Source organism: Paenibacillus pabuli NBRC 13638, assembly GCF_001514495.1.
GTDB classification, from domain to species: domain Bacteria; phylum Bacillota; class Bacilli; order Paenibacillales; family Paenibacillaceae; genus Paenibacillus; species Paenibacillus pabuli.
This window is the reverse complement of the sequence record NZ_BCNM01000032.1, coordinates 1-57,671: the sequence shown is the minus strand read 5'-3', so window position 1 is coordinate 57,671 and position 57,671 is coordinate 1. Positions and strand designations below refer to the sequence as shown.

Genomic DNA, 57,671 nt, shown 5'->3' with positions numbered 1-57,671 from the left:
ATTATGGACATCTATTATGGTTCACAGCGTACAGAACATCAAACGGAAGGAGGAGGAATATAGATGGCATTGCATATTCAGAAAAGTTATGCGGAACAGTCCGAAGGCATGGGGAAGTTATATTTAGTCGGAACGCCGATCGGCAATCTTGAGGATATGACATTTCGAGCTATTAAAACACTGCAAAGCTGTGACATCATTGCAGCAGAAGACACACGCCAGACTCGAAAGCTGCTCACCCATTTTGAAATTACACCATCGATGTTGTTCAGTTATCATGAGCATAATAAAGGAGCCAGTGGGCCTGAACTGGTACGCTATATAATAGAAGGAAAAAATTTGGCACTCGTCAGTGATGCCGGCTTGCCGGCTATTTCAGACCCCGGCTCAGACCTGGTAAAACTTGCGCTTGAAGCTGGAATTACGGTCATTCCTATCCCGGGAGCGAATGCAGCATTGTCTGCTCTGATCGTATCCGGGTTACCGACGGAGCGTTTCACATTCGGCGGTTTTTTGCCGCGGGAGAAAAAGGATATGCGAAAAGTACTGGAGTCTTTTAATGAGTCCAACGGCACGTTGTTGTTTTATGAGTCCCCTCACCGTATTCGCAAGACGTTAGTCTATCTCGAAGAGATTCTGGGGGATCGATCGATTGTACTTGCACGCGAGCTGACAAAACGCCATGAAGAATTTGCGCGAGGCAGTGTTCAGGAGTGCATAGACTGGCTTGAGGAGCATCCGCCAATTGGTGAATATTGCCTGTTGGTGGAAGGCATCAAGGAAGAGGAACGAAAAGCGGAGCGGGAAGCCTGGTGGCAACCCTTGTCTTTGTCGGATCATGTGAGCCATTATGAGGATGAGGGCATGAGTCGCAAAGATGCAATGAAGAAAACAGCAACAGACCGCGGTTTGACCAAACGTGATGTGTACAACGCCTTAATTGATTAACAGACTCCAATAATGAATTCCTTGTACGAGGGAACATAACATGAGAAGAACCGAAAACCTATACCCAATCTTAATGGAATATTAAATGGAGTAGAGCGGAATTTAAACAGTTAGAAAATCACTCACCGCTCTCTCCCTGGGTGCCAACCCAATTGATTATGATCTTTTGGGTAATAAAACCAATAACAAGGCAAAAAAAATAACCTTCCAGCGGTGGGGTTCACACCGGGAAGGCCAATAAGGAATATAAAAAGGTTAGAAATAACAATTGGATAAGTCCATTATACCTGGTTTTTCTTATTTTGTCACAGGTGCAGGGATTTCGGAAATACATTCGTTACAAACGATTTTACCTTTGAAGTAAGTAACGTTCTCTGCATTGCCGCAGAAGATACAAGCGGGTTCGTATTTTTTCAACATGATGCGCTCGCCGTCAACATAGATCTCAAGAGCATCTTTTTCACCAATACCGAGCGTACGGCGCAATTCAATTGGAATAACTACCCGTCCCAGTTCATCCACTTTTCTTACAATACCTGTTGATTTCATCATTATAATCAGTGCTCCTCTCAGCTAACTATCATTGTCATTATTCGACATTATTTTATGTTTTATGATACTCATCATACCAACGATTCCCAAAACAGTCAACCTTAAAATTAGCTTAAAATGAAGGTTATTTTTTATAATAATAGGGATGGCAAGGGATTGGCAGCAATTTTTCGTATTTAAACATCAATGTCAGCTTTGTCGATTTGGAAAACGTTAAAACTACCTTATTCGACACGATTCGTCAAAGTATGTCGAATCATTGGTTCGCTATACTGAAAAGCGACAAATATAATAGATATTAAAGGAGTGAAATACATGGAACAGCGTTTGACGGAAGAAAAGGTGTTTAAAGATCCGGTACATAATTATATCCATGTGCAAGATCCGATTATATGGCAGTTGATCAATACGCCCGAATTTCAGAGATTGCGTCGTATCCGCCAATTGGGAACATCCTATCTTACTTTCCATGGGGCAGAGCACAGTCGGTTTTCCCATTCCCTGGGTGTCTACGAGATTACGCGTAAAATTATTTCTCAATTCGAAAGAAGTCATTATTCCGATTGGCCGAAGGAGGAAAAGACAGTTGCTCTTTGCGCAGCATTGCTGCATGATCTTGGACATGGGCCGTTCTCTCACTCCATAGAAGAAGCGTTCGATATGAATCATGAGGATTGGGCCTGTCGTATCATTACAGGTGATACCGAAGTAGGGGCGATCTTACGACGGTATGCTCCTGATTTTCCCGAGAAAGTGGCTTCGGTTATCCGGAAAACATATGAACAGCCTATTGTTGTTAATCTGGTCACCAGTCCGCTCGATGCGGACCGCATGGATTATTTGCTTCGGGATGCCTATTTTACAGGTGTAAATTATGGGACAATTGACCTTGACCGTATCCTGCGTATGCTGCGTCCATATCACGGAAGAATCGTAGTTAAGGAATCGGGTATGCACGCCGTGGAGGATTACTTGATGTCCAGATATCAGATGTATTGGCAAATATACTTCCATCCAGTTACCCGAAGTTCGGAAATCATATTGCGGCAAATATTTAAACGGGCGAAAAGTCTTATACAGCAAGATTTTAAATTCCGCTTCATGATTGATCCACTGCCCCAGTTGTTCGATGGAACGATATCAGTGGATGAATACTTACAGCTGGACGAAGCTTTAATTCAGACGGCATTTATGCAGTGGCGTAAAGAGGACGATACTGTTCTAAGTGAGTTGTGCGAACGTTTCATGGATCGCAAATTATATAAGTATGTAGAGATTGAACAGATCGACGTGAACATGATGGAAGAGATTCGGGAAGCATTTACCCTAGCTGGCCTCAATCCCGAATATGATCTTGAAATTGATTTTCCAACAGATAATCCGTATGATGTGTTTCGTCCAGATGAATCGACGGACAAGCAGATTTTACTGCTGGATCGACAAGACAAGTTACATGAGTTGTCAGAGGTATCCGACATTGTCCGGTCAATCAGTGGTCTTCATCGGGGAAAACATCACATGTACTATCCGCAAAATAAGGTAGATGCCATTATTCATGATTTACCTTCGCATATACGCCCCTATTTCTCACATTAATGAGGTGTAAAGCTGTTCAAGAGTCTATACGCAAAAGGCTTTCTAAAAGAGCTATTTTTCATGATACAGTAATCTGCTTTAATGGGGAGTACATGTAGATCGACATAATTTTGTAATATGAGCAATTAGAATACAACCCTCAAGGCTTGAAATCAGCAACATATAGAACTGAAGAAAAACTTTTATCTATATGTTGTACTCGTTAACACTGGAGTTAAATGTAGAACATCATTTTGATTCAATTTGATTTCAATGAGGACCGGTCAAGATTTGCAGAGGGATTTGAACAAAGAGAGTCTTTTATTCGACATGAAGGGAGCAATACAAAATGATGTTGTTCGACACCCATACTCACCTAGATGCACCACAATTCGACGAAGACCGCGAGGATATGATTCAGCGGGCAGTAGATGCTGGCGTTGGCCGCATGATTAACGTGGGCTTTAACCGGGAGACTATCCCAACTACGATGAAGCTGGCTGAGACCTATGATTTTATATACGCTGCGGTAGGTTGGCATCCTGTGGATGCGATCACGATGCAAGAAGGCGACCTGGAATGGATTGCATCTTTATGCAAACATGAAAAAGTGGTAGCCATCGGTGAAATTGGTCTAGACTATTACTGGGACACTTCTCCAAAAGAGGTACAACACCGGGTATTGCGACAGCAAATTGGTCTGGCCCGGGAATTGAATATGCCCATTGTCATTCACAATCGGGATGCACATGAGGATATTGTGAAAATTCTACGTGAGGAGAAGGCTGGGGACGTTGGCGGTGTCATGCATTCGTTCTCTGGCAGCTGGGAAACGGCGAAAATGTGTCTGGATTTGGGATTTCATCTTTCCTTTGGCGGGCCCATCACGTTCAAAAATGCAAAACAGCCAAAGGAAGTACTTGAGAAGGTTCCGATGGACCGATTTTTCATTGAGACAGATGCGCCATATTTGACACCTCACCCGTATCGAGGGAAACGAAATGAGACAGCGCATGTACGTCTGGTTGCAGAAGCAGCTGCGGAAATTAAAGGCATTTCGGTTGAGGAAATTGCTGCAATAACCACCAAAAATGCCATGGAACGATTTGGAATTCGGTAAAATATCGAGCAAAAGGGGTGAAAAAGTGAGTTAGGCGGAGTTAATTTGCTTTTTGACCCAAATAAATCAAGAATATTACAATATTTTAACCAAATATTTAGAAAAACGTACTTGAACAACGCTTTACAACATGCATAGAAACAGGATATCATCTTTTCAGTGAATTGTTGTGCGGAAAATTGGACAGATGTTCGGGGGATGAACAAAGGGACACTTTCCGATAAACAACATTACTTTCATGAATCAGTCTCGCTGAGTCTCCGTTAACGGAGAGCGGGGGAACCAATAGGGCTTAAACATCGGTGAATGTAACTGATGCGCAATATTCGCTGACCCAAAACAGCGATTATTTCTGCGAAGCCGTATTTGATTTCTTCTTTGGGTCTCGGGGTGAATTCAAGGGCGTCCGCCATGAGCGGGTGACCGGAGATAGGGCGGCTCTCTTTCGCCCGAACCCGACAGCTAACCTCGCAAGCGGAAAAAGAGAGGCAACCTCGTGCATGAATTTCCGATATTCAAAATCATTCGGAAGCCACGAAAGAGTTCCTCTTAAACTCTTTCTTTGGCTTTTTTGTTTTTGAATAAAAGAAATATAGTCATCATACGGTAAGTATTCAGGAGGATGACATCATGTTGCGAAGAGTGGTTCATGGTGCAGAACCGGTTACGTTGGTCCGACCTGTGTTCTGTAGAAAATTTGGTATAGTCGCGTCAAAGACATCATGCGTTACTTAAGACGGCGAGGCTATGAAGGAGGACGGAGAAGTGGGCACATTCCAACCAGAAGAGACCCATGAGTCACGATCATCCAGTAAGTCTTTCGCGTTGCGGTGGAAGCATGAGAACTTGCGTCAAATGGCATTGATCGCGATTTTCTCAATTGCGCTTACAATCATGATCTTGTTAGTCGTTTACGGTCAGGCCGGGAAACAAATTTCACTGGTTATTGATGGCAAAGCTCAAGCGGTAGAGACCCGTACAGGAATGCTTCAGGAAATGCTGGAGGAGCAGTCAATTACAGTCAGCCCTCACGATCAGGTATCCATGCCCTTGAACGGGGCAATCGCAGATGGAGATCGCATCGTTATTGAGCGGGCCGTTCCAGTTAATATTACGGCAGACGGAGACACCAAGACTCTGTATACAACCGATTCATCGGTACATGAAGCAATTCAAAAATCAGGTATTCAGATTGCAAGTGAGGATAAGGTGTATCCCGCACTTGGAACCACTGTTGAAGCGGATATGAAAATCCGTGTAGTGCGTGTAACAAAGCGTACAGTGGATGTGAAACAGCCGATTGCTTACAAAGTGATCAAAACGGCTGACCCTAGCTTATACAAAGGCGATAATCGCGTCGTTGTGAGTGGTAAAGAAGGCACCATTGTACAGCATATTGAAAAGGTGTTTCAGGATGGAGAATTAGTCTCCAAAAAAATGGTGGGCAAATCGATTGCAGCGAATCGCGTCGATAAAGTTATCGCTGTTGGTACCAAAGCAAAACCTGTTGTGAAAGAGCCGGTGATTCAGACGGTATCCGCACAGACTTCCACAACCAAAAAAGCAACAACCACGAACTCGAAGAAAACCGCTGCCTTGGGCAGCAAAGTCATTACCGTCTCAGGCAATTCTTTTAAATATTCCAAAGTACTTAAAAATGTATCTATGACGGCATACTCTTCTGAAGAGCCCGGCATTGGTACAAAAACCGCATCGGGTACCCGCGTAACTGAGGGACGTACCATTGCAGTTGATCCCAAAGTCATTCCAATTGGCTGGTGGGTGTATATCGAAGGCCTTGGCTTCCGTCGTGCGGAAGACACAGGTGGTGCCATTAAAGGCAACAAAATTGATGTGTATTATGATAGTGTGAAGCATGCCCTGAACTTCGGACGCAAGAAAGGCAAGACGGTATATGTGATCGGACCGGTGAAGCCGGAAGCGAACTAAAATCGTTTTACTTTGAAATGGGAATGCTATAAAATAGTTGCATGAATGATTCATGCGGAATATGCGGCGGAGGGGTCTGATATCAGTCTCCCCGCCGTTTGGCAGAGAAGAGGATATTCCTCTTCTTTTTGCGTTAGAAAGGAAGAAATGGAACATGATAAAAGAAGTGATCGTGGTGGAAGGCCGTGACGACACCGTAGCTATTCGACGGGCGGTTCAGGCAGATACAATTGAGACCGGCGGATCGGCCATCAACCAGCGCATTCTAAAGCGGATTGCACTTGCCCAAGAGAGACGTGGTGTCATTATACTGACAGACCCGGATCATGCGGGTGAACGGATTCGCAAAATCATTGCCAATAAAGTACCGGGTTGCAAGCATGCTTTTATACCTGAGGCTGATGCCACGCGTAAAGGCGACATTGGGGTGGAGAATGCCTCCCCGGAAGCCATACGTCATGCACTGGCACGTGTACATACGTCATATGAAGGTGCACCAAGTCTGATCGATTGGGAGGATCTCATTGCTGCAGGGCTGATTGTGCATCCCCAGGCTGCTGCACGTCGTATGGAGATGGGTAATTTGCTCGGCATTGGGTATTGTAACGGCAAGCAGTTTCACAAGCGGCTCAGTGTATTTCAGATTACCAGGGAAGAATTCTCCGAAGCATTATCGCAAATAGAACGTGAAGGATTGTGAGCGTATGAAGGGCATGGAAGAAACGATCGAGATCGCAACACCGAAACGAACCAAAGAAATTATCCAAAGACACGGATTTTCATTTAAAAAAAGCCTGGGTCAGAACTTTTTGATCGATCAAAATATACTGAACAAAATTGTAAATGCAGCTGATTTGGACGAGACCAAGGGAGCACTCGAGATCGGACCTGGTATTGGAGCACTTACAGAACGGCTGGCTCGTGTTGCCGGTCCCGTAACTGCTGTGGAGATTGATCAGCGCTTGCTGCCCATTCTGGGCGAAGTGATGCAGCCTTATTCGAACGTTCGCGTGCATCACGGAGATGTGTTGAAGCTGGATTTGGCGGAGTTGTTCCGCACGGACTTTGCTACAGTTGATAAGGTGAGTGTTGTAGCCAATCTGCCTTACTATGTAACGACGCCAATCATGATGAAGCTGCTGGAAGAGAAATTGCCTGTGGATAGCATTGTGGTCATGATACAGAAAGAAGTGGCTGAACGTATGGCTGCTGCACCAGGATCTAAGGACTATGGCAGTTTGAGTATCGCAGTTCAGTACTACAGTATCCCGGAATTGGTCTGTGTCGTTCCACCTACGGTTTTTATTCCGCAGCCTAATGTGGAATCGGCTGTGATCAAGTTAAAGGTTCGTGAGCAACCCCCAGTGGAGATTCCGGACGAAGCACACTATTTCGAAGTGGTACAGGCTTCTTTTGCCCAGCGCAGAAAGACGATCTCCAACAATCTGAAAGCCCGCTTCTTTACGAAGGAGAACAGAGAACAGGCTGATCAGCTGCTGGAACAGGCTGGTATTCAACCCTCAAGGCGGGGGGAAACCCTAAGCTTGCAGGAATATGCAACGCTCAGCACCGTGATGTGGGAAGCCGGGGTACGCGCAGCGCTGTAAAATTCGGATGAACCAATCCGGGTCCCTGCCCATACGATGGGGTAGAGGTGATTATGTTGATGAATATCGGAGACTTGGTCGTTCGGAAGTCGTACGGTGGAGATGTGACTTTCCGGGTGGAACGCCTTCAGTTGGATGCTGCGGTCATTAAAGGGACCGAGTTCCGGTTGCTGGCTGATTCCCCTGTAGACGATTTGATACAGGTTCCATTTGAACCGCAGAGTGCTAAGACCCGGCAGGCACATGTAAAGGCGCATCAGACGCTCTCACGCCTGCAACAGAATCGGATGGAACAGGCAGAACGTAATCGTGAAGGTTTGATTCAGGAATGGTCTGTTCAGCAGGACCCGGCTTATTTCGAGATGCCAGGGAAAGTGCTGCATTTGGATGGAGACCCGAATTATTTAAAGAAAAGCATGAACCTTTACGAGCAACTTCGTGTTCCCGCAGAGGGTCAATATGTACATGAATCAGCGATGGCGGATACCTTGTATCGACTCCTTCCTAAAGTGCGTCCAGATATCGTCGTCATTACGGGCCATGATGGGGTACTAAAGACACGTCAGCCTTATGACTTATATAGCTTGGGCAGTTACAAGAATTCACAGAATTTTGTAGCAGCTATTCAGGTGGCAAGGCAATATGAACGTCATCTGGATGCGCTCACCATTGTTGCAGGGGCCTGTCAGTCGCACTTTGAAGCCTTGCTGCGGGCTGGAGCGAACTTTGCCAGTTCACCAGGCAGGATTCTCATTCATGCCCTTGATCCAGTTTATGTGGCAGCCAAGGCAGCCTTTACGTCGGTGCGGGAAACGGTGAACATGAATGACATTTTGCATAACACGATCAGTGGTAGTCAGGGTGTGGGCGGCGTAGAAACACGGGGAAGTTACCGGGTAGGCCTGCCGGGATTAAACGATTTATCTACGCTAAAAGTGAATCCGTCTGCTGTCTGATGATGTCAGAATAAAGTCCCGTTTAGGGGCTTTTTTTGTCCGTAAAAAAATTCATTGACAACAACTTTTTGATACTGATATAATAATTAGTTTTGATTTGACAATGACTGTAAAATCCGGTATAATGGACAAGAAAAGAGGTGGTCGTCTACAATGGCTAAAAATACGCTATTGGATATCAAGCGCAATCTCGACGCACATATTGGTCAGAAAATTATGCTGCGGGCTAATGGTGGCCGCCGTAAGACCATTGAGCGTACAGGTGTATTGGAAGAAACGTACCCTTCTGTTTTTATTGTCAAGCTTGATGAGGAGCAAGAAACATTCAAGCGAGTATCTTACAGTTATGCGGATATACTTACGGAATCGGTGGAAGTCATGGTATATGATCCAGGCAGCCAGACGCATAGCTCCTACATGGAGACGTAAGTATGGATTACAGCGGTTTGCCCCTGAGGGCAGATCGCTTTTTTTAATTTTAAACAATCACTCTCGATTCAGGGTGAAACCATATATGATCAGGAATGACCAGGGAGAAGAAGCGGCATACTATCTGAACAGGTTCGAGTGTTTTCCAAAAGCGCCTTAAAGGAAATGAACTTGACCTGGTGTAATGGCAAGGCCTATTCGGACTTATCATGAATTTACCAATTTGGAGGAGGACGACCCATGAGCCGGAGAAGAAGAAGTGTAATGTCAGATGAACTCAAGAATGAGCTGGCCAAAGACCTGGGCTTCTATGACACCGTACAACAAGAAGGCTGGGGCGGAATTAAAGCGAAAGATGCGGGCAATATGGTGAAACGGGCCATTCAAATGGCTGAAGAAGCAGCACGCAAATCGTAATCCGGTTCCATCGGTTTGGAGGGCGGGGCAATCCGGCAGGAATGGCCTCGCTTTTTCCCCATCCATGCGGAATAGAAATGACTTGACAGCCCCATTTTGATATAATATGTTAAGTTGTCTTAGGGAAAAGGTGAGGACGGGTGAACGCCTTGAAAATTTACGAAAAAGCGCCTGCTAAAATTAACTTGATGCTGGACGTTTTACATAAAAGAAGAGATGGATTTCATGAAGTTGAGATGATCATGACCATGGTCGATCTTGCCGATCGTTTGGAGATGTCTGAGCTGCCTCGTGACACCATTTTTATCTCTAGTCAGGCGGGTTATATTCCGCTGGATGAGAAGAATTTGGCTTTTCAGGCTGCCAGACTCATCAAAGAAAGGTATGACGTGAGGAGTGGTGTCCATATTCATTTGGACAAAAAAATTCCTGTTGCTGCTGGACTTGCCGGGGGCAGCAGTGATGCAGCAGCTACACTGCGTGGGTTGAATCGCCTCTGGCGTCTCAATATCCCGGATCACGAGCTGCAGGAGCTTGGAGCCGAACTGGGATCGGATGTTCCCTTTTGCATCACTGGAGGGACTGCACTCGCTACAGGCCGTGGGGAGAAGCTGACACCGATGCCTAATCCCCCTCAATGTTGGGTCATTCTGGCTAAGCCGCCGATTAATGTGTCTACAGCGGATGTGTACGGACGATTCCGTAGCGACAAAATTGTTCGTCATCCAAGCGCTGCCAAAATGGAACAGGCCATTCGCAACCAATCTTTTGCCGAAGTGTGCGGACAGATGGGGAATGTGCTTGAAGATGTGACCTTGAAGCTATATCCGGAGGTTCAGCATCTCAAAGATGCTATGATCCGACTGGGAGCGGACGGAGTATTAATGTCAGGCAGTGGACCAACAGTATTTGGTCTGGTCTCTAAGGAGTCCAAGGTTGCACGGATCTACAATGGCCTGCGGGGCTTCTGTAAAGAAGTCTATGCTGTACGCATGCTGACTTAAAATTCGCTTTTATAATGTACAAACACGTATAAAGGTGGTATATTTTTAAATAATTATTCGGATTTGGATGTTTTCCGTGATCGTGAGGATGGATCTCTGTGAAGAAATTAAAACGAAGCGCAAGGCTGGTTGAAATGACGCAGTACCTATTATCGAGACCGCATACGGTTATTCCGTTGACTACATTTGCCGAACGCTATGGAGCTGCGAAATCTTCGATCAGCGAAGATTTGGCGATTATCAAGGAAGTGTTCGAAGAAGGTGGTTCGGGAGAACTGCATACACTAGCTGGGGCAGCCGGAGGCGTAAAATGGATTCCAAAGGTGTCCAGAGAACTGGCACTCGGTTTTGCCGAACGACTTTCTACCCAGCTCGCGCAGCCCGACCGGATTCTGCCCGGGGAATACCTGTACATGTCCGACCTGCTTGGACAGCCCGCATTAATGAATGAAGCCGGCAAGATTTTTGCAACGGCCTTTGGCAATATGGATATTGATGTGGTGATGACGGTTGAGACTAAAGGCATTCCGCTCGCCTATGCGACCGGAGCCCAGCTTAACCTGCCTGTTGTGCTCGTGCGCAGGGACCATCAGGCTACGGAAGGATCAGCCGTAAGTATCAATTATGTCTCCGGATCTCATAAAAGTCTGCACACCATGTCCCTGTCCCGCAGGGCGATGCGTGAGCACTCCAAAGTACTCATTGTGGATGACTTTATGAAAGCCGGGGGCACTGTGCAGGGGATGATCGACCTATTGGCCGAGTTTAATGCAACGGTGGCCGGTGTAGGGGTATTAGTAGAATCCGGTTCGGTCGATTCGGAAGAAAGACTCCTGACGGATTATGTGTCTCTGGCGAAACTGACAGCTGTCGATGCCAAGAGCAGACACATTTCTGTTAAACCTGGCAACTATTTTGACCTGTAGAATCATGACGAATGACATGTCGGGAAAGGTTCTTTTCCATCGACCTGGCACTAACATTGTCGAATTGTGTATTAAATAAAAAAATTCCTGAAATTAGGACATTTTTATGGTTATAAAAAGAAGGAGTTCGTATAGGCTGTGTGGAATTATACACCAAGTTCTGATGGAAAAAGGTGGTGAACACACACATGCAAATTACGGATGTCAGACTCCGCCGTGTTAACTCGGAAGGGAGAATGAAGGCTATCGCATCCATTACCATCGATAACGAATTCGTCGTTCATGACATTCGTGTCATTGATGGTAACAACGGAATGTTTGTTGCTATGCCGAGCAAGCGGACTCCTGACGGAGAATTCCGTGATATCGCCCACCCGATCTCTTCCGGTACTCGTGAGAAGATTCAGGCTGCTGTATTGACTGAATATGATCGCGCTGCAACTGAGGAAGAAGTCATTGAAGAAGGTGCCTGAGAACATTATTGGGGTTCGAAGGAAAAGAGAGCCATGTCTTATGGCTCTCTTTTCTTTTTGACCGGAATAAGATATATTCAGTATTGAGTTTATTCACAGAAGAACATTTGCAGCCTGATTGTTGCAAAATGTTGAAAGAACAAAAAGCGCAGCGTGCGCTTGGTTACAGGGCGGCATCTTAGGAATCATGGGATTCGGTTAAGCTCGCAGGTACACGGCGTATACATATAGGTCACGATTCATAGGTGTCCGCGTTGTTACGCGTGATTACAGAGACAGCAGGCGATGAACAAGACCGGCGCAGGGCCGGCTGAACGATACTCATCGGATATATAAAGGCAAGGTCTAACGATGGGGGTATTCAGAACAGGAGGTCGTAAATTTTGAAAAGAATGGCAATTGTTCTTGCGGCAGGGCAAGGCAAACGGATGAAATCAAAATTGTACAAAGTACTGCATCCCGTATGCGGTAAACCTATGGTGGGTCACGTGCTGGATGCAGCTCTTCGCGCAGGCGTTGAACGCAGTGTCGTCGTGGTCGGTCACGGTGCCGAAGCGGTGCAGTCATTTTTGGGTTCCAGAGCAGAATACGCGCTTCAGGCTGAACAACTGGGAACTGGACATGCTGTAAAGCAGGTTAAATCTTTGCTCGGCGGAGAAGCGGGCTCAACTATTGTAGTCTGTGGAGATACACCACTGGTGACCAGCGAGACGCTGGAAGGTCTGATGAAACTTCATGAGAGTCGCGGAGCAGCGGCAACGGTACTAACGGCCCATTTGGACAATCCGAAAGGGTATGGTCGCGTGATTCGTGGAGAAGATGGTTCTGTACAACGTATTGTTGAACAAAAGGATTGCACAGAGCAGGAAGATGCTGTGAACGAAATCAACACAGGCACATACTGCTTCGACAACGCCAAATTGTTCGCTGCACTGGAGAAAGTGACGAACGAGAATGCTCAAGGTGAGTATTATCTCACTGACGTTGTCGGCATTTTCCGTAATGATGGAGAAGTGGTGGAAGCTTATATGTCGGATGACATCGCAGAATCCATCGGTGTTAATGATCGGCTTGCCCTATCCCAAGCAGAAGCGTTCATGCGTGAACGTCTGGCAGTTAAACATATGTTGAACGGTGTTACGATCATCGATCCGGCATCGACATATATCGGGGCGGATGTTACCATTGGATCAGATACAGTATTGTATCCGGGAACCATACTCAAAGGCACAACTTCCATTGGAGAAGCTTGCCATATTGGCCCTCAGGCTGATGTGGAAGACAGTATCATTCAGGATGGGGTTACAATTAAGCATTCTGTATTGTCACAGGCAGAAGTAGGCTCGGAAGCAACCGTAGGTCCATTTGCTTATCTGCGTCCAGGTACCAAACTGGGCCGTAACGTAAAAATCGGTGACTTTGTCGAAGTGAAAAATGCTACAATTGATGAAGGCTCCAAAGTATCTCATCTCAGTTATATTGGGGATGCCAAAGTAGGGAAAAATGTAAATGTTGGATGCGGGGCAATAACGGTGAATTATGATGGTTATAATAAAGCTGTAACAACGATTGAGGATGATGCGTTCGTAGGCAGCAATGTCAATCTGATTGCACCTGTCACAGTAGGTAAAGGCGCATATGTTGTTGCGGGCTCTACGGTTACCCACTCTGTTCCCGAGAACGATCTCGCCATTGCCCGTCCACGCCAGGAGAACAAACCTGGATATGCGGAGAAAATTCGCGGGCGTGCCAAAGCTAAGAAACAAAATGCCAAACCCGAATAAGGGGTATTGATATTCAGATTGCCTCCCGATCATCGAGAGGTGCCGACATGTCGCAGACGCTTATAGATTCCAATGAACCAGCACGGAGGGTTTTTATTTTATGACTTATTTTGATTCGAAATTAAAAATATTTACTTGCAATTCTAACCCCAAGCTTGCCCATCAAATTGCTGATTATATCGGAATTCCTATGGGTGAATCTCACACAACCAGCTTTAGCGATGGTGAGATCCAAGTGAAACTCTCTGAGAGTGTTCGGGGCTGTCACGTCTACATTGTGCAGTCAACTTGCTTGCCGGTTAATGACAACCTGATGGAAATGCTCGTGATGATAGATGCACTCAAACGGGCATCTGCCAAGACAATTAACGTCGTTATTCCGTACTATGGCTATGCAAGACAGGATCGTAAGGCACGTTCGCGTGACCCGATTACAGCGAAACTGGTTGCCAACTTGATCGAAAAAGCGGGTGCAACCCGTGTAATCGCAATGGATTTGCATGCGATGCAGATTCAAGGATTCTTCGACATTCCGGTTGATCATCTGCTCGGCGTGCCGATTTTGGCTCAATATTTCCGCTCGAAACAGATTGAAAATCCAGTTGTTGTTTCGCCTGACCACGGCGGTGTAGTACGCGCTCGGAAACTGGCAGACTTTCTGAATGCACCACTTGCGATTATCGACAAACGTCGTCCAGAGCCGAACGTCAGCGAAGTGATGAACATTATTGGTAACATCGAAGGCAAAACAGCAATCCTGATCGATGATATCATTGATACGGCGGGAACGATTGTATTGGGAGCGAATGCTCTGATGGAAGGCGGCGTGAAGGAAGTATACGCATGTTGTACTCACCCGGTATTGTCCGGGCCTGCGATGGAACGCTTGGAGAATGCACCACTGAAGGAAGTCATCGTTACGGATACCATTCCGATTACGCATGCCAATCCGACAAGCAAACTTAAAGTGTTGTCCGTGGCACCTTTGCTCGGAGAAGCCATTATCCGGGTTCATGAGGAATTGTCAATCAGCAAGCTGTTTGAAATTGAATAAGGATGTCTGCATAAAGTAGTAGAAGGGGTTACGTTTTCCGGTTCAATGGAAAATGTAACCCCTGTCGGCGTGCCGTTTGAGTAAGATAGAAACAGACCCTGGCCTATAAGTTGAACTAAATTACACGATAATGAAGAGGGCAGAAAAAACCTTTGTGGTAATAGTGATCGGGAGATGATTCTGGCCGCGCATTGATCCAGTGTATAGTCAATGGTTCAACTTATATGGTTAGTACCCGGGGCGGGAGATAAACCGGAACCTGCGCCGATGAAAAAGAGTGTCGGCAATTTCGACAAATTGATTATCGAAACGGGTGATAAGTCCAATTTCAATATGGGTGTCGCGGTCATATACCTGTACAGGTACGTGATATTCCAGATGATAGATAAAATCGCTATGTTGAGTCAGTTGTCCGTTGTCTTCGCGCAAAACCCGCTCACCTTCCTGGGTTGATGAATAAAAACTGTAAACACTATATAAGTTGAAACTGACGTTTACACCAAAACGGAGAGTGCAGAACCAATCTGAAGAAGCGGAGCGTGCGCCTTTATCACCGGATTTTACCCTTGGATTAAGGGAATAAAGAAAATCTGGGGATAAGAGCGATCGAAAGATGGTACTGCAATCGGAGTGATTAGGTGTAATAATCGTTCAAATTATATAATCAATTTGAATCTCACTTTGTTGATATTATATGAAATATAACAATCGAAGTCTATGCTTCACCTTACGCTGATCCAAAGGAGGGAACGAGATGAAGTGGATTGTCGGCCTCGGGAACCCGGGCCCGAATTACGCCAAAACCCGTCATAATATTGGTTTTATGGCACTCGATCGACTGGCAGATCGCCATGGCATTTCGGTTACGCAAAGCAAGTGCAAGGCGCTGATTGGAGAAGGGGTAATCGCCGGTGTCAAAACCGTGCTGATTAAACCGATGACATTTATGAACCTGTCCGGTGAATCGGTAAGGGCCTATATGGATTTTTATAAAGTTAGTCTGGAAGATCTGATTGTTGTCTATGACGATATGGACACGGAAACAGGCAAGGTCAGATTGCGTTACCAGGGCAGTGCAGGTGGTCATAATGGAATCAAATCCATTATTCAGCATACGGGTACACAGCAGTTTAACCGGGTACGGATGGGAATATCCAGACCTGAACCGGGACATGCCATTGTAGACTATGTGCTGTCAAAGTTTATGAAGAATGAAAAGGAAGCACTCGATCAAACGATTGAACAGACCTGCGATGCATTAGAGTATAGTCTGGATCACACGTTTGAACAAACAATGGCCAAATTCAATGGATGAATTGCGGCGAGTGACACTGGAAAAATGATCAGGATACGGGTTCAATTCAGTCTTAATGGGCATACTGGACGTATAAACCATGTTCAGGAGGCATAAACATGTCAGTGAATTATGTATGCAGGCATTGCCGTACTTTTATTGGACGAATCGATTCTACCCGGATAACGGAAGCACAATTGGGCTTTCATTTCTTGACCCCCGACGAGCGGAGGGATATAATAGCGTATAATTCCGGTGGCGATATTACCGTCCGGATTACATGTGATTATTGCAAGGAAGCTCTGGAGCTTAACCCTGAGCTCAGTCTGCTTGCGAGTCCGCTCCAATAGTAGCTCGCGATGCAGCAAGAAACGATGACAGATGATGGGGGCTGCGGAATACCGCTCCACCTTTATAGCCTTGGCAGCCTGCTGAGGCTTCTTTTCAGTTGGAATGAAAGTAGTCTGTACCCAAATTGCGGTCGAGCCACATCAAACGGATGTGGCAAAGCAGCGATGAATCCTTTATGATGAAACAGGACAAAAAGGAATATGTATCCAATTTTAAATTGGTGAACCTGCGCGCAGGCGTGAGATACTCAAGTAAGTTATAAGAGAGGTGCCCCTTTTGTTACAAGCACTTATACAGGCTTTTTCCAAAGATCCGGACTTCGGGTCCATTACGGCCGGGATTACATCCGGCATGAAAGAGCAATTGGTTTCGGGCTTATCTGGCTCGGCTCGTCAGATTATGCTGGCTGCCCTACATCAGGAAATGAACCGACCGCTGCTCGTTGTGACACACAATATGTTTTCCGCGCAAAAAATTGCAGAAGATTTACAGGAAGCGCTTTCACCTGATCAGGTACTGCTCTATCCTGCCAATGAGCTTGTTGCCGCTGAAGCCGCTGTTTCCAGTCCGGAAACATTGGGTCAGCGTATTGATGTGTTAGTCCGCTGCGCCCAGGGATTTAGGGGCGTTGTTGTTATTCCATTTTCCGGGGTACGGCGTTATGTTCCGCTTCCGGAAGTTATGGCTAATGCCCAAATTACAATTAAACAGGGCAGCACGCTTGAGTTGGATTCATTCCTGCTGGAGATGGTGAAGCTCGGGTATGAACGAGTGGAGCGTGTGGAATCACGTGGTGAGATGAGTGTTCGCGGAGGAATTATTGATTTCTATCCTGTCACATCGTCCATCGCATATCGAGTGGAGCTGTTCGACGACGAGATTGATTCCATTCGTACCTTCGACCCAGCGGATCAACGTTCCATTGAACGGATTGAAGAAGTCACGGTACTGCCGTGCAAAGAACTAATTGCAGATCGGGAACGTATGGAGAAGGCTGCGGATGCAGCCGTTATTTTGCTTGACCAACAGCTGGAGAAGATGACCGATCGGCAGGCGAAGCTGCGTCTGCGTGAAGAAATTCATCGGGAGATTGAACTTTTGCGGGAGCATGTGTATTTCTCCGAAATGTATAAATATATTTCACCGCTCTATCCGGAAAATAAAACGATTTACGACTACATGCCGGAAGATACCTTGCTTGTTCTCGACGAGCCAGCAAGGCTCGCAGAGACATCCAAACAGTTGGACCGGGATGAGTCGGAGTGGAATCTGCATCTGATGCAAAACGGGAAAACACTTCCTGACTTGCATCTATCAGCGGATGGCGATGATCTGATATATGAGCGTCCATTCCAGACGCTGTTTATGTCCATCTTTTTACGTCAGGTTCCTCATACCCAGCCGCAGAATATCCTCAACTTTATCAGCCGTGGCATGCAGGACTTCCATGGTCAGATGAATGTGCTCAAAGCAGAAATGGAGCGCTGGCAGAAAGCCGGAGTTCAGGTGCTCATGCTGGCTAACGGTGAGGAAAGACTCGATCGGATGCGCCGGGTACTCATGGACTATGATATCCCTGAGCCGGAAATGCTTATTGGTAACTTGCAAACGGGTTTTGAAATGCCTTCTATTCATCTGGCTGTCGTTACCGAAGGCGAGATGTTCTCACAGAAGCAGCGCAAAGTGCGCAAACCGATTCGCAATGTGGACAATGCTGAACGAATTAAGTCCTATAGTGAGCTGAAAGTGGGCGATTATGTCGTTCACCAGAATCACGGGATTGGTAAGTATCTCGGGATCGGCACACTTGAGGTTGGCGGTATTCACAAGGACTACATGCATATTCTCTATGCAGGTGGAGACAAACTGTCTGTACCGATTGAGCAGATTGATCTGATTCAGAAATATGTCGGTTCCGAAGAGAAAGAGCCGAAGATATATAAGCTGGGCGGCAATGAGTGGACGCGAGTTAAAAATAAAGTCCGCACATCTGTACAGGATATTGCTGATGATCTAATCAAGCTTTATGCGGAACGCCAGACGTCAAAAGGTTTTGGTTTCGACAAAGATTCTGCGGAACAGCAGGAGTTCGAGGACATGTTCCCTTATGATGAGACACGTGATCAGGTGCGTGCAATCGAAGAAATCAAAAAAGATATGGAACAAAACCGCCCAATGGATCGTTTATTGTGTGGAGACGTCGGTTACGGTAAAACCGAGGTTGCTATTCGTGCTGCGTTTAAGGCTGCTATTGAGGGGAAACAGGTTGCTGTACTGGTGCCTACAACCATTTTGGCGCAGCAGCATTATGAGACGTTCCGTGAACGCTTCTCCGGATATCCATTCAACATTCATGTACTTAGCCGATTCCGTTCACGTAAAGAACAGAACGAGACGGCCAAAGGCATCAAGGCAGGCACCGTCGATATCGTCATCGGTACCCATCGTTTGTTGTCACAGGATCTAGTCTTCAAAGACCTTGGCCTGTTAATTGTGGATGAAGAGCAGCGCTTCGGTGTAACGCACAAGGAGAAACTGAAAAAGCTGAAAACAAACGTGGACGTGCTGACACTGACAGCGACGCCGATTCCGCGTACCCTTCACATGTCCATGCTTGGCGTTCGGGATCTGTCGGTTATTGAGACACCTCCCGAGAATCGTTTCCCGGTGCAGACGTATGTGGTTGAACACAGTCAGGCGCTCGTCCGCGAAGCCATTGAGCGTGAATTGGCCCGTGGCGGTCAGGTCTACTACCTGTATAACCGGGTGCAGGGAATTCAGGAGATGGCTGCTGAGATCTCTGAATTGGTGCCTGAAGCGAAAGTCGGTGTGGGGCATGGCCAGATGTCGGAAACAGAGCTGGAGAAAACCATTCTAGACTTCCTGGACGGGGAATACGACGTGCTCGTCAGTACAAGCATTATCGAGACCGGGGTGGATATTCCTAACGTAAACACCCTGATCGTACATGACGCGGACAAAATGGGGCTATCCCAGTTGTATCAGCTGCGCGGGCGAGTGGGTCGTTCCAACCGGATTGCGTATGCGTATTTCACCTACCAACGGGATAAAGTACTGACCGAAGTCGCCGAGAAACGTCTGCAATCGATCAAGGAATTCACTGAACTGGGTTCAGGATTCAAGATCGCGATGCGTGACCTGTCGATTCGCGGTGCGGGTAATCTGCTCGGAGCAGAGCAGCACGGCTTCATTGCGTCCGTCGGGTTCGATCTATATTCTCAAATGCTTGCAGAGGAAATCAATAAACGTAAAGTTACGATGCTCGGTGAAGAGCCGGTGCCATCCGATCAGTGGAACACCACACTGGATCTCAGTATTGATGCGTACTTGCCGTCAGATTATATCTATGACAGCATTCAGAAGATTGAAATTTATAAAAAAGTGGCGGTTATTGCCTCCTTCGACGATGCGATGGAACTGGAAGACGAATTGGTTGACCGATTCGGTGATCTTCCGGAAGCTGTAATCAATCTGCTGGCTGTTGCCAGACTGAAAGTTTATGGCAAAATCTACGGCATAGAGTCGATCTCTCAACGAGGAGATGACCTTACGGTGAAGTTCTATGAAGGCCGTGAACATGCTTTTGAGCTCTCGAAAATTGCACACATTGGAAATCAGTTCGAAAGACGTGTACAATTTGAACAAGGACCCCATATGCTTATACATGTCAAAGGCAAAGGGCTTGGGGACAAGCAAATGATGGAGCTGGTAGAGAAATTTCTGGAGTCCATGAAAAGTGCTTTTAAATCAAAGGGGGAACTAAAGGATGTTAGCAAAGTATAAAAAAGTAGGGAAGGTACTGTCTGTGAGTATGGTCGCAGTACTGTCCTTATCACTGCTTGCTGCATGTGGCAAGAAAGAAGAAGCAAAAACACCGGAAAAGACTGATACAAGTGCTGTAGTCGCTACGTATGAGGGCGGAACCATTACAGCCAATGAATTCGACATGGAGCAACGCGTCATGAAATTCCTCTATCCGGAATATGCACAAATGATGGATATGGATGATTTCAAGGAATACCTGGTGAAACAGGAAGTTGCATATGAATATTTGAGTGGAAAAGCAAGTGAGGAAGCCAAAACTGCTGGTGCCAAAACAGCAACAGAACAATTCGACAAAATGAAAGCTTCTGTTCAAGCGGACCAATGGACTGAGATGCAAAAAGCTCAGAATTTAACCGATCAGAACATCAAGGATTATATGACTCGCATCATGACTGTAATCAAGGATAAAGAAACTGGTGTTAATGAAGATGCAATTAAGGCTGAATTTGAGAAAAACAAAGATCAGTTTACAACCGCTTCCGTTCGACACGTACTGATTAACTTCAAAGATCCAAAAACGCAAAAAGATCGTAAGAAAGAAGATGCTCTTAAAATTGCAAAAGAAGTGAAAGCAAAATTGGATGGCGGAGCTGATTTCGCTGAAATTGCGAAAAAATACTCTGAAGATCCAGGTTCCGCAGAAAAAGGCGGCTTATATGAAAATACACCTGTAGCCAATTGGGTAGATGCCTTCAAGGAAGCTGCCAAAACATTGCCGTTGAACAAAATCAGCGATCCTGTTGAAACAGAATACGGATACCACGTTATGAAAGTGGAGTCCCGTACGGAAGCCGATTACAGCAAATTGACGGATGAGCAGAAAGAAACGCTGAAAAGTCAATTGGCTGCTGCCGAGATCGACACATTCATGAACAGCGAATTGGACAAAATTGTTAAAGAAGTGAAATTGCCGAAAACAGATAAAGCTGAAGAAGGCAAAACAGAAGGCACATCCGGTACAGGTACGGAAGGTGGCAAAACCGACACGAAAACGGATAGCACCCAAGGTACAGATACCAAAAAGGATGAAGGAACAACTGGAACCGATAAGGATGCAACAACAGGTGAAGGTACAGACACAAGCGGAAAATAAGACCGAAGGCGTAAACGTTCAAGATTCAATTTTGTTTTAATGAAATCTGGAACGATTGGAATTTGGACAACCATACAGAGAAGCAAGGGGAGGTCTTAGGGCCTCCTTCTTGCTTCTTATTTGTATTTGGGGCTGCGAAATGGGTATATGGTCTCCTTCTGCAGAATGGACACAACTATATTCTCCAAATCATGTATAAGGAAATGGGAACAGATGAATACTATGGTCAAGATATCACACTAAACGTTCTGGGACTTTCCTCTACCCATTAAGGAACAGTAGTTGAAAAATCTTCTCGAGAAAGTGGGGCAACATGTGAAATGAAAGCTACTGGTATTGTCCGCCGTATAGATGACCTCGGTCGTGTGGTCATTCCAAAAGAAATCCGCCGTACGTTACGTATCCGTGAAGGCGATCCACTGGAGATTTTTGTGGACCGCGATGGAGAGGTTATTCTTAAAAAATATTCGCCGATCGGCGAACTTGGTGATTTTGCCAAAGAATATGCAGAATCGCTGTATGAAAGCACAGGCCACGTTACCATGATCTCTGATCGTGATACCATCATTACGGTGGCAGGTGGCTCCAAGAAAGAGTATTTGGACAAGCAGGTGGGTCAACTGGTGGAAAGTTGTATGGAGAACCGGAAGACGATGATCGAGACCAATAATGGTTCTTATGAGCTTAGCAAAGATCATGACGAGACGTTATCTTCTTTTGTTATTGCCCCGATCATCTCCGGTGGCGATCCTATCGGAACGGTAATCCTTTTCAACAAGGATGAATCGGTGAAAATGTCTCAAATGGAAGTTAAAATGTCTGAGACAGCTGCCGGATTCCTTGGCAAACAGATGGAACAATAAAACGCAAAAACTCCTGGTGCCCTGAGGCATACAGGAGTTTTTGCGTTTTAGGGGAACCGTGGAAGGACTAATGGAGGGCCCGTAGTCTGGAAAACCTGATGGGTTAGTTTGAGTGCCTATGGACAGGTATAATAGCTAAGTATACGTTGAACGAACTGAACGAACGGACATACGCAGGAGGGACATATGAAACAGTCGTCTACGGGCTCAAGGTTGCTTCAGGGCGCATTTGTGCTTGGGTTTGCCGCTATAATATCCAAAATCATTGGTGCCTTTCAGAAGATTCCGCTGCAAAATCTGGGCGGAGACGGGGTTTTTGGTATCTACAACACGGTGTACCCGTTCTATATGCTCATCATTACCATTGCTGCTGCCGGGCTGCCTGTCGCTGTATCCAAATTCGTAGCCGAGCAGAATGCTCTTGGCCGACCGGAGGAGGGCAGACGGGTTATACGCTTGTCCTCGATGCTGCTCGGTGGAATTGGACTGGCGCTGGCCTTGTTGATGTATATAGGCGCACCGCTTATTGGAGATCTGATTGGAAACGGGAGTGTCGTACCGTCCATTCGGGCGGCTTCAATGGCATTGTTGTTTGTACCGGTGATGACAGGGTTACGGGGTTACTTTCAGGGCTTGCAGCAAATGGTGCCTACAGCGGTGTCCCAGGTGGTGGAGCAGTTGGTCAGGGTGACGGTGATGATCGTACTGTTACTATGGCTCATGGGACGGGATGCTTCGATGGAGACCATTGCTGCTGGGGCCATGCTTGGTTCGGTGGCTGGAGGCATTGCCGGGTTAGTCGCCATGCTTGGCTACATGTACCGTCATCGACGGAAATATCGGGAACCGTCCGCTGTTAAGATTGACGCTGAGGCAGCTGAGCAGATGGAGCAAACCAAAGAACACCCAAGCGGGGGGAGCAGCCTTCCGTTTGTGGAACGGCGTTCCAACCGCGAATGGATTAGAACCTTGCTGATCTATGCCATTCCGGTCTGTCTCGGATCACTGGCCGTGCCATTGATGAATCTAGTGGATACCTTCACGGTACCCCGGTTGTTAAGACGAGAAGGGTTGGATGAGCTCCAATCCATGGTCTCCTTCGGGGTTTACAATCGGGGCTTGCCGTTAGTTCAGCTGGTGACGATGCTTGCCACGTCATTATCGGTGCTCTTTATTCCGGCAATGGCCGAAGCCCGGCTTAAGGGCGGGCCGGAAGCCGTGAGACAGCAAGCAGGCCTTGCGCTGCGCTGGTTCTGGTTGATCGGCCTGGCGGCGTCCGCGGGTCTGGCGGTGCTGGCTGAGCCAATTAACCGCATGCTGTACGGGGATGCCGCAGGCACCGAAGCTTTGCGGTACATGGCGCTGATGGCTGCGGGCAGCACCGTCAGCATCATTGCGGCGGCGCTGCTGCAGGGCCTCGGCGCCGTACGCGCACCCGCGTTCAGCATGCTGGCCGCCGCAGGCGTCAAGGCGCTGCTGAACGTCTTGCTTGTGCCGACGCTGGGCATCAGCGGCGCGGCTCTGGCCGGAGCAGTCGCCTATATGCTGGCGGCTGGCCTGAATGTGGCGCTGCTGGCGCGTCTCACCGCCATGCGCCCAGCCCCCGGCGCCGTCCTGGCGAAGCCGGCGCTGGTCATCGCCGCCATGAGCCTGGCGGCGGCAGGCACGGCCTGGGCCGCCGAAGCAGCACTCGGCGGCATTGGGATCGCGGCCGATCGCAGGCTGGCCGCGGTGGGCGTGAGCCTGCTTGGCGTAGCCGCAGGCTCGGCCGTGTTCGTGCTGGCCGCGGCCCGGACGGGACTGCTGACCGCCGCAGAGCTGGCGGCCGTGCCCAAGCTGGGGCCGCTTCTGGCCAAGCTGCTGCGCAGACTGCGTGTGCTGCGCTAAACCCGCGTTTTCGCTGCTACACTTAGCGTTACGCCCCCATTCAACCCGGCTCTCACATGCTAAAGCAGAGCAGCAGAGTTTGAATGAGTCAAACCGTGTCAATGCCATTACAATTATAGGATATCGCCTGATTCTGGTATAATACGTGTAATTATAGAGCGCCGTTCTGCTTCATGGCCCATCCACAATCGAATTTATAGGGTTGGGGGAGGTCGGAACAGGATGGTTCGGATGGAGGCTTACAAAGATGAGTGCAGCTTTGACAGTAGTTGGTCTTGGTTCTGGAGATGCAGACCAGCTGACAGTAGGAATTATTAAAAAAATGAAACACGCAGCTACGCTGTATGTGCGCACACTGGATCACCCCGTGGTGAATGATCTGAAGCAGGAAGGACTGGAGATGACATCATTCGATGCCATCTACGAGGCTAAAGCTTCTTTTCCCGAAGTCTACGATGAAATTGCAGACCGGCTGATCGAGGCCGCACGCACGGGTGAACAAGGTACCGAGATCGTTTATGCCGTGCCAGGGCATCCTATGGTCGCAGAAGCGAGTGTACGCCTGTTGAAAGAGCGCTGCCCCCAGATGGGCATTTCGCTGCGTGTCATGGGTGGAGAGAGTTTTCTGGATGAAGCATTCATTCGTCTGGGGTTCGATCCCATTGAAGGTTTTCAGCTTCTAGATGCCAGTAGTCTGAACACGGAACTGGTGCAACCCCAGCTGCATACCTTGATCGGGCAAGTCTATGATGTGTTTACCGCTTCCGACGTCAAACTGTGCCTGATGGACGTTTATCCTGACGATTATCCGGTATTTGTTGGACATGCCTTGGGTGTACAGGGGCAGGAGATCATTCACAAGGTACCACTGCATGAACTGGACCGTATTGAAGGGTATGGTAATCTATCACTGATCTATGTGCCAAAAAATACGGATGACGCGCTACGTCGACGTTCCTTCGCACGATTGCATGAAATCGTGAATATCCTCCGCAGTCCAGGCGGCTGTCCATGGGATCAGGAACAGACCCACCAATCAATTCGCAAAAATCTGATTGAGGAAACCTATGAAGTCATTGAAACCATTGATGAGGATGACCCCGATCACATGAAGGAGGAGCTGGGTGATCTTCTGTTACAGATTTTGCTTCACTCCCAGATGGAAGAAGAGGTTGGCACGTTCAACGTGTACGACGTTATTGAAGGATTGAACGACAAGCTTATTTTCCGTCATCCGCACGTATTTGGCGAACAGCAGGCAGAGGATGCGAATGAGGCGCTGCAAAACTGGGAACAGATGAAGGCAGAGGAGAAAAAGCGTAAAGGACAGGACCTGCAGAAGACTTCCATCCTGGATGGTATTCCCCGTGACTTGCCTGCTTTGATGAAAGGATATAAATTGCAGAAGAAAGCGGCCAAGGTCGGTTTCGACTGGGACGATGTGGAAGGTGTCTTTGCCAAGATCGAAGAAGAACTGGCTGAGCTAAAAGAAGCGGTGCAGCATAACCAGTCTGCGGAAGAACGGAAGTTGGAGCTGGGCGATCTACTTTTTGCAGCTGCCAATGTCGCCAGATTCATTGATACGGACCCGGAGGAGGCGCTTGCCGCCACCAATCGGAAATTCGTTCAGCGTTTCCAATATATCGAGGACCGTCTGCGTGAACAGGGAAGAACTCCGTCAGACAGTAATATCGATGAAATGGAGCAATACTGGCAGGCAGCGAAGAAGGCTGGATTGTAACGGGTTCTGGCATTTTGAGTGCTGATCCGATATCATTCACATAGGTGAGCATTTTGCATAAATTCAAAGAGCGTCTTTCAATCAGCAAGATATGGATCGAAATGCTTCACTTCTATTCGTCTATATGTTGTACTCGGGAGCGAGATGAATCGAATTAATGCAAATTGCTCAGGTACATCATGCGTATTTTGTTAGTCGATGCAATAAACCAATGATCACTTGTGTGATTGATGGAGGGTTGTTTCGGGTACTGGACTTAGACTGTTCTTGGGCAGGATCGACAGAATGTGAAAAAAGTCGAGGGCCAAGGCAGGATTTCAGATGCCAAGCCAGAATACATGTGTAGTAACCTAGCGCGGAGTCAGCGGCAGCAGATCTGCTGCCATGGATTCGCAGATACTTTTTTTTCAATTTGGGAGGCTTTTAAAAATGAACAAAACAGATCTGATTAACAACATTTCCACCAAAAGCGGTTTGACTAAAAAAGACGTTGAGTCCGTATTGAACGGCTTTTTGGGAGAGATTACAGATGCACTTGCCAGCGGAGACAAAGTACAATTGATCGGCTTTGGCACTTTTGAGACCCGCAAACGTTCCGGTCGTACCGGACGTAACCCACAAACAGGGAATGAAATCGTAATTCCTGAGTCCACCGTTCCTGCGTTCAAAGCAGGCAACAAACTTAAAGAAGCCGTAAAATAATGCGTCTTGATAAATTCCTGAAGGTCTCTCGGCTGATCAAGCGCCGCACCGTGGCCAAGGACGTCTCCGAACAGGGACGTGTTCTGGTGAACGGGCGCGAAGCGAAGCCCAGCGCCGCTGTCAAAGTGGGCGATGAGCTGACGGTTCAGTTTGGTCAAAAGCTGGTCACCGTAAAGGTGGAACGCCTTGCTGAGAGTACCAAGAAGGACGAGGCAAGCAGCCTCTACACCTTGGTTAAGGAAGAGCCGATCGCCAAGGATAATGGGTTGAACTGGTAATAGGAATGCCCGATATGCTTATGTATCCATTCATGGCATGAAATGAAGCGCCTTTCCCGTAGAGGGAGGGGCGCTTTTTTGATGCGTATTTATCTGACATTCGGTTTCATCCGCCCTTGGTTCTATTCCGCACTTCTGATCCATAAGCTAGGTGTAAGAAGGAGGGGTACATGCCATGGTTGAGCAAAGTAAAACGAAACAGCATCATCTGAGCATGCAGAATCGGAAACTGCTGGATCTGACAGGTGTCTCCAATGTGGAGAGCTTCGACAGTGAGGAATTTTTACTGCAAACTGAACTTGGGCATCTGACCATCCGGGGGCACAATTTACATATCAAAAACCTTAGCCTGGAGGACGGTTTGCTATCTATCGAGGGAACGGTCAGTTCTCTGCAATATCTGGACCCCGGTTCCCAATCCAAGAACGGTAAAGGCCTGTTCGGCAAGATGTTCCGATGAGTCCGGATACTCAATGGATCACATTGATGTGGATGCTGATATCAGGGGCCGTGATGGGGATGGCCTACGACAGTTACCGGGTACTGTCCGGTCAGCTGCGGTTCCCGAGATGGAGTGTCCACACGCTAGATCTGTTGTACTGGGTCGCCTCCGCGCTGTTCGTCTTCCGGATGCTGTACGCCGGTAATCACGGACAGCTGCGGTTTTATGTCTTTTTGGGGCTGATTATAGGGGTTTGCTTCTATTTTTGGCTTTTAAGTGTTACAACCCAGCGTTTTGTGGTAATGTTAATTAAACTCGCAAGAACGCTGATTCATTGGTGTGGACATATCCTTAACATCCTGATCGTTATGCCGGCTAAAGGGCTTTATAAGCTGTTGCGTGTATTATTTGGTTTTATACTCGCAATTCTATTATTTCTGGGCAAGCTGGTATTGCAATGTTTGGTACCTTTCGGCAAGTTGTTCCGCTGGATGTTTAGGCCGCTCCTGAAGCACTGGGTAACGCCACGCTTCCTGATCCGTGCGGGTTCAAGTATTGCAGCGATGTGGAAACGCTGGTTTTAAGGAGGTCCAATAATGGGTAAAACACCTATGAGCAAATCAAAAGTACAAGCAGGCCAAGGAAAATCTGCTGGTGCAAAAAGGCGTCTCATGCTTTGGATGACTTTTATGGTTGTGTTTATCATTTGGGCAGGATATACGTTCCTTGTGCAGACTGCACAAATTTCGGACAAGAGTTCTCATCTGGCGGCACAGCAAGCTTCAAAGGAAGAAACACAGAAGAAGCTGGATCAGTTGAAGTATGAAGTCAGCCGGTTGAAGGATCCCGAATACATAGGACAACTGGCACGAAAAAAAGGATACTATCTGCCTGACGAAACACCCATTAAGGTTGAAGAGTCAGGGAACTGATGTAATTCGGCTCAATACGGAGCAAGGTTTGTTGTCTACATGTCTGAAGCCGTCATACCGGAAAAAATAGGCTCCCTTAAGGGGCAGAGCTCAGTTGACCTTGGTTTGCGGCATAAGGTATAATTACATTAGCACAGCATTGATTTTGGCATTCAAAAAATCGGGTTGTATATTTTTAAGGGAGGATCATTTTATTCTATGGCAATTGAAGTGGGCACCAAGTTAGAGGGCAAGGTGACAGGCATCACGCATTTTGGAGCATTTGTGGATCTGTCAGGAGGTGTCACGGGTCTCGTTCACATCTCGGAAATCGCCGACAATTACGTCAAAGATGTCAACGACCACCTGAAACTTAATGACCTCGTTACAGTGAAGGTCATCAACGTTGACAAGGATGGCAAGATTGGGCTTTCCATTAAGCAAGCTGTTGACAAACCGGTTGAGCAACAAACCCAGTCCAGACCCCCAAGAGCTCCTAGACCGGAACGCAGTGGAGGAGATCGCGAACGATTCAGCGGTGGAGGCCCAAGTGGTGGCCAAGGCCGTGGCGGCGGTGGTGGTGGATTTAACCGTGACCGCGGAGGCCGTTCTTTCAAGCCCGCAGCAGGCAAACCTTCATTTGAGGATAAAATGTCACGCTTCCTGAAAGATAGCGAAGAGCGGATTTCTTCGTTGAAGAAGAACACAGAAGGCAAACGTGGTGGCCGAGGAGCCAAACGCGTCTAATCTGGTTCAACCTGATTTAAAATATAAGTAAAACCGTTAGCCTTGGGGCTGGCGGTTTTTTTGCGTTCTTTTTTTATTGTGGCAGTATATCGTTTGCCTATAGACAATAGACCGAATTCATAGCCGTTTTTGTAATGTGAGGTTCCATTTCACCAGTTTTTCTGCACAGAAAAAAAGTACATAAGAACATTTGTCGTCTACCATTTTTTACCGACAGGTTTCCATGGCATTCCACAGGTATCCTGCTCAGATCGTGGCGATGCCGAAGTACTTCCGGTTCAAAATCAGACAAGTACCTTGTCGGCAGGGTCTGTTCCAAATCGATGAAACCACAATACGGCCGGGGGTTCCGCACCACCGCGCCGTATCTGTTTCTTTTGTCGTAAAGTTTTTGGAGCCTGCCCACCAATTGTGACAAACTACGTCTTCTATTCTATCTATAATCAGAACCATCGAGAACGAAACACGAAAAAACATTTAATCGAATGGGGTGCCTTGAGGATGATGGAAAAGTGGAATGTCATTCAATTTCCGGGAATGAAAGCTGGTAAAGGAGGTACAGAAGCTCGGGAGGAGCTGTCAGTACGTCTCAAACAGTGGATCAGCTCCCGCAAGGCTGTCCAGATCGTTGCTGCACGTAAATGGGTGCTGCTCCTCACCTTTATGGGATTCTTGTTAGGGAAAGCCATGATTCTGAATGAATTGTCGCCCTTTGCGATTGCTTACTTTGCGGTCATTGCCTTTATGCGCAGGGATTATATTATACCGGTTGGAGTCGCGTTGCTGGCCGGAAGCCTCTTTGCCCCATTCCCGGTACCGCTCATCGTAGCGTCGGAACTTGCCATCTTCTATCTGTTGTTCCGAGGACTGGAGTCTTATGACCGCGCTGAATTATCTTATGCGCCAACGATGGTGTTTACGACTACTTTTATGGTCAAGTTGTTCGCTGTCGTCATTGGGCCATCGTTCAGTTGGTACGCCATGCTAATGCTCACGATGGATTCCGTGCTCAGCTTTGTACTTACCCTGGTTTTCATACAGGCCATACCGATCTTCACGTATCGCAAAAAGAAGTTCAACCTAAAGAACGAGGAGATCCTCTGTTTGATCATATTACTCGCCTCAGTGATGACAGGAGCGGTAGGCTGGACGATTCAGTCCCTGTCCGTCGAGCATATGCTCTCCCGGTATCTCATTCTGATCTTCGCGCTGGTGGGCGGAGCCCCCCTCGGAGCCTCGGTTGGGGTCATTACTGGCCTCATTCTGAGTTTGGCTGATATGTCAGCGGTGTATCAGATGAGTCTGCTTGCTTTTGCAGGCATGCTGGCAGGTATGCTGAGAGAGGGCAAACGTGCAGCGGTTGCACTGGGCATGCTGCTGGGTTCCTCTATTCTGTCCATCTACCTGGGTGGACCAGGAGACGTCATGAATTCTTTATGGGAGACCTGCGCGGCCATTGTTCTGTTTATGTTAACGCCAAAGAGCTTGATGACAGCCATCTCCAAATATGTTCCTGGTACACAGGATCACACGAAGTCGCAGCATGAATATGCGAAGCGAATACGGGATATCACTGCAGAACGGGTCACTCGCTTCTCGCAGGTATTCCGTCAGCTGTCACGCAGCTTCGATCAGATGTCTGGGGCCGGAGAGCCGGTACAGAACGAGGGCGGGATGGAGCATTTCATGAATGCTGTAGCCGAGGGCACATGTTCAGGATGCTTTAAGAAGGCCCAATGCTGGGATGCGAAGTTCATTCAAACCTATAAATATATGACCGATGTGATGAGTTCCATTGAAACCAACCCGGAGATGTCAGGCAAGCAGATTCCGGTGGAATGGAACAGGGTATGTGCAAAACCGGAGGAGGTATTAGAAGTGATGCGTGCCCAGTATGGTCTGCATCAACATAACATGCAATGGAAGCGTCAGATTATAGATAGTCGTCAGCTGGTTGCAGAACAATTATCAGGGGTATCCCAGGTGATGGAGGACCTGGCGAAAGAAATTCAAAGGGAAAGTGAGGAGATGGTACAACAGGAGGAACAGATTCGGGATGCGCTTGAATCGTTAGGTCTGTCCATACATTCTATTGAAATCATTAATCTGGAAGCGGGGAATGTGGAAATTGAGATTGTTCATGCCTATACACGCGGATTTGACGAGTGCCGGAAAATGATTGCTCCGCTGATCTCGAATGTACTGGACGAGCATATTGCCGTCTTGAGTGAGACGATGCTCGACCCTCGCCAAGGACTGGCGACAGTCACCTTTGGCTCTGCCAAAACATTTGAGATCACAACGGGTGTTGCTGCCGCCGCCAAAGGGGGGGATGTTATGTCCGGAGACAGTTTCAGCACGGTTGAACTGGGCAATGGTACATTTGCGGTTGCACTTAGTGATGGTATGGGCAATGGGGAACGGGCACGTATGGAGAGCAGTGCTGCACTGAATATACTGGAGCAGTTGTTACAGTCGGGCATGGATGAGAAACTGGCGATCAAATCGGTGAATTCCGTTCTGATGCTGCGTTCTCCTGAAGAGATGTATGCTACGGTAGATATGGCACTGATCGATGAATATACAGCGGAGACCACATTTATGAAAATAGGCTCGACGCCTAGTTTTATTAAACGAGGGCAGGAGGTTATCCAGGTTTCGGCCAGTAATCTGCCGATTGGGATTATTAAGGACATTGAGGTGGATCTGGTAACCGTGCAACTTCAGCCAGGCGATATTTTGATTATGATGACGGATGGAATCTATGATGCGCCGGGGTACGCTGTCAATAAAGAATTATGGATCAAGCGTCTCATCCAGGAAATCGATAGCGAGGATCCGCAGGAGGTAGCGGATTGCTTGCTTGAGAGTGTTATTCGATATCAGCAGCACGAGATCTATGATGATATGACCGTAGTTGTAGGCAAAATAGAACATTTTCGCCCTGAATGGGCCACACTGCGAGTGCCCGGTATCAACCGGATGGAGCGTCCGCGCACTGTCAGTTAATCCATATTCCTCGTTTGAAGTCTCTTCATTCTGGCAATGCTAGTCATAGAGTTGGAGAGTAACGAATAACGGAGGGATATCGGATGAAGCAAATCTTGTTGATCACCGACGGTTGTTCCAATGTTGGCACAAGTCCGGTTCTGGCTGCGGCTGAAGCACGCGAAGAGGGGATTACAGTCAATGTAGTTGGTGTTATAGATTATGGAACTATTGGTGAGTTGGGCAGTCGGGAGATTGAGGATATTGCCAAGGCTGGAGGTGGCATTAGTCAGATCGTAGGCACAAGACAACTTGCGCATACGATGCAAATGATGACCAGAAAAACGGTGGTTCAGACCATTCAGCAGGCGGTTAATAGAGAGTTAACACAAATACTGGGAGAGCATGAGCCCAAAACGGTAACGGATCTTGAGCCGGTCAAACGTGCGCAGGTGGTTGAAGTGATGGATGATATGGCGGAAACAACACCGCTCCAAGTCATTCTTCTTATCGACGTAAGTGCCAGTATGAAACCGAAGCTGGCTGCTGTGGAAGAAGGGATTCGGGATTTAATGCTTAGTTTGCAGGCGCGTATGGGTCAGAGCCATCTTTCCGTATTTCATTTTCCCGGACGACATAGCGGAGAAGAAGCAGTCATGGACATCGACTGGACAGCCGATCTGAGCCGTGTACGTTCACTGTTTGGACGTTTACAGATGAAGGGAGCGACCCCGACAGGTCCTGCGATTCAAAGGGTGATTGATTTTTACCGTTATGGTACACTGGAGGGACAGCAGGAAATAGAAGGGAACTATCGCATTGAAAGAGAAGGGATGCTCGGTGACAACGTTGTCTGATGCCTCTTTCCCGCCAGGAACAGTCATAACAGGGAAATGGAATCGCGGCCGTTATACGATTCAGAAGCTTTTGGGCAAAGGAGCCAACGGCATCGTTTTTCTTGTCCAGCGGGGTGAGAATGGCAAACATTATGCGCTTAAAATGGGATTTGATCCTGTAGATCTGCAATCGGAAATTAATGTGCTCAAATCATTTCAATTGCAGCGTAATCATGAGGCCCTTCGGCAGAGCGGCATTCCTTCCTATCTCAAAGATGTGGATGACTATGCCGTTCGTGGCCGTGATATTCCTTTTTATGTGATGCGTTACGTTCGGGGTGAATCTTTGCACCACTTCATTCGGCGCCAAGGGACAGACTGGACGCTATTGGTTGGTCTCAGGCTATTGCAGAAGCTGGCTCAATTGCATCAGGCTGGATGGGTATTTGGCGATCTCAAACCCCAGAATGTACTGGTGTCTGATTATGGTCAGGTAGAATTGATCGATTATGGCGGGGTTACTTCCATTGGTCGTAGCGTCAAACAGTTCACCGAGTGGTATGACCGGGGATTCTGGAATGCAGGCAGCCGCACAGCAGATGGCACCTATGATGTATTTGCTTTTGCGTTGTTATTCATTCATGTATTGGAAGCCGATGCTCTCAAAGCGCTGGCCGCAGAAGGATTGCCACAGCTGCGAAGTGTGAACCAGCTTATAGCTCTGGTGGAACGCAGTGAACGGCTCACCCCTTTTCGAAATTGGACGATCCAGGCGCTCCGAGGTCAGTTTCAGGACGCCGGACACGCGGCTAAAGTATGGAAAGAAATGATGGTACGCCCTTCTCCTCTTCGTCGTCGTTCCAAAAGTACCACACCGCGTTGGCTCAAAAATGCATTTGCTGTATCCGTTATACTACTTATTGGGGTACTCATCTATGCACTGCGATTCTGAACTTTGAGCGTGCATATACATAACGTAAGGAATGAGGAACAGGTATGGAGGCTTTACGCTGGAACAGGCTGGTAAATAACGTGCTGGATGCAGCGGAAGAGCATCAGTTATGGGTTCCCGGGGATCGGATTGTCGTCGCAGTATCGGGCGGACCGGACTCGGTAGCTTTTTTGCATATCATGCATGAGATCAGTACCAGACATGTTCCACTGGAATTGATTTGTGCCCATGTACATCATGGTTTTCGGAGTGAATCAGATCATGAAGCCGAGATGATGAAGGAGCTTGCTTACCAGCTCGGCATTGCATTTGAATGGGTGAAAGCCGATGTGCCATCTTATATGAAGCTTACCGGCCAAGGTCCGCAGGAGGCCGCGCGCAACAAGCGGTATGAGTTTTTGCATGAAGTAGCTGCCCAATATAATGCGGCGAGCATTGCGCTTGCCCATCACGCAGATGACCAGGCAGAGACGGTTATGCTCCATTTACTGCGTGGAAGTGGCCTAACCGGACTCGCGGGAATGAAGTTTAAACGGCGAGAAAAAAATGTGGAACTTATTCGTCCATGCCTTCGTATAAACAAGACAGACCTTGTAGAAGCTTGTAATACCCAGGGTTTTCTGTACTTTAATGATGAAAGCAATTCCCTGCGTAAATATCGGCGCAATGCCATTCGCTTGGATGTGCTTCCTTTTTTGGGGCAATATAATGGACAGCTCACGCCGTCTTTGAATCGACTTGCCGAAATTGTAGGCGATGAAGACGATTTCATCGAACAAGGTGCATATGACGCATACAGGTGTCTAGTGCAGGCGAACGGCGGAAGGCAAACCTTTGAGGTGCCTTCCTTTTTGAAGTTACATGTCGCTTTACAACGAAGGTTGATTAAACTAATATTGAATTATCTGCCTTTGGACAGTGATTTTGTCGACTTTACCCGTATTGAGACCATTCGCCGCAAGGTAATTCAGCCTGACGCGACGACCTGGAGCCTGGACATAGGACAGACACTCGCCTGTACCCGGGAGTATGATCTGATCTCTTTCGGCATACGGACTGACGTACAGGATCAATCTTACGAATATCGTCTTGCTCAATGGAGCGGAACTTATGAGCTTTCTCTCACGGAAATCGACCGACATGTTCGGCTTGTTCCGATGAGTCCCGAGGACTATCATGTACCGGAATCGGCGGATCAAGCCGCATTTGATGCGGATCAACTGCTTATGCCGCTGGTTGTGCGTTCACGGTTACCTGGAGATACCATGAAAGTGATGGGATTAAACGGAAGCAAAAAGGTGAAAAATATTTTCATCGATGAGAAAATCCCCCCTTCTGTCCGTTCACGGATTCCCGTGGTGTGTGATGGAGCAGGTAATATCATCTGGCTACCAGGCGTTCGCCGGTCCAGTGTAGCTCCTGTCAAGGAGGACACTTCCGTAATCCTGTACATGACTGTAGGCGATTCAGCGATTCAGGGGTAGTGGTTATGGTTCAGGTAAGGCTTTCATAGTATAACTTAGGAGGTTCGCACAGTTGCAGAACGACATTCAGGAAGTATTGATCAGTGAAGAAGAGATTCAGAGTAAAATCAAGGAATTAGGCGCAACATTAAGTGCCGAATATGCAAATCGCAATCCTTTGGTCATTTGTGTGCTCAAGGGTGCGTTTATATTTATGGCCGATTTGGTTAAGAACATTACGGTGCCTGTCGAGATGGACTTCATGGCAGTATCGAGTTACGGCGCTTCCACCAAATCATCTGGCGTTGTCAAAATCATTAAGGATTTGGATGTACCCGTTGAAGGTCGCGAAGTTCTGATCGTAGAAGACATTATCGATAGTGGGCTTACACTCAGCTATCTGATTGAACTCTTGGAAAACCGCGGCGCAGAATCTGTCCGTGTTGTCACGCTGTTTGACAAACCTTCAGGTCGCAAAGTGGAACTTGAAGCTCATTACACAGGTTTTGATATTCCAGATGCATTTATCGTTGGATATGGTCTGGATTATGCCGAGAAGTACCGGAACCTCCCTTACATCGGGATTTTGAAACCGGAAATTTATAGCAACTGATGTTTAAGCTAGTCCAAGCCCTGATCTGTTGGTGGCTTCTGTTGAGAAGCCATGTCGGGCTATGTTAAAATAATTGAAGTGTCTCGAGAGGAGGTAGGGGATGAATCGGTTCATCCGGAATTCTGCTTTTTATTTGATTCTTTTTTTAGTTGTGGTGGGGATAGTCCAGTTCGTCAGCAATGGCGGCGAAGCCACCGATAATCCTAGATATGATCAGTTGCGCGCGGCGATCAAGGCAAACAACGTCTCTGAATTGACGGTTCAATTCAACGGTCAGACGTACCTCGTGACCGGTCAATACAGGGAGACGCCTGACGGAGCCAAATCAGAAAATTTCTCAACGTATATTCCTCCTACGGATGAGGCAATTAGTGAGCTTGTAACTGCAAGCGAAACGAACAAATTCCAATATCATCAGGAACCTATGAAAGGTGACAGCATCTGGTTGACGTTGCTGACTTCCTTTATTCCTTTGATCATTATGTTCCTGCTGTTCTTCTTCCTGTTTAATCAGGCTCAAGGCGGCGGCGGTAAAGTAATGAACTTTGGTAAAAGCCGTGCTCGTCTCTATAACGAAGAGAAGAAACGGGTTACGTTTGAAGATGTTGCGGGTGCAGACGAAGAGAAACAGGAGCTTGTTGAAGTCGTAGACTTCCTCAAGGACCCTCGTAAATTCGCAGCAGTAGGTGCACGGATTCCGAAAGGCGTATTGCTTGTAGGTCCTCCGGGTACAGGTAAAACCTTGCTCGCTCGTGCTGTTGCCGGTGAAGCGGGTGTACCCTTCTTCAGTATTTCGGGTTCTGACTTCGTTGAAATGTTCGTCGGTGTCGGTGCATCTCGTGTACGTGACTTGTTTGAAAATGCGAAGAAAAACGCCCCATGTATTATCTTTATCGATGAGATTGATGCTGTAGGACGTCAGCGTGGTGCTGGTCTTGGTGGTGGTCACGACGAACGTGAACAAACACTCAACCAGTTGCTCGTTGAAATGGACGGATTCGGAGCCAATGAAGGTATTATCATCGTTGCCGCAACGAACCGTGCTGATATTCTGGACCCTGCCTTGCTCCGTCCAGGACGTTTTGACCGTCAAATCACGGTTGATCGCCCTGACGTGAGAGGTCGTGAAGCAGTTCTGAAAGTACACTCACGCAACAAACCACTCACCAAAGATGTGAAGCTGGATATTATTGCGAAGCGTACTACCGGATTCTCCGGTGCAGATTTGGAAAATCTCTTGAATGAAGCGGCGTTGCTTGCGGCACGTCGTAACCGTAGAGACATTTCCATGCGTGAAGTAGACGAAGCGATTGATCGTGTCATTGTAGGTACGGAGAAGAAAAGCCGTGTCATCAGTGATCGTGAGAAACGTATTGTCGCTTATCACGAAGCAGGTCATACCATTGTAGGATACTTCCTGGAACATGCCGATATGGTACATAAAGTTACTATTATTCCGCGTGGACGCGCGGGTGGATATGTAATCATGTTACCAAAAGAAGATCGTATGCTTGTTACCAAGCAAGAGTTGCTGGACAAAATTACTGGACTCCTTGGCGGCCGTGTTTCCGAAGAACTGTTTATCGGTGAGATCGGTACGGGTGCATACAGTGACTTCCAACAAGCGACGGGGATTGTCCGTAGCATGGTTATGGAATACGGTATGAGTGAGAAATTGGGACCTATGCAGTTTGGTAGTTCGCAGGGACAGGTATTCTTGGGTCGTGATATCGGTCACGAACAGAATTACTCGGATTCCATTGCCTATGAGATCGATCAGGAAATGCAACGTTTCATTAACGAATGTTATGAGAAGTGTAAAGACTTGCTTGTTAAACATTCCAAAGAAGTGCATCTGATCGCTCAAACGTTGCTGGAAGTGGAGACACTGGAAATGGATCAGATCAAGCAATTGATCGATACAGGTTCCCTGACTCCAAAAAAAGATGAAAACAGCAACGATGGTGAAGGTACGCCTAGCGAAGGCGGAGAGGCGATCATCGATAACATCGGCGATGTACGTGTCCGTATCCAAGGCAAAGACGAAACGCCTGAGCCACCAGCGGGAGATATTCCTAACGAAGCTCCGAATCTGGACAAAGGAAACAGCAATGACCCGGATGATGGTGGAACGAAGCCAACTTCTTAAGGTATAAAACGATTTGGCTAAGCAAAGCAGATCTCAAAGAGAGCCCTAGGGCTCTCTTTTTTTATGAATTAGTTCAAATTGTATAGATACAGATATCCGGGAGCTTTGGGGCGAACCGCGTAGGAAATGGACGGTTATGCTGATATTATGGGGTGTTTTCATTTATTGACAGAGTCGTGAACGTTGTGTACATTAGGTGTTAAACCGCTTGTGATTCGTTTCTCAAGCGAAAATGAAGACATAGGTTAGCCATATGAAACAGCGCATGGCGCTGTCCCGATAAGGAGAGGATCACAGGTGGAAGCTCTGGCTTTAGAGCGCAAGGCTGAGATGAACCGGGAGCTGCGTGAGCGGCTGATGGAGTTGAAGAAGGAACGTAATGCCATTATTCTTGCCCATTATTATCAACGTGACGAAGTGCAGGAGGTAGCCGATTTCCGTGGAGATTCGTTTCTGCTCGCTCAGAAGGCAGCACAAACGGATGCGGATGTCATCGTTTTCTGTGGTGTTCATTTTATGGGTGAAAGCGCTAAAATCCTTGCCCCGAACAAGACGGTTATTATTCCAGATGAACGCGCAGGCTGCCCAATGGCAGACATGGTGAATGTTGAAGGTCTACGTAAATTGAAAGCACAGCATCCGAATGCCAAAGTTGTCACGTATATCAATTCCTCAGCTGAAATCAAAGCAGAGACCGACATATGCTGTACTTCTGCCAATGCTGTCAGAGTCATTCAATCTGTAGATTCCGATGAAATTATCTGGGTGCCGGATAAGAACCTGGGACACTATGTGCAACAACATACAGACAAGAAAATGATTATATGGGAAGGTTACTGCAATACGCATGATATGCTGACGGTCAAAGACGTGGTTGAGATGAGAGCGAAGTATCCAAACGCGGAGTTCGTCGTTCATCCGGAATGTCGTCCTGAGGTTGTGGAGATGGGTGATTTTGTAGGCAGTACAACAGCCATTTTGGAATACTGCAAAAATTCGTCTGCCAAAGAATTTATCGTAGGTACCGAAGATGGCACGGGATACCAGCTTCGCCTGGATAGCCCGGACAAACAATTCCACTTTGCTACCAAGTTCCTCGTATGTCCGAATATGAAGGTTAATAACTTGAAAAAGCTGGTTAAATGCCTGGAGACGATGAAGCCGCAAATTTACGTGCCACCAGCAGTTGCCGACAAAGCCAGAGAATCACTAGAGCGCATGTTACTGGTGAAGTAACATGCGCTACTCTTGCTCCAAGACAGGTGAAATAACATGATACCGCAATATTTAGTTCATTTTGATCTGTCCGCGCTGCCGATGGTGGAGACGGATGTGCTGGTTATTGGTTCAGGCATTGCCGGTTTGTTCACTGCGATTAAGGCTAGTGAACAACGCAGTGTATTGATGATCACGAAGAAGTCATTACTGGAAAGTAACACCCGGTATGCGCAGGGGGGCATTGCTGCGGTTATTGCTGAGGATGATTCACCTGCCTACCATTTGCAGGATACGCTTGTTGCAGGAGCGGGATTATGCCGCTCCGAAGCAGTAGAAGCATTGGTGAACGAGGGCCCGGACGGAGTGAAAGAACTGATTCGACTGGGTACTTTGTTTGATTTGGAGAACGGCGAGTTGGCGTTGACGCAGGAAGGTGCGCACAGCCACCGCCGTATTTTGCATGCCAATGGGGATGCGACGGGATATGAGATCGTGCGAGCATTGGCTGTACAGGCGAATGAACATCCGGGGATTGAAGTGTGGGATGAGCATTTTGTCATTGACCTGATTACAGAGCAGGGAGAATGTGTAGGTGCATTGGTTCAGAAGGCGGACGGTTCGAAGGTATTTGTGAAGGCACAGGCTACCGTACTATGCTCAGGTGGAGCCGGGCAGCTGTATCGATACACGACGAACCCGGAAGTGGCTACAGCAGATGGCGTGGCGATGGCCTATCGTGCGGGGGCAGTCATCCGGGACATGGAATTCATCCAATTCCATCCGACCTCACTTTGTTACCCTGGGGCGCCACGTTTTCTGGTATCAGAGGCTGTTCGTGGGGAAGGTGCTTTTTTACGCAATGTGAAGGGTGAGCGCTTCATGGATCGTTATCACGCCCAGCTTGAATTGGCACCGCGTGATGTGGTGGCCCGGGCAATTGTCAGCGAGATGGAATCGACAAACAGTACATTTGTCTATCTGGATATCACCCATGAAAAGGCAGAGATGATTAAGCATCGGTTTCCTACCATTTATGAAACCTGTATGCGTTATGGATTGGATATGACCACAGACTGGATTCCTGTCGCTCCTGCTGCACATTACATGATGGGCGGAGTGAAGACAGACCTTAGTGGAGAGAGCAGCATTGGAAGATTGTTCGCCTGTGGTGAAGTATCTTCTACAGGAGTACACGGAGCGAATCGTTTGGCGAGTAATTCTCTGTCTGAAGCAATTGTATTTGGCCGGAGAATCGTTGACCGTATTCTATCTCTTCCCCCGCTTGCTCCACTGAAGACAGAGCGTTTAACACCTGTGATCATGGACAAAAGAATGAAGGAAGACGAGAGACCAGTATCCGAAAGACGTTTACGACTGCAAAAAATGATGGTTCGTCAAGTGGGATTGCGCCGGAATGGTGCAAACCTGCAAGAGGCCATGGATAAGCTGCAGCATGAACTGCATTTTTTTGATCAGATGCTTACACACAAAGAAGAGATGGAATATGCCAACCTTCTGACCTGTGCCTGGTTGGTTACCAGTGGAGCATTACACCGCAAGGAAAGTCGGGGAGCCCACTACCGTGAGGATTTCCCGCAGCGAAATGACGCCGAATGGCAGAAGCATAGTTTGCAGCAGCGAGAACAAGCGATCGTGGAGGAATTGATGTCATGATACTGAACGGATATAATGTAGGACTCATCGAATCAATTAAAAGCTGGCTTCGTGAGGATGTCGGTGCAGGGGATGTCACAACAAGCGTGACCATTCCCGCTGGCAGTCAGTCCAAGGCAATTATACATGCCAAAGACAATGGAATCATTGCAGGAATCACCGTAGCCGAACTCGTATTTCAGGTAGTTGATCCTGGCCTTGTATTCACACCGATGGTCAAAGACGGCGATGCAGTTAAGAGTGGTACAATTTTGGCTGAGGTGGAAGGAAGTACGCATAGCTTGCTGACAGGAGAGCGTTTGGCCCTTAACCTGCTGCAACGCATGTCGGGTATCGCTACCCGTACCCGTACTTATGTTGATGCGTTGAATGGCCTTTCTACACGACTGGTCGATACTCGCAAAACAACACCGGGACACCGCCTGCTTGAAAAATATGCAGTGCGGGTCGGTGGCGGATCAAATCATCGGTTCGGCCTGTATGATGCAGTGATGATTAAGGATAACCATATCAAGGGTGCAGGTGGTATCACTGAAGCGGTACAACGTGCAAGAGCGATCATTCCACATACCATGACCATTGAAGTAGAGACGGAAAATCTGGAGCAGGTCAAAGAAGCCTTGCAATCAGGGGCAGATATCATTATGCTGGACAACATGCATCCAGACCAGATGCGTGAGGCCGTTTCGCTTATTCATGAGCAGGCACCGCATGTGAAGGTTGAAGCTTCAGGCAACGTCTCATTAGATACCATTCGTGGTATTGCAGAGAGCGGAGTGGATGTTATTTCGGTTGGCAGGTTAACCTATTCTTTTGAGAGCCTAGATATCAGCCTGGATTTAAACGAAAAGAAAGAGGGGTGAACCTCTTTGATTCTTGTTGTAGACGTGGGCAACAGCAACATCGTACTCGGCGTATATCAAGGCCGGGTGTTGCTCCACCATTTTCGCCTAAGCACATCCCGTCAGTCGACAGTGGATGAATACGGCGTATTGATTTATAATTTATTTCATATGTCGGGTATATCTACACGCGACATTGAAGGTGTAATCATCTCATCCGTGGTTCCGCCACTGGTGAATGTGATTGAAGCCATGTGTGAGAAATACGTAGGCAAAAAACCGCTGCTCGTTGGGCCTGGTATCCGAACCGGCTTGAACCTGCGGTATGAGAATCCTCGTGAAGTTGGCGCGGATCGCATTGTTAATGCAGTAGCAGCCGTTGAGAAGTATGGCGGCCCTCTCGTTGTGGTCGATTTTGGTACGGCGACGACCTTTGACTGTATTGACGAAAAAGGAAACTATCTGGGCGGGGCCATTGTACCCGGTATCCATATTGCAACTGAAGCGCTCTATGAACGGGCATCCAAGCTGCCTCGCATTGAACTGGAGAAACCCAAGAAGGTCATTGGTCGTAATACCATTCATGCGATGCAGGCCGGTATAATATATGGCTATGCTGGACAAGTGGATGGCATTGTGGAGCGCATTCGTGAGGAGATGGGGGCAAAGCCCAAAGTGATTGCAACCGGTGGCCTTGCCAAACTGATTGCAGAAGAAACCCGCAGCATCGAGGAAGTGGATCCGCTGCTTACGCTTGAAGGGCTGCGTATCATTTATGAGCGGAACCGGGAAAGGTAAGAACAGAGACGGCAGACAGCGGGCTGGGGATTACAGTCTTCATGTTGTGCCGTTTTTTTTATAACTGGCGATTACGCCAAAGGAGGCTGAATGACTTGGAAAACAACAACAAACAAGACCGGTTAATTCGTGGTACAGCAATGAACGGACGGGTTAGGGCTTTCGCCGTCCAGACGACGGAGCTGGTCGAAGAGCTGCGCAGAAGACATGACACGTTTCCCACGGCTACAGCTGCCATGGGGCGTACGGCTACAGCAGCAGCCATTATGGGTGCAATGCTCAAGGGTGAAGAGAAACTGACCATTCAGGTCAAGGGAGACGGTCCCATTGGGCAGATTGTTACCGATGCCAATGCCAAAGGCGAAGTTCGTGGCTATGTAACCAATCCACACGTGCACCTTCCGAGCAACAGTATGGGTAAACTGGACGTTGCAGGTGTAGTCGGAACAGAAGGGTTTATTAACGTAACCAAGGATCTTGGTCTGAAAGAGCCTTATCGCGGAAGTGTACCCATTATTTCGGGAGAGCTGGGCGAAGACTTTACGTACTATTTTGCGAAATCGGAACAAACGCCATCTGCCGTGGGAGTTGGCGTGTTGGTTGATACCGATAATTCGGTTATTGTAGCGGGTGGATTCATTGTACAGTTACTTCCTGGTTTAACGGATGATGAAATCACCGAAATCGAGAAATCAATCGGCACGTTGCCGCCAGTTACGTCTTTGCTGGCTGAGGGGTACGAGCTGGAAGAGCTGCTCCGCCGGGTACTGCCTGATGTACGAGTCATGGACGAAATGGATATTCACTTCCGCTGTGAGTGTTCGCGTGAACGGGTAGAGAAGACATTGATTAGCTTGGGTCAATCCGAAATGGAGCAATTGATCGAGGAAGAAGGCCGTGCTGAAGTAGTCTGCCAATTCTGTAACGAAGCTTACGAGTTTAACAAGGAGCAACTTGAGACCATCCTAGAGCAAGCCAAGAACTGATAATATGCGGGGACGGGACGCGGAATGACAAAGCAGGAAAAAGGGTTGTGGACAGCTGTAATTGTCTTGACGCTTGGCATGTTGGTAATGGGTACGGTGATGGTTGTGCAGGGTTTGCGGACCGGACGGGATGGAGCGGATTCCACTCAAGACGCCAATCAGGAAGAGGGAAATACTGTAGCTACAATCAATGGAGAAGTCATTACGGACAAGGAATGGACCGAGGCGTTGAAAAAACGCTATGGCAGTGAGTTGCTGCTCCAGATGCTCAATCGCAAAGCCGTTTATGCAGAAGCGATTGATCGTAATTTGAAGGTGACTCCCAAAGAAATTGCGAAGGAACTTGCCGCAGCCATGGACGGGTATGATTCGGAGAAGGCTTACTTTGACGAAATGCAATCCCAGCTGGGTTTATCCAGGCAGGACCTCGAATTAGAGGCGGGCTACAGGTTGCTGCTTGAGAAAATCGCGACGAGCGGCATTCAGGTCAAGGATACAGATATTGAACATTACTGGAACGAACATCGTGAAGATTACGTGTCCCCGGAGAAATATGATCTGTCCATCATTGTGCTGAAAGAAGAGGAACAGGCTGAATCCGTTCTGGATGCACTCAATAAGGGAGCAGACTTTGAAGAAACCGCACGGAATGAATCGACAGACAGTTACTCCCGTGACTCGGGAGGCCGTCTGGGCTGGATTGAGCAGAACGATCCGTTCCAGCCCGAAGAGATCCTGAATCTTGCAGCTCAACTGGACGTTGGCGATATTGCAGGGCCGGTGAAGGTGAAAGAAGGCTACGCCGTCATTAAAATGAATGACAAACAAGAGCGTAAGGTACAATCAGCAGAAGAGGTCCATGAAGAGATTCGAATGCAGCTGGCTCTCAGCCAGGCTGATCCGTTGTCCCAAGTCGAGGAAAGGCTGCGTGACAAGTACGAAGCTGTCATCATCGCCGAAATTCCGGCCTCCTGATTATCATTCAACCAGATATCCTGCTGCATCTTGATAAAAATACTCTGTCTACGGCCTTAGGGCCCAGGGCAGAGTATTTTTTTGAGTACTCATATTGACAATAGGGTGTAACGTTGATAAGATAAAAATATCAAAAACCTACTCATTTACTCGGAATAAAACAATTGATATGAACAAAGAAATCTTCGGAAAACCCAGGCTCTGTCCGGTTTATTGCAGATGGAATGGACTTAGACGGATTTCCGTAGTTCTTCTATAACATCTAGAGGCTGCTCAGCCGCACATGTATATGGCAACAGGACCTAAGTAGTATTCATCCCACTAAGGAGGGCATTCATATGGCTAAAGTAGTTAATAACGTAACAGAACTCATCGGAGGTACTCCGCTTGTTCGTCTGAACCGTATCGTACCTGAAGGCAGTGCTGAAGTGTTCGTGAAACTGGAATACCAGAATCCAGGTTCAAGCGTCAAAGACCGTATCGCGATTAGCATCGTGGAAGAAGCGGAAAAAGAAGGCAAGCTGAAACCAGGTGATACCATCATCGAAGCAACAAGTGGTAACACAGGAATTGGACTGGCTATGGTGGCTGCAGCCAAAGGCTACAAGTCTGTTATTGTTATGCCGGAAACGATGAGCATGGAGCGTCGTAACCTGCTTCGCGCCTACGGAGCTGAGCTTGTGCTCACACCCGGAGCCGAAGGTATGAATGGTGCAGTTAAAAAGGCTGAGGAATTGCTTAAGGAAAATCCATCCTATTTCATGGCTGAGCAATTTAAAAATAAAGCCAACGTGAAGATCCACCGTGAGACGACTGGCCCTGAGATTGTTGAAGCTATTCAATCTGTAGGCGGTACGTTGGATGCTTTCGTTGCAGGAATCGGTACGGGCGGAACAATTACAGGTACAGGTGAAGTGTTGAAAGAATCCTTCCCTGGGATTAAAATCGTTGCCGTTGAACCAGCAGCTTCGCCAATCCTCGCAGGTGGCAAACCTGGTCCTCACAAAATTCAGGGGATCGGTGCCAACTTTATTCCTGAGATTCTTGATCAGGAAATCTATGACGAGATCATTCATATTGAGAATGACGATGCGTTCGAGACGGCTCGCCAGGTAGCGAAGGAAGAAGGTATTCTGTCCGGTATTTCTTCCGGTGCAGCCATCCGCGCAGGTCTGCAAGTGGCTAAACAGTTGGGCGCAGGCAAACGCGTTGTCGTTATCGTGCCAAGTAACGGCGAACGTTACCTCAGTACACCACTTTACAACTTCGAAGCTTAAGCTTAACAAGCGATGAAATAAATCCTCCTTGCCCGTATGCCGGGTGTGGAGGATTTTTTGCTGAATGCTTTTAAAAGCAGCGGCGCTTTAGTATACTATCAGACAATAGAACTTGCGACAGATGGAGGGCGGCAAACCGCAATGACACACCTGATGACAACATTCGCCGACTGGACAGAGTGGGCCGGACAAGGTTGGACCATGATGCCTTATATGATTAAGTCGGATGAGGGGCCGTATCATGGCGGTTTACCGTTAACGTGGGAAGCAGCTTGGCAAGAGGCTTCACCTTATGCCATGGTGCTGGAGAACGGGAAGGGCGGAAGATATACCTTTCTGGGATTAAACCCGGTATCCGTTATTTCCGGCAAAGGCAGCGAAGCTGTTATTCATGATCTTATTCAAGGTGGTACCCGAACAGACGTTGGTAAACCGCTTGAAGTATTAAAAAGATGGGCTGCGCCATACCGTGCACCAAAGGTAAGCGGGGCTCCGGACTTTGGTGGTGGTTGTGCAGGTTATCTAAGTTATGATGTAGCCAGATCGCTTGAAAAGCTGCCCACTTTGGCAGAAGACAACCCGGCTCTTCCGGATTATTGGTGGATGCGTTTTGAAGAAATATGGGCGTATGACCATAAACAGGAGGCGTTGTTCTGCATGGTTCATCTGGCTGTAAGGCCGGATGAGGAGGAAGCTCAGCTTCGCAGGCTGTACACAGAAGCGGAAGAGCGAGCAGCAGCTATGCAGCAGCGCTGGCTGCATATACTGGGTTTTGCCCAGGCGGAAGAGCAGCAGCAGGCATTGGAGCATCGACATAGCCACATTCATCTCACTGCTCAGTCAGCGGATTCGGAGCGGGAAACGGAAGGTTGGTATACCTCCTTCCCTCAACAGGACTTTGAGCAGGCGGTACGCACAGTGCAGGAATATATCCGGCAGGGAGATGTTTTTCAAGTAAACCTGTCGCTGCGGCAGGAGAAACGTCTGAAGTCCAGTGCAGAGCATATCTATGAATGGCTTCGTCTCGTGAATCCATCTCCCTACATGGGGATGCTGCGTAGTCCGGATTTCCAACTGGTGAGCGGTTCTCCTGAGCTGCTAGTCAAAGTGGATCATGGCAAGGTGAGTGCTCGTCCTATTGCGGGTACACGGAGAAGAGGCCGGGATGAAGCTGAAGATGAGTTGATGGCTGCTGAGCTGCTGAACAGCGAGAAGGAACGGGCAGAGCATATTATGCTCGTCGATCTGGAGCGAAATGATATCGGACGAATTGCAGCCTATGGGTCTGTCCATGTGCCTGAACTGATGACGATCGAGAAATATTCGCATGTCATGCATCTGGTATCTCAAGTCGAGGGAACGCTGGCAGACGGACTATCCGTATTCGATGTGATTGCAGCGACGTTCCCAGGTGGAACGATTACGGGTGCACCCAAAGTTCGTACCATGGAAATTATTGAAGAGCTGGAGCCTGTTCGCCGCGGACCGTATACAGGTTCAATTGGATGGATCGACTACAGTGGCAATATGGAATTGAACATCGTCATTCGTACACTTTCCATTAAAGATGGAGTGGGGTATGTACAGGCAGGAGCGGGCATCGTTATTGACTCCGATCCATATCGGGAATACAGGGAGTGCCGCAACAAGGCAAGAGCCATGATGAGGGCAGTGAATTACAGCGAGGAAGCTGAGGCTGTTAAATTAAAATAATCAAGCAACCGTCGCATGCGTGGACGGAAGAACAGGAGGAACAAGGATATGATACTGGTTATCGACAATTATGATTCCTTCACGTACAACCTGGTTCAATATCTGGGTGAACTGGGAGAGACGGTGGAAGTTCGCCGTAATGATGAGATTGATCTGGCAGGCATCGAGGCATTGGCGCCTGATCATATTCTGATCTCACCGGGTCCTTGCACTCCGAATGAGGCAGGCATTAGCCTGGCTGTCATTGATCACTTCAAGGGCAGCATTCCGATCTTTGGCGTTTGCCTGGGACATCAGGCCATTGGACAAGCGTTTGGAGGCAATGTGATTCGTGCAGATCGCATGATGCATGGCAAAACATCGGAGATGCATCATAGTGGAACATCCGTATTTACTGGATTACCCTCTCCTTTCACCGCAACGCGATATCACTCTCTGATTGTAGAGCGCAGCAGTCTGCCAGATTGTCTGGAGATTACGGCCGAGACGGCGGAAGGTGAGATTATGGGCTTGCGTCACAAGGAGTATGCCATTGAAGGCGTTCAGTTCCACCCTGAATCCATCATTACGGATCACGGTCATCAAATGCTGCGCAACTTCCTGTCTCATCAGGTCAAGGTATAACGATGAAATATGCCGCGATAAACGGAGAATTGGTCAATATGGCGGCAGCCGTGGTTCCGGTAACGGATCACGGCTTTTTGTACGGACTCGGATTGTTCGAGACGTTTCGGACGTACCAGGGGGTTCCTTTTCTATTGGAACGTCATTTGGAGCGGATGGCTTCAGGGTGCCGTGAGTTGGGCATTCCTTTTACAACAACGGCAGCGGAGGTAACGGGCTGGATCAAAAACCTCTTGCTTGCTAATGAACTGCAGGATGCCTATGTGCGCTATACAGTATCTGCAGGCGATGCTCCGCTCGGGCTCCCTTCGGGAGATTATGGACAACCCAATCATATCGTACTGGCAAAAGCACTGCCTGAACCCTCCCCATCGCTATACAAAAATGGTAAAATGCTTCAACGTCTCTCGACGCCCCGTAACACGCCAGAAGGAGACGTGCGATTGAAATCACTCCATTACATGAATAGCATTCTGGCGAAACGGGAACTGAGCGGATATGGGCAGCATGTGCAAGGTGCAGAAGGTCTGCAATTCAGCCGAAGTGGCCATGTGGCTGAGGGTATTGTCAGCAATGTGTTCTGGGTGAGAAAGGGCGTCCTTTATACACCTTCCATCGAGACTGGTATTTTGCCGGGAATCACCAGAGCCGTTGTACTGGAGCTTGCAACCCAGCAGGGCATTCCTTACCGGGAAGGGTTATTCCCGTGGGAGGACCTGCTGCACACAGACGAGATCTTTTTGACAGGTTCTGTTGCTGAACTCGTTCCAGTTACTACATTGCGGGATTTGGATGGAACGGAAATTTTAATCAGCAGTGGACATATAGGCCCGGTTACAGAAGCGCTTCTGGGTATGTACCGGCAGAAAGCGGGGTATACTTCATGACACTTACACCAGTTATTTATGAACGGAATTATGCGTGGGGGCCAGCAGAGCTAAAACTTGGCACACGTACACTTATTATGGGTATTCTGAATGTCACACCGGACTCCTTCTCGGATGGGGGACGTTATACCAATGTGGAGCGAGCGGTGGATCACGCCATTCAGATGATGGAGGACGGTGCGGATCTCATCGATATTGGGGGGGAATCCACACGTCCAGGTTCAAAAATCGTTGGCGCTGATGAAGAGCTCAGACGGATTATCCCGGTCATTGAAGCACTGCGGCAGCAGGCTCCACATATACCGATATCGGTGGACACCTATAAAGCGGATGTCGCTCGCCAGGCTATTCAGGCTGGAGCACACATCATCAATGATGTGTGGGGTGCCAAGGCTGATCCCGAGATGGCACGCACTGCAGCAGAACTGGGATGCCCTTTGATCCTAATGCACAATCGGCAAGAACGAGACTATACCAACTATTTGGTTGATGTAGTCAATGATCTTCAGGAAAGTGTACAGATCGCGCTGAAGGCTGGAGTACAACCTGATCAGATTATTCTGGACCCGGGCATTGGCTTTGTAAAAGATCTGAATGAAAATCTGACGCTCATGTCATCGCTTGGATTGCTCAATGAGATGGGGTATCCCGTTCTGCTCGCTACCTCGCGCAAAAGATTCATCCAGAACACCTTACAGGTTCAAGCGGATGATGCGCTGGAGGGTACAGCCGCTACGGTTGCTTTTGGCATAGCCCAAGGATGCCAGATGGTCCGGGTTCATGATGTGAAGCCGATACGTCGTACGGTGGACATGTGTGATGCCATGCTGTATGCCTCTCCAGGCTTGCGGAGGACATGATGCTGGCGGGTCCGGTGACCCGTCCGTCCAGTGAAAGCACAGCGTTTTACAATTGGAACGAACATCGAACCATGATTTCAATATATATAGAGGGCAGGCGGAACTTATGGATAGAATGGTAATGCATCGAATGGAGTATTACGGATATCACGGCGTATTTGCCGAGGAACGGAAGCTGGGGGCGCGTTATTATATTGATCTGGAGATCGATATGGATCTGGGCGAGGCTGGACGTAACGATGATTTGACCAAAACCATCAATTATGCGGAAATCCATGAGCTCGTGAAGCAGATCGTCGAAAATAAATCATTCCAGTTAATTGAAGCTTTGGGCGAACATATTGCATCTTCGTTACTAGACACTTATACTGTTATCAATGCATTGACAGTCAAAGTGACGAAGCCGCATCCGCCGTTTGATATTCATTTTGGGGGCGTAACGGTTGAGCTTCGCCGCACAAGAAAGTGAGAACCGATCATGATTGCACATTCGACCTCTGAATCTTCAGAGGCTTATATTGCTTTAGGGGCTAATTTGGGTGACCGGGAACAGACGCTGCTTGAGGCGTTAACATTGCTGGATGCACATCCTCGTATATCCGTCCTGCGCTGTTCTGCGCTGTATGAGACGGAGCCGGTAGGTTATGTGGACCAGCCAGCGTTTTTGAATATGGCAACTGCGGTACAGACTACACTTTTGCCGGAGCAGCTGCTCACGGAACTGCTGGATATTGAAACACGGCTTGGGCGGGTTCGTGATATCCGTTGGGGCCCGCGTACAGTCGATTTGGATCTGCTTTGGATGGATGGAGAGACGAGTGATACCGAACGGCTGCAATTGCCGCATCCACGGATGGGTGAACGGGCGTTTGTATTGGTGCCGCTGGCTGATATCGTAACCGAAGATGAGCATTCAGGTTTGTATACCTTTGTGCACTCATCATTGTCTGTACTGGATGGAAAGGATGGAATACAGCTTTGGAAAACGTGCAATTGGCCAATCGAATCCGGGCTTTCCGGAAGCTGAAAGGTTTAACACAACAGGAACTCGCTGCGGAGACAGGCATATCGCTGGCCATTCTGGGTATGATTGAACGGGGCAACCGTAAAGTATCCGAACGGGAGCTGAATCTTATTGCCGGAGTGCTGTCGATCAGCACTGAGGAATTGCAGGGCAACTAAGACTGCTACTAAGGCTACTTGTTAACGAACTAGAAAACATCGTCATTATTCGTTTATTTATACAGCAAACTAAACACAAATGCATTCATGCAAGAGTCTGCGGATTGAAAAAGGAGTGGAACAACTACCATGCTTAACATTGGTGGCATTGAAATGAAAAACCAGGTCGTTCTTGCGCCGATGGCTGGCGTGTGTAATCCGGCTTTTCGTCTGATTGCAAAAGAATTCGGAACAGGTCTCGTATGCGCGGAGATGGTGAGCGGCAAAGCCATTGTGCATGGTAACAAGCGTACACGTGAGATGTTGTTTGTAGATGAGCGTGAGAAACCGCTAAGCTTGCAAATTTGGGGGGGAGATCGTGGAGCCCTCGTAGAAGCAGCCAAAATTGTGGACAAAGAGACCAATGCTGACATCATTGACATCAACATGGGATGCCCTGTGCCAAAAGTGACAAGCTGTGATGCAGGTGCGCGCTGGTTGCTTGATCCGAACAAAATTTATGAGATGGTATCTGCTGTAGTGGACGCAGTAGATAAGCCGGTTACCGTCAAGATGCGGATCGGCTGGGATAACGAGCATATCTACGTAGTTGAGAATGCACTGGCGGTTGAACGCGCTGGTGGACAGGCGGTCAGTGTGCACGGCCGTACACGTGAGCAGCTCTACACAGGTACTGCGGACTGGTCACACATCAAAAATGTAAAAGAAGCTGTCTCCATCCCGGTTATCGGCAACGGAGATGTATCTTCACCGGAAGATGCTCGTCGCATGTTGGATGAAACCGGTTGTGATGGTGTTATGATCGGTCGTGCTGCTCTGGGCAACCCATGGATGCTGTATCGTACCATTCAATACCTGAGCACGGGTGAATTGCTTCCTGACCCAAATGGCGAAGAGAAGATCCGTGTGGCCATCCTGCATATGGATCGTCTGATCGCACTGAAGGGTGAGGCGGTTGCCGTGCGCGAGATGCGTAAACATCTGGCTTGGTATCTGAAAGGTCTCAAAGGATCTGCCCGTATCAAGGACGTTATTATGGAAGAAACGAAACGGGATGAGATGGTTCAAATCTTGAACAACTTTGTAAGTGGGCTGCATATCGATGGTAATCTGGAGCAAGAATCGGCAGTAGTCGAAAATGTATCCTGAACCGGGGCTGTGAAACGTTTACAGCTATAGGGGCATAACATTGACTTTTCGAGACCGTTACCCTATAATTTCACAGTATAAATTCGCCATGTGCGTTATAAGGCTAGTGCATCAGGAGGAACGTTCTGTTTCTCTGGAGAACTTCATATAGTTTTGAAGATGTATGCGGGCGGAGCTCTGTAAACAGCGCTGGTTCCGTTGCCGTGCAATCAAATTATTCCCATGACAGGAGAATCGGTTGAGATGAGCGATAAGGAAGTTATCCTTACCCCAGAGGGACTTAAGAAGCTTGAAGAAGAACTGGAAATGCTAAAATCGGTGAAGCGCCGCGAAGTGGCTGAACGGATTAAGGTAGCCATCGGGTATGGAGATATTAGTGAGAACTCTGAATACGAAGACGCGAAGAACGAACAGGCTTTCATTGAAGGCCGCGTGATCACGTTGGAGAAGCTGCTTCGGAACGCACGGATTATCAACAGCGACGAGATCGATACCGAAGCCGTAAGCGTTGGTGCGACAGTTACAGTAGAAGATCTTGAGTTCGGCGACATCACTGAATATACGATCGTAGGTACTGCGGAGTCGGATCCGCTTCAGAACAAAATATCGAACGAAAGCCCGGTTGGAAAAGCTATTCTGGGTAAGAAAAAAGGTACGGTTGTTGATGTAAGCGTGCCTGCTGGCGTAATTCAATATAAAATTGTAGATATCAAAAAGTAATATAAGCAATGAAGCAGTCGGGCACTGAGACAAAAGCTTCCTTAGGGAAGCTTTTTTCAACATTAGAGGAAGAATACCTCTGGAGATGTCTGCAATGTAAATAAGGAGATGAATATAGATCATGACGGATGAAGTCTTGAATCAGGAAACCGAAACCGAACTAAGTGAGCTTTTACAAATTCGCCGCGACAAATTGGACGAGCTTCGCAAATTGGGGATCGACCCGTTTGGCCAAAAATACGTACGTACGGAAGAAGCCGGCTCCATTCTGAAGAAGTATGAAGAACTGACCAAGGAAGAGCTGGAAGAGAAGCACATCGAAGTCAGTATTGCCGGACGGATTATGGCGAAGCGGGGAATGGGTAAAGCGAGCTTTGCACATATTCAGGACCTGAGCGGCAGAATCCAGATCTATGTTCGTCAGGATACTGTGCCAGAAGACAAATACGCTGCGTTCAGCCTGCTCGATCTGGGGGATATTGTGGGTGTCTCGGGTGTAATCTTCAAGACCAAAACAGGTGAAACTTCGGTTAAGGTTCAAAACCTCGAAGTATTGTCCAAGTCCCTCTATCCACTTCCGGATAAATATCATGGACTCGCGGATGTAGAGCTGCGTTACCGCCAGCGCTATGTTGACCTGATCATGAATCGCGAAGTGCAGCAGACCTTCATTACCCGTTCCAAAATCATTCAGTCGATGCGCCGTTACCTGGATTCTCTGGGCTATCTGGAAGTGGAAACTCCGACGCTGCATACCATCGCTGGTGGAGCCGCTGCGCGTCCATTCATTACGCATCACAATGCGCTGGATATGGAATTGTACATGCGGATCGCGATTGAGCTTCATCTGAAACGTCTGATTGTAGGCGGTTTGGAGAAGGTATATGAGATCGGTCGTGTATACCGTAACGAGGGAATGTCGACACGTCATAACCCTGAGTTCACGATGATTGAACTGTATGAGGCATATGCCGATTATCAGGATATCATGCGTTTGACTGAGAATCTTGTTGCTCATATCGCACAGGAAGTGCTTGGTACGCAAGTTATCCAATATGCAGATTATCAAGTGGATCTTACGCCACAATGGCGCCGTGTAACGATGGTAGATGCGGTTAAGGAAGTTGTGGGTGTTGACTTCTCCGTGCATATGACGGATGAGGAAGCTCACCGTTTGGCGAAAGAACATAAGGTTCCAGTTGAAAAACATATGACATTTGGGCATATTCTGAATGCATTCTTCGAACATTTTGTAGAGGAAACGTTGATTCAACCAACCTTTATCATGGGACATCCGGTTGAGATTTCTCCACTGGCGAAGAAGAGTGATGTAGACCCGCGCTTCACGGACCGCTTCGAGCTGTTTATTGTTGGACGTGAGCATGCCAATGCATTTACAGAGCTGAATGATCCAATCGATCAGCGTCAGCGCTTTGAGGCGCAATTGTTGGAGAAAGAACATGGGAACGACGAAGCGCACGAAATGGATGATGATTTCATCCGTGCACTTGAATATGGTATGCCACCAACAGGTGGACTGGGAATCGGTATCGATCGTCTGATCATGTTGTTGACCAATTCGCCATCAATCCGTGACGTACTGCTCTTCCCGCACATGCGCCCTCGTACACAGGATTAAATAAGGAACGCTTAATGCGATCATAATAGAAGAGGAACCTGCCGTTCAGTATGATGCTGGTGGCAAGTTCCTCTTTAGGTTTACATAAACATCGAGGTGATTCGTCTGAGCTTGAGTTGCCAAAGTGTTTCGACACCTTGTTCGCTTATCTGCTTGTATTATGTTAAAAGAGGTGCCTCCATGAAGTTTAGGCTTCACATTGCTAAATTCCTATCGCCTCCATTGATCCTGGTTGGTGGTTTTATGCTAATTATCACGATTGGTACGATTCTGCTTATGCTGCCAATATCCAATCAAAGCGGAAGGCATTTGGCGTTTATTGATGCGCTGTTTACTTCGACTTCTGCTGCATGTGTGACCGGGTTGGTTGTTGTGGATGTAGGTACGACCTTTAACCTGTTTGGTCAGATTGTGATTATGGTGCTTATGCAGCTTGGTGGTCTTGGCTTCATGACGATTGCAACGCTGTTTGCATTGGTGCTGGGTAAGCGAATTTCGCTTAAGGACAGGCTGCTCCTCAAAGAAGCGATCAACGCTGATAGTATGGAAGGCATTGTACGCATTATCCGTAAGGTGCTGATCTTTTCGTTTACCATCGAAGGAGTGGCTGCCATTATATTGGCAGTGCGATGGGCAACGGAGATGCCTTTTTGGCAGGCGGTATACTATGGAGCCTTTCACTCGGTTTCTTTATTTAATAACGGTGGCTTCGATCTGTTTGGCAACAGTTTTCAGTATTATACCGGGGATTGGCTGTTTAACCTGACAGCTTCCGTGCTGGTTGTATCAGGTGGACTCGGCTTTGTGGTGCTGAATGATCTGTTTGAGTTCCGTAAGCGACGCCGTTTATCGTTGCAGTCCAAACTTGTGTTGTCTGTATCGGGTGCGCTGATTGGTATCGGTGCAATTGTACTGTTTGTATTTGAGTTCACCAATGGGCACACACTGGCTTCTCTTAGTTGGAGTGAAAAGATCTACGCCTCGTTCTTCCAATCGGTCTCTACACGTTCGTCGGGCACGAGTACCATCGATATTACCCAGATGAGGCAGGCTACCCAGTTCTTCTTCATTCTGTTGATGTTTATTGGGGCTTCTCCAGGGTCAACCGGGGGCGGGATTAAAACGACAACGTTCCTAATCATGATTGGAGCGGTGTATGCGATGATTCGTGGCAATAAAGATATTGTGTTTTTCCGTCAGCGCGTTCCCAAGGAATTGCTGATGAGAGCATTGACGATTATTATGGTCTCTCTGATCATATTCATGGTCGTGGTAATGCTCCTGTTAACGACAGAGGATGCCCCGTTTCTTGCACTTATGTTTGAGGCGGCCTCAGCCATCGGAACGGTGGGTTTGTCGGTGGGAGTAACGCATGAATTAACCGATTGGGGAAAAATCATTATCGCCTTCACCATGTTTATAGGACGGATTGGACCATTAACGATTGCATACGCGCTCCGTCCGCGCAAAGAGAAGAAGTTGTATCGCCATCCGGAAGGCCGGATTATTATCGGATAAAAAAGAAAAACCGTCAGGCATGTAGGCTAACCCCATTCCATTATGGATATATAGGTTGGTCACAACGAATGCCTTGCGGTTTTTTTTGCTTTCATAGAAACGAATAACTCGGTCCCCTGGAGTACGAAGGAGAGGGCGGAAGCATTTGAATTTGCCCGAATGTTATTCTGTACTCCGGCATAATGTTGCAAGATGCATAGTAAGAATGTCTTCCATGATCTTGGTATTCATCTGGTCAGGACGAAGAACCGCATGAATTCCCAAACCATCAATCAGAGCGTACAGCCGTTCAATTTCCAGCTCCTTATCGAGGTCTGTTCGGGAGAGACTGAGCTCCATCAGGTAGGTGATAACCTTAGCCATCGCATGTCTGAGTTCATCGTATACTTTGTCAGCATGATCTTTGAGAGCAGGGTCAGTCTTGGACTTGGCTGTAAAAGCATACCACACCTCCATTTCGGCCATTTTTTCGTCCGTGTTTGGCAAGAGTTCAAGCAGCAGAAGCTTCATATTGTCCAAAGGAGAAGCATCAAAGGACATCTGAGCAATTCGATTCGTGACCCGTTCCGATACCAGATTCATTGCATACAGGAGGAGTTCCGATTGGGTTGAAAAGTAGTGGCGCATAGATCCGACTGATATGCCAGCCTCTACTGCAATATTTCGAACAGAGGCTTGTTCCATGCCGTCTCTTCGGATGACGCGCCAGGCCGCTTCGGCCACGAGCAGCCGCTGCTTATCATGATCAACTATTTTAGGCATAAACGGATTATATCATTGTTGATTATTATAATACAAACGTGTTAAATTGTATTTAATACGTTTGTATTATAAAAGGAGTGGATTATTTGATTGCCTATTTTATTATTGGATGTGAGATTGCCTTCTGGGTATTTGTCATTGCTGGCTTGTGTGTGCGCTATCTGCTGGGGATGAAACGAGCAGGTGTTGCATTGTTAATGGCGACGCCAATTGTAGATGTTCTTTTATTGGTTGCTACGGTGATGGATCTTCAAAGGGGGGCTACGGCAAGTCTTGTTCATGGCATTGCAGCGATATATATAGGAGTAAGTATTGCATATGGCCATCAGATGATCGCTTGGGCTGATCGTTATTTCCTGTATTGGTTCAAGGGTGGAGATAATCCTCGGAGCAGCAAGGTGTACGGCAGTGAGCATGCGAGTCGTGAGCGGATTGGCTGGTTTAGGCATCTATTGGCGTGGTGTATAGGTAGCCTTCTCCTGCTAGTCATGATCTGGTGGATTAGCGATGCGGATCGTACAGCATCTTTTTCAAACCTAATTAGGCTTTGGGGAATCGTACTTGGAATCGATTTTGTAATCAGCTTTAGTTACAGTTTGTGGCCGCGAAAAATGCCTGTGAAGAAAGTGAAGTAACATAGGATATAGTAGGGGAGGGCTTGCAACCCTCCTGAATTGAAGAGAATGTATGAGTGTGTCCAAGTAAAGGCCGACAACGAAGGGATAGGGTTTGGTAAAGTCAATTGTGTAAGTGTATGTGCTGCTAAAGAAGTTAAAACATTATACTAAAAATAAAGCTTGCATTCGAAATCCGTACATGGTATATTCTAATTCCGGCCAAGAAAACACGAGAAACATGGTGCGGCAAGCGAATGAAATAAGCTTCGAAAGAAACTT

General features: G+C 47.7%; 56 protein-coding genes and 1 riboswitch (1 of these 57 running past the window's edge). Of the genes, 54 read left to right on the top strand and 2 right to left on the bottom strand.

Annotation, left to right across the window (positions count from 1 at the left end; all coding sequences use genetic code 11):
* Both PPA03S_RS29660 and rsmI read left to right on the top strand, forming a co-directional pair.
* Window positions 1-63, top strand: partial view of a tRNA1(Val) (adenine(37)-N6)-methyltransferase gene (locus PPA03S_RS29660; protein WP_062329414.1) — the 3' portion only. Its footprint begins 720 nt before the window's first position; only the last 63 of its 783 coding nucleotides appear in the window; the start codon falls outside the window, past its left edge; its stop codon occupies window positions 61-63.
* Window positions 64-948, top strand: a complete 885-nt coding sequence (gene rsmI / locus PPA03S_RS29655) for a 16S rRNA (cytidine(1402)-2'-O)-methyltransferase (RefSeq protein ID WP_062329412.1) — start codon at window positions 64-66, stop codon at window positions 946-948.
* Between the two features lie 297 nt (window positions 949-1,245).
* Here the strand turns inward: rsmI and PPA03S_RS29650 are convergent, their stop codons facing one another.
* Entirely contained in the window at window positions 1,246-1,500 is a 255-nt protein-coding gene (locus tag PPA03S_RS29650) for an AbrB/MazE/SpoVT family DNA-binding domain-containing protein (protein WP_024633700.1), read from the bottom strand.
* Window positions 1,501-1,815: 315 nt separating this feature from the next.
* Here PPA03S_RS29650 and PPA03S_RS29645 point away from each other — a divergent pair, with 315 nt between their 5' ends.
* The 51 genes from PPA03S_RS29645 to PPA03S_RS29395 all read left to right on the top strand — a co-directional run bounded on the left by PPA03S_RS29645 (window position 1,816) and on the right by PPA03S_RS29395 (window position 56,013).
* On the top strand, window positions 1,816-3,096 hold the full coding sequence (locus PPA03S_RS29645) for an HD domain-containing protein (RefSeq protein WP_062329410.1): 1,281 nt from the start codon (window positions 1,816-1,818) through the stop codon (window positions 3,094-3,096).
* Window positions 3,097-3,424: 328 nt separating this feature from the next.
* Entirely contained in the window at window positions 3,425-4,195 is a 771-nt protein-coding gene (locus PPA03S_RS29640; RefSeq protein WP_174532172.1) for a TatD family hydrolase, read from the top strand.
* 240 nt (window positions 4,196-4,435) lie between these two features.
* Window positions 4,436-4,688, top strand: a riboswitch (cyclic di-AMP (ydaO/yuaA leader).
* A 272-nt stretch (window positions 4,689-4,960) separates the two neighbouring features.
* Window positions 4,961-6,145 carry a resuscitation-promoting factor gene (locus tag PPA03S_RS29635; protein ID WP_062329408.1) on the top strand — a complete coding sequence of 395 codons (1,185 nt, stop codon included), beginning with the start codon at window positions 4,961-4,963 and terminating at the stop codon, window positions 6,143-6,145.
* A gap of 154 nt (window positions 6,146-6,299) precedes the next feature.
* Window positions 6,300-6,845: a ribonuclease M5 gene (gene rnmV, locus PPA03S_RS29630; RefSeq protein WP_062329405.1), complete on the top strand. Its 546-nt coding sequence runs from the start codon at window positions 6,300-6,302 to the stop codon at window positions 6,843-6,845.
* 4 nt (window positions 6,846-6,849) lie between these two features.
* Window positions 6,850-7,752 (top strand): 16S rRNA (adenine(1518)-N(6)/adenine(1519)-N(6))-dimethyltransferase RsmA, encoded by a 903-nt coding sequence (gene rsmA / locus PPA03S_RS29625; RefSeq protein ID WP_062329403.1) that lies wholly within the window; start codon window positions 6,850-6,852, stop codon window positions 7,750-7,752.
* A gap of 59 nt (window positions 7,753-7,811) precedes the next feature.
* The gene (gene yabG, locus PPA03S_RS29620) at window positions 7,812-8,708 is read left to right on the top strand and encodes a sporulation peptidase YabG (protein WP_062329401.1); all 897 of its coding nucleotides are present in this window, start codon (window positions 7,812-7,814) and stop codon (window positions 8,706-8,708) included.
* A 153-nt stretch (window positions 8,709-8,861) separates the two neighbouring features.
* Window positions 8,862-9,137, top strand: a complete 276-nt coding sequence (gene veg / locus PPA03S_RS29615; RefSeq protein ID WP_017691376.1) for a biofilm formation stimulator Veg — start codon at window positions 8,862-8,864, stop codon at window positions 9,135-9,137.
* 240 nt (window positions 9,138-9,377) lie between these two features.
* Window positions 9,378-9,554: a small, acid-soluble spore protein, alpha/beta type gene (locus tag PPA03S_RS29610; RefSeq protein WP_062329399.1), complete on the top strand. Its 177-nt coding sequence runs from the start codon at window positions 9,378-9,380 to the stop codon at window positions 9,552-9,554.
* Window positions 9,555-9,703: 149 nt separating this feature from the next.
* Complete coding sequence (gene ispE / locus PPA03S_RS29605; RefSeq protein ID WP_062329435.1) at window positions 9,704-10,558, top strand: 4-(cytidine 5'-diphospho)-2-C-methyl-D-erythritol kinase; 855 nt, start codon at window positions 9,704-9,706, stop codon at window positions 10,556-10,558.
* A 98-nt stretch (window positions 10,559-10,656) separates the two neighbouring features.
* A complete protein-coding gene (gene purR, locus PPA03S_RS29600) occupies window positions 10,657-11,484 on the top strand; it encodes a pur operon repressor (protein ID WP_062329397.1) in 828 nt (275 codons plus the stop codon).
* Between the two features lie 188 nt (window positions 11,485-11,672).
* Window positions 11,673-11,957: a septation regulator SpoVG gene (gene spoVG / locus PPA03S_RS29595; protein WP_017691372.1), complete on the top strand. Its 285-nt coding sequence runs from the start codon at window positions 11,673-11,675 to the stop codon at window positions 11,955-11,957.
* Window positions 11,958-12,349: 392 nt separating this feature from the next.
* A complete protein-coding gene (gene glmU, locus PPA03S_RS29590; protein ID WP_411835400.1) occupies window positions 12,350-13,741 on the top strand; it encodes a bifunctional UDP-N-acetylglucosamine diphosphorylase/glucosamine-1-phosphate N-acetyltransferase GlmU in 1,392 nt (463 codons plus the stop codon).
* Window positions 13,742-13,841: 100 nt separating this feature from the next.
* Window positions 13,842-14,795, top strand: a complete 954-nt coding sequence (locus PPA03S_RS29585; protein ID WP_017691370.1) for a ribose-phosphate diphosphokinase — start codon at window positions 13,842-13,844, stop codon at window positions 14,793-14,795.
* Window positions 14,796-15,005: 210 nt separating this feature from the next.
* A complete protein-coding gene (locus PPA03S_RS33765) occupies window positions 15,006-15,248 on the top strand; it encodes a hypothetical protein (RefSeq protein ID WP_062329394.1) in 243 nt (80 codons plus the stop codon).
* A gap of 301 nt (window positions 15,249-15,549) precedes the next feature.
* Window positions 15,550-16,110, top strand: coding sequence for an aminoacyl-tRNA hydrolase (gene pth, locus PPA03S_RS29575; RefSeq protein ID WP_062329393.1), 561 nt, complete (start codon window positions 15,550-15,552; stop codon window positions 16,108-16,110).
* Between the two features lie 98 nt (window positions 16,111-16,208).
* Complete coding sequence (gene fin, locus PPA03S_RS29570; RefSeq protein WP_062329391.1) at window positions 16,209-16,439, top strand: anti-sigma-F factor Fin; 231 nt, start codon at window positions 16,209-16,211, stop codon at window positions 16,437-16,439.
* A gap of 277 nt (window positions 16,440-16,716) precedes the next feature.
* Window positions 16,717-20,244 carry a transcription-repair coupling factor gene (mfd, locus tag PPA03S_RS29565; RefSeq protein ID WP_062329389.1) on the top strand — a complete coding sequence of 1,176 codons (3,528 nt, stop codon included), beginning with the start codon at window positions 16,717-16,719 and terminating at the stop codon, window positions 20,242-20,244.
* Complete coding sequence (locus tag PPA03S_RS29560; protein ID WP_062329387.1) at window positions 20,228-21,379, top strand: peptidylprolyl isomerase; 1,152 nt, start codon at window positions 20,228-20,230, stop codon at window positions 21,377-21,379. Before mfd ends, PPA03S_RS29560 begins: the two co-directional genes overlap by 17 nt.
* 320 nt (window positions 21,380-21,699) lie before the next feature.
* A complete protein-coding gene (spoVT, locus tag PPA03S_RS29555) occupies window positions 21,700-22,242 on the top strand; it encodes a stage V sporulation protein T (RefSeq protein WP_062329385.1) in 543 nt (180 codons plus the stop codon).
* Between the two features lie 186 nt (window positions 22,243-22,428).
* Window positions 22,429-24,129 (top strand): putative polysaccharide biosynthesis protein, encoded by a 1,701-nt coding sequence (locus tag PPA03S_RS29550; RefSeq protein ID WP_062329384.1) that lies wholly within the window; start codon window positions 22,429-22,431, stop codon window positions 24,127-24,129.
* Window positions 24,130-24,376: 247 nt separating this feature from the next.
* On the top strand, window positions 24,377-25,870 hold the full coding sequence (gene yabN / locus PPA03S_RS29545; RefSeq protein WP_062329382.1) for a bifunctional methyltransferase/pyrophosphohydrolase YabN: 1,494 nt from the start codon (window positions 24,377-24,379) through the stop codon (window positions 25,868-25,870).
* 429 nt (window positions 25,871-26,299) lie between these two features.
* A complete protein-coding gene (locus PPA03S_RS29540; RefSeq protein ID WP_017691362.1) occupies window positions 26,300-26,572 on the top strand; it encodes an HU family DNA-binding protein in 273 nt (90 codons plus the stop codon).
* Window positions 26,572-26,850, top strand: coding sequence for an RNA-binding S4 domain-containing protein (locus PPA03S_RS29535; RefSeq protein ID WP_024633720.1), 279 nt, complete (start codon window positions 26,572-26,574; stop codon window positions 26,848-26,850). The genes PPA03S_RS29540 and PPA03S_RS29535 overlap by 1 nt, the downstream gene beginning before the upstream one ends.
* A 175-nt stretch (window positions 26,851-27,025) precedes the next feature.
* Complete coding sequence (yabP, locus tag PPA03S_RS29530) at window positions 27,026-27,310, top strand: sporulation protein YabP (protein WP_053778920.1); 285 nt, start codon at window positions 27,026-27,028, stop codon at window positions 27,308-27,310.
* Window positions 27,307-27,876, top strand: a complete 570-nt coding sequence (gene yabQ / locus PPA03S_RS29525) for a spore cortex biosynthesis protein YabQ (protein WP_062329380.1) — start codon at window positions 27,307-27,309, stop codon at window positions 27,874-27,876. Before yabP ends, yabQ begins: the two co-directional genes overlap by 4 nt.
* A gap of 12 nt (window positions 27,877-27,888) precedes the next feature.
* Entirely contained in the window at window positions 27,889-28,224 is a 336-nt protein-coding gene (locus tag PPA03S_RS29520; RefSeq protein WP_062329378.1) for an FtsB family cell division protein, read from the top strand.
* A 198-nt stretch (window positions 28,225-28,422) separates the two neighbouring features.
* Window positions 28,423-28,950, top strand: coding sequence for a S1 domain-containing RNA-binding protein (locus PPA03S_RS29515; RefSeq protein WP_024633724.1), 528 nt, complete (start codon window positions 28,423-28,425; stop codon window positions 28,948-28,950).
* 501 nt (window positions 28,951-29,451) lie between these two features.
* On the top strand, window positions 29,452-31,959 hold the full coding sequence (gene spoIIE / locus PPA03S_RS29510; RefSeq protein ID WP_174532171.1) for a stage II sporulation protein E: 2,508 nt from the start codon (window positions 29,452-29,454) through the stop codon (window positions 31,957-31,959).
* A gap of 83 nt (window positions 31,960-32,042) precedes the next feature.
* Window positions 32,043-32,795 carry a vWA domain-containing protein gene (locus PPA03S_RS29505; RefSeq protein WP_062329376.1) on the top strand — a complete coding sequence of 251 codons (753 nt, stop codon included), beginning with the start codon at window positions 32,043-32,045 and terminating at the stop codon, window positions 32,793-32,795.
* Window positions 32,779-33,726, top strand: coding sequence for a serine/threonine protein kinase (locus PPA03S_RS29500; RefSeq protein ID WP_062329374.1), 948 nt, complete (start codon window positions 32,779-32,781; stop codon window positions 33,724-33,726). Before PPA03S_RS29505 ends, PPA03S_RS29500 begins: the two co-directional genes overlap by 17 nt.
* 44 nt (window positions 33,727-33,770) lie before the next feature.
* On the top strand, window positions 33,771-35,210 hold the full coding sequence (tilS, locus tag PPA03S_RS29495) for a tRNA lysidine(34) synthetase TilS (RefSeq protein WP_062329372.1): 1,440 nt from the start codon (window positions 33,771-33,773) through the stop codon (window positions 35,208-35,210).
* A 52-nt stretch (window positions 35,211-35,262) separates the two neighbouring features.
* Window positions 35,263-35,802, top strand: a complete 540-nt coding sequence (gene hpt, locus PPA03S_RS29490; RefSeq protein WP_062329370.1) for a hypoxanthine phosphoribosyltransferase — start codon at window positions 35,263-35,265, stop codon at window positions 35,800-35,802.
* 100 nt (window positions 35,803-35,902) lie between these two features.
* Window positions 35,903-37,951, top strand: coding sequence for an ATP-dependent zinc metalloprotease FtsH (gene ftsH, locus PPA03S_RS29485; RefSeq protein WP_062329368.1), 2,049 nt, complete (start codon window positions 35,903-35,905; stop codon window positions 37,949-37,951).
* A 297-nt stretch (window positions 37,952-38,248) separates the two neighbouring features.
* A complete protein-coding gene (gene nadA, locus PPA03S_RS29480) occupies window positions 38,249-39,187 on the top strand; it encodes a quinolinate synthase NadA (RefSeq protein ID WP_062329366.1) in 939 nt (312 codons plus the stop codon).
* Between the two features lie 36 nt (window positions 39,188-39,223).
* Window positions 39,224-40,843 carry an L-aspartate oxidase gene (nadB, locus tag PPA03S_RS29475; protein WP_062329364.1) on the top strand — a complete coding sequence of 540 codons (1,620 nt, stop codon included), beginning with the start codon at window positions 39,224-39,226 and terminating at the stop codon, window positions 40,841-40,843.
* Window positions 40,840-41,706: a carboxylating nicotinate-nucleotide diphosphorylase gene (nadC, locus tag PPA03S_RS29470; protein WP_062329362.1), complete on the top strand. Its 867-nt coding sequence runs from the start codon at window positions 40,840-40,842 to the stop codon at window positions 41,704-41,706. Before nadB ends, nadC begins: the two co-directional genes overlap by 4 nt.
* A 6-nt stretch (window positions 41,707-41,712) precedes the next feature.
* Entirely contained in the window at window positions 41,713-42,483 is a 771-nt protein-coding gene (locus PPA03S_RS29465) for a type III pantothenate kinase (RefSeq protein WP_062329360.1), read from the top strand.
* Window positions 42,484-42,578: 95 nt separating this feature from the next.
* On the top strand, window positions 42,579-43,469 hold the full coding sequence (gene hslO, locus PPA03S_RS29460; protein WP_281189097.1) for an Hsp33 family molecular chaperone HslO: 891 nt from the start codon (window positions 42,579-42,581) through the stop codon (window positions 43,467-43,469).
* A 24-nt stretch (window positions 43,470-43,493) separates the two neighbouring features.
* The gene (locus PPA03S_RS29455) at window positions 43,494-44,444 is read left to right on the top strand and encodes a peptidyl-prolyl cis-trans isomerase (protein ID WP_062329359.1); all 951 of its coding nucleotides are present in this window, start codon (window positions 43,494-43,496) and stop codon (window positions 44,442-44,444) included.
* A gap of 338 nt (window positions 44,445-44,782) precedes the next feature.
* The gene (gene cysK / locus PPA03S_RS29450; RefSeq protein ID WP_062329357.1) at window positions 44,783-45,721 is read left to right on the top strand and encodes a cysteine synthase A; all 939 of its coding nucleotides are present in this window, start codon (window positions 44,783-44,785) and stop codon (window positions 45,719-45,721) included.
* A gap of 141 nt (window positions 45,722-45,862) precedes the next feature.
* The gene (locus tag PPA03S_RS29445; RefSeq protein WP_062329432.1) at window positions 45,863-47,434 is read left to right on the top strand and encodes an anthranilate synthase component I family protein; all 1,572 of its coding nucleotides are present in this window, start codon (window positions 45,863-45,865) and stop codon (window positions 47,432-47,434) included.
* 48 nt (window positions 47,435-47,482) lie between these two features.
* The gene (gene pabA / locus PPA03S_RS29440) at window positions 47,483-48,058 is read left to right on the top strand and encodes an aminodeoxychorismate/anthranilate synthase component II (protein ID WP_062329355.1); all 576 of its coding nucleotides are present in this window, start codon (window positions 47,483-47,485) and stop codon (window positions 48,056-48,058) included.
* 2 nt (window positions 48,059-48,060) lie between these two features.
* Window positions 48,061-48,945 carry an aminotransferase class IV gene (locus PPA03S_RS29435; protein ID WP_062329353.1) on the top strand — a complete coding sequence of 295 codons (885 nt, stop codon included), beginning with the start codon at window positions 48,061-48,063 and terminating at the stop codon, window positions 48,943-48,945.
* Window positions 48,942-49,805 carry a dihydropteroate synthase gene (gene folP, locus PPA03S_RS29430; RefSeq protein ID WP_062329351.1) on the top strand — a complete coding sequence of 288 codons (864 nt, stop codon included), beginning with the start codon at window positions 48,942-48,944 and terminating at the stop codon, window positions 49,803-49,805. The genes PPA03S_RS29435 and folP overlap by 4 nt, the downstream gene beginning before the upstream one ends.
* Window positions 49,806-49,911: 106 nt before the next feature.
* Window positions 49,912-50,274 carry a dihydroneopterin aldolase gene (folB, locus tag PPA03S_RS29425; protein ID WP_062329350.1) on the top strand — a complete coding sequence of 121 codons (363 nt, stop codon included), beginning with the start codon at window positions 49,912-49,914 and terminating at the stop codon, window positions 50,272-50,274.
* 9 nt (window positions 50,275-50,283) lie between these two features.
* Window positions 50,284-50,832, top strand: a complete 549-nt coding sequence (folK, locus tag PPA03S_RS29420; protein ID WP_062329348.1) for a 2-amino-4-hydroxy-6-hydroxymethyldihydropteridine diphosphokinase — start codon at window positions 50,284-50,286, stop codon at window positions 50,830-50,832.
* On the top strand, window positions 50,784-50,987 hold the full coding sequence (locus tag PPA03S_RS29415; RefSeq protein WP_062329346.1) for a helix-turn-helix domain-containing protein: 204 nt from the start codon (window positions 50,784-50,786) through the stop codon (window positions 50,985-50,987). The genes folK and PPA03S_RS29415 overlap by 49 nt, the downstream gene beginning before the upstream one ends.
* 129 nt (window positions 50,988-51,116) lie before the next feature.
* Window positions 51,117-52,136, top strand: coding sequence for a tRNA dihydrouridine synthase DusB (dusB, locus tag PPA03S_RS29410; protein ID WP_062329344.1), 1,020 nt, complete (start codon window positions 51,117-51,119; stop codon window positions 52,134-52,136).
* Between the two features lie 243 nt (window positions 52,137-52,379).
* Window positions 52,380-52,856, top strand: a complete 477-nt coding sequence (gene greA, locus PPA03S_RS29405) for a transcription elongation factor GreA (RefSeq protein WP_062329343.1) — start codon at window positions 52,380-52,382, stop codon at window positions 52,854-52,856.
* A 121-nt stretch (window positions 52,857-52,977) separates the two neighbouring features.
* Window positions 52,978-54,495: a lysine--tRNA ligase gene (gene lysS, locus PPA03S_RS29400; protein WP_062329341.1), complete on the top strand. Its 1,518-nt coding sequence runs from the start codon at window positions 52,978-52,980 to the stop codon at window positions 54,493-54,495.
* 180 nt (window positions 54,496-54,675) lie between these two features.
* On the top strand, window positions 54,676-56,013 hold the full coding sequence (locus PPA03S_RS29395) for a TrkH family potassium uptake protein (protein WP_062329337.1): 1,338 nt from the start codon (window positions 54,676-54,678) through the stop codon (window positions 56,011-56,013).
* A 162-nt stretch (window positions 56,014-56,175) separates the two neighbouring features.
* Here the strand turns inward: PPA03S_RS29395 and PPA03S_RS29390 are convergent, their stop codons facing one another.
* Entirely contained in the window at window positions 56,176-56,775 is a 600-nt protein-coding gene (locus tag PPA03S_RS29390) for a TetR/AcrR family transcriptional regulator (RefSeq protein WP_062329335.1), read from the bottom strand.
* A 77-nt stretch (window positions 56,776-56,852) separates the two neighbouring features.
* On the opposite strand from PPA03S_RS29390, the gene PPA03S_RS29385 reads away from it, so the two are divergent.
* A complete protein-coding gene (locus PPA03S_RS29385; protein ID WP_326100082.1) occupies window positions 56,853-57,410 on the top strand; it encodes a hypothetical protein in 558 nt (185 codons plus the stop codon).
* Window positions 57,411-57,671 lie beyond the last annotated feature (261 nt).

Excerpts from the sequence above, each read along its gene's own strand:
- rsmI (WP_062329412.1), top strand. The coding sequence starts at position 64 with ATGGCATTGCATATTCAGAAAAGTTATGCGGAACAGTCCGAAGGCATG.
- PPA03S_RS29650 (WP_024633700.1), bottom strand. The coding sequence starts at position 1,500 with ATGATGAAATCAACAGGTATTGTAAGAAAAGTGGATGAACTGGGACGG.
- PPA03S_RS29645 (WP_062329410.1), top strand. The coding sequence starts at position 1,816 with ATGGAACAGCGTTTGACGGAAGAAAAGGTGTTTAAAGATCCGGTACAT.
- PPA03S_RS29640 (WP_174532172.1), top strand. The coding sequence starts at position 3,425 with ATGATGTTGTTCGACACCCATACTCACCTAGATGCACCACAATTCGAC.
- rnmV (WP_062329405.1), top strand. The coding sequence starts at position 6,300 with ATGATAAAAGAAGTGATCGTGGTGGAAGGCCGTGACGACACCGTAGCT.
- rsmA (WP_062329403.1), top strand. The coding sequence starts at position 6,850 with ATGAAGGGCATGGAAGAAACGATCGAGATCGCAACACCGAAACGAACC.
- yabG (WP_062329401.1), top strand. The coding sequence starts at position 7,812 with ATGAATATCGGAGACTTGGTCGTTCGGAAGTCGTACGGTGGAGATGTG.
- veg (WP_017691376.1), top strand. The coding sequence starts at position 8,862 with ATGGCTAAAAATACGCTATTGGATATCAAGCGCAATCTCGACGCACAT.
- PPA03S_RS29610 (WP_062329399.1), top strand. The coding sequence starts at position 9,378 with ATGAGCCGGAGAAGAAGAAGTGTAATGTCAGATGAACTCAAGAATGAG.
- spoVG (WP_017691372.1), top strand. The coding sequence starts at position 11,673 with ATGCAAATTACGGATGTCAGACTCCGCCGTGTTAACTCGGAAGGGAGA.
- glmU (WP_411835400.1), top strand. The coding sequence starts at position 12,350 with ATGGCAATTGTTCTTGCGGCAGGGCAAGGCAAACGGATGAAATCAAAA.
- PPA03S_RS29585 (WP_017691370.1), top strand. The coding sequence starts at position 13,842 with ATGACTTATTTTGATTCGAAATTAAAAATATTTACTTGCAATTCTAAC.
- PPA03S_RS33765 (WP_062329394.1), top strand. The coding sequence starts at position 15,006 with ATGGTTCAACTTATATGGTTAGTACCCGGGGCGGGAGATAAACCGGAA.
- pth (WP_062329393.1), top strand. The coding sequence starts at position 15,550 with ATGAAGTGGATTGTCGGCCTCGGGAACCCGGGCCCGAATTACGCCAAA.
- fin (WP_062329391.1), top strand. The coding sequence starts at position 16,209 with ATGTCAGTGAATTATGTATGCAGGCATTGCCGTACTTTTATTGGACGA.
- PPA03S_RS29560 (WP_062329387.1), top strand. The coding sequence starts at position 20,228 with ATGTTAGCAAAGTATAAAAAAGTAGGGAAGGTACTGTCTGTGAGTATG.
- spoVT (WP_062329385.1), top strand. The coding sequence starts at position 21,700 with ATGAAAGCTACTGGTATTGTCCGCCGTATAGATGACCTCGGTCGTGTG.
- PPA03S_RS29550 (WP_062329384.1), top strand. The coding sequence starts at position 22,429 with ATGAAACAGTCGTCTACGGGCTCAAGGTTGCTTCAGGGCGCATTTGTG.
- yabN (WP_062329382.1), top strand. The coding sequence starts at position 24,377 with ATGAGTGCAGCTTTGACAGTAGTTGGTCTTGGTTCTGGAGATGCAGAC.
- PPA03S_RS29540 (WP_017691362.1), top strand. The coding sequence starts at position 26,300 with ATGAACAAAACAGATCTGATTAACAACATTTCCACCAAAAGCGGTTTG.
- PPA03S_RS29535 (WP_024633720.1), top strand. The coding sequence starts at position 26,572 with ATGCGTCTTGATAAATTCCTGAAGGTCTCTCGGCTGATCAAGCGCCGC.
- yabP (WP_053778920.1), top strand. The coding sequence starts at position 27,026 with ATGGTTGAGCAAAGTAAAACGAAACAGCATCATCTGAGCATGCAGAAT.
- yabQ (WP_062329380.1), top strand. The coding sequence starts at position 27,307 with ATGAGTCCGGATACTCAATGGATCACATTGATGTGGATGCTGATATCA.
- PPA03S_RS29520 (WP_062329378.1), top strand. The coding sequence starts at position 27,889 with ATGGGTAAAACACCTATGAGCAAATCAAAAGTACAAGCAGGCCAAGGA.
- PPA03S_RS29515 (WP_024633724.1), top strand. The coding sequence starts at position 28,423 with ATGGCAATTGAAGTGGGCACCAAGTTAGAGGGCAAGGTGACAGGCATC.
- spoIIE (WP_174532171.1), top strand. The coding sequence starts at position 29,452 with ATGATGGAAAAGTGGAATGTCATTCAATTTCCGGGAATGAAAGCTGGT.
- PPA03S_RS29505 (WP_062329376.1), top strand. The coding sequence starts at position 32,043 with ATGAAGCAAATCTTGTTGATCACCGACGGTTGTTCCAATGTTGGCACA.
- tilS (WP_062329372.1), top strand. The coding sequence starts at position 33,771 with ATGGAGGCTTTACGCTGGAACAGGCTGGTAAATAACGTGCTGGATGCA.
- ftsH (WP_062329368.1), top strand. The coding sequence starts at position 35,903 with ATGAATCGGTTCATCCGGAATTCTGCTTTTTATTTGATTCTTTTTTTA.
- nadB (WP_062329364.1), top strand. The coding sequence starts at position 39,224 with ATGATACCGCAATATTTAGTTCATTTTGATCTGTCCGCGCTGCCGATG.
- nadC (WP_062329362.1), top strand. The coding sequence starts at position 40,840 with ATGATACTGAACGGATATAATGTAGGACTCATCGAATCAATTAAAAGC.
- PPA03S_RS29455 (WP_062329359.1), top strand. The coding sequence starts at position 43,494 with ATGACAAAGCAGGAAAAAGGGTTGTGGACAGCTGTAATTGTCTTGACG.
- cysK (WP_062329357.1), top strand. The coding sequence starts at position 44,783 with ATGGCTAAAGTAGTTAATAACGTAACAGAACTCATCGGAGGTACTCCG.
- PPA03S_RS29445 (WP_062329432.1), top strand. The coding sequence starts at position 45,863 with ATGACACACCTGATGACAACATTCGCCGACTGGACAGAGTGGGCCGGA.
- pabA (WP_062329355.1), top strand. The coding sequence starts at position 47,483 with ATGATACTGGTTATCGACAATTATGATTCCTTCACGTACAACCTGGTT.
- PPA03S_RS29435 (WP_062329353.1), top strand. The coding sequence starts at position 48,061 with ATGAAATATGCCGCGATAAACGGAGAATTGGTCAATATGGCGGCAGCC.
- folP (WP_062329351.1), top strand. The coding sequence starts at position 48,942 with ATGACACTTACACCAGTTATTTATGAACGGAATTATGCGTGGGGGCCA.
- folB (WP_062329350.1), top strand. The coding sequence starts at position 49,912 with ATGGATAGAATGGTAATGCATCGAATGGAGTATTACGGATATCACGGC.
- folK (WP_062329348.1), top strand. The coding sequence starts at position 50,284 with ATGATTGCACATTCGACCTCTGAATCTTCAGAGGCTTATATTGCTTTA.
- dusB (WP_062329344.1), top strand. The coding sequence starts at position 51,117 with ATGCTTAACATTGGTGGCATTGAAATGAAAAACCAGGTCGTTCTTGCG.
- greA (WP_062329343.1), top strand. The coding sequence starts at position 52,380 with ATGAGCGATAAGGAAGTTATCCTTACCCCAGAGGGACTTAAGAAGCTT.
- lysS (WP_062329341.1), top strand. The coding sequence starts at position 52,978 with ATGACGGATGAAGTCTTGAATCAGGAAACCGAAACCGAACTAAGTGAG.
- PPA03S_RS29395 (WP_062329337.1), top strand. The coding sequence starts at position 54,676 with ATGAAGTTTAGGCTTCACATTGCTAAATTCCTATCGCCTCCATTGATC.
- PPA03S_RS29390 (WP_062329335.1), bottom strand. The coding sequence starts at position 56,775 with ATGCCTAAAATAGTTGATCATGATAAGCAGCGGCTGCTCGTGGCCGAA.